This is a genomic window from Kribbella sp. NPDC054772 (assembly GCF_053611945.1).
In genome coordinates this window covers 225,822-282,586 of the sequence record NZ_JBSHBJ010000005.1, presented here as the reverse complement: position 1 = coordinate 282,586, position 56,765 = coordinate 225,822, and the positions used below count along the sequence as shown (strand labels likewise).

Genomic DNA, 56,765 nt, shown 5'->3' with positions numbered 1-56,765 from the left:
GTTCGGGACCAGCCGGTGGAGCTCGAAGCTCGTGCACGGCGGCCTGCGGTACATCGCCTCCGGGCACCTCGGGATCGCCTACGAGAGCGCGGTCGAGCGCGGCATCCTGATGAAGACGACCGCGCCGCACCTGGTGCACCCGATCCCGCAGATCGCGCCGTGGTTGCCACAGGCAAGTTTCGCGCAGGCGGCGATGCTGCGGTCGGCGTTCCTCGGTGGCGACATCCTCCGCACCTTCGCCCGGACCAGCGACGACTACCTGCCGCACTCCCGCCGCGTGAGTTCGGCCGAGCTGCTCCGCTACGCGCCGACGCTGCGCCCGGAGGGACTGCGCGGCGGCTTCCTGACCTGGGACGGCCAGTTGTACGACGACGCGCGCCTGGTCGTCGCGATCGCCCGGACCGCGGCGCAGTACGGCGCCCGCATCCTGACCCGGGTCGCGGCGACCGACGTCACCGGCCGTGGGGCCGTGCTGGTCGACCAGTTGACCGGCGACCGGATCCCGGTGGACGCGCGGATCGTGATCAACGCGGCCGGGATCTGGGCCGATCAGGTTGCCTCCGGCATCAAGCTCCGGCCGAGCCGCGGCACCCACCTGGTGCTCCCGCAGTCCGTCTTCGGCGGCCTCTCCGCGATCCTCACCGTGCCGGTCCCGGGCGAGCTGCGCCGCGTCGTGATGGCGATCCCGGCTCCCGACGACCGGGTGTACGTCGGCCTCACCGACGAGGAGGCGCCGGGCCCGGTGAGCGACGTACCGCACGCGACCGACGCGGAGATCGACTTCCTGCTGAACACGATCAGCGCGGCCGTCCAGCAGCCCGTGACCCGCGCGGACCTCCTCGGGACGTACGCCGGACTGCGCCCGCTGCTCGACACCGGTCATCACAAGGGTGAGGACAAGACGGCCGACATCTCCCGGCGGCACGCGGTGGTCACCAGCCCGGACGGCGTGGTGACGATCGTCGGCGGCAAGCTCACCACGTACCGCCGGATGGCGCAGGACGCCCTCGACACGGCGCTCGCGCAGTCGAGTCTCGACGTACGACGCCCCTGCGAGACGCACCGCATCCCGCTCGTCGGCGCGGCGGACCGGGTCCGGTTGGCAGCGGTGAAGGCGCCGGCGCGGTTCGTGCAGCGGTACGGCGTCGAGGCGCCGCAGGTGATCGCCGGTCCGCCGGAGTTGCAGGACCCGATCGCGCCGGGGCTGCGGACGACGTACGCCGAGCTGCGGTTCGCCGTGCGGCACGAAGGGGCGCTGACCGAGGACGACGTACTGGATCGGCGGACGCGGATCGGGCTGTCGGCGGCCGATCGGGAGCTGGCCGCGCCCGCGGTGCGGGAGACGTTCGCCGCAGTCTGAATCCGGCCGTGGGCTAACTTTGGCTGCGGGGAGGTGGAAGGGTGACGCAGCCGTATCCGTGGCCGTATCAGGGATCAGGTCCGTTCCAGCCGCTGTCGCATCAGCCGCTGCCGCGCTACCGGCCGCTACGCAAGGTGGCGATCGTGAGCATCGTGCTGATGGGGCTGACCTGCGTGGCGGCGGTGATCCAGTCGGTGCTGCTCTGGCGCTCGTACGACGAAGTGAAGCGCTTCGTGTACGGACTGCTCTCGGAGGACGAACTCGACCGCGGCATCGAGTCGGTCTCCGGCTCCGGCCCGCTGCTGGACCTGGTCAGCTACCTGCTGATGGGGACCGGGATCGCGTTCCTGATCTGGCTCTGGCAGGCCCGCGAGAACCTCGACTTCCTGCACTCACCCGCCGCACCGCGACCGGTGGACCCGATGCGTGGTCTACAGCGGCGGTCGAACGGCTGGGTCGTCGGAGCCTGGTTCTGCCCGGTCGTGCAGTTCTGGTACCCGCTCCAGATCGTCGAGGACGTCGCCCGGGCCAGCGAGCCGCCGGAGCAGCCCGGAGTGGCCCGGACCGGTCGGATGCGCACCCTGTTGTACGGGTGGTGGTCGGCGTGGATCGGCTTCTGGGTGATCGTCGTCGGCGGTGGGTCGCTCGCGGTGATCGGCTTCATCATCTGGTTCGTCCGCCTGATCCAGGTGACCGACAACACGGACAGGCCGTACGCCGACCTCTACGACATGCAGGACTTCATGGTCCGGGTCGCACTGGGTGTCGACATCGGGTTCACGGTCGCGACCGTACTGCTGATCGTGTCCGCGGTCGGGGCGTCGCTGATGATGCTGCAGGTCAGCGACTGGCAGCACACGCGCGCTACGCCGAGGCCGGTCCAGGACGTCGTACGGCCGCTGGAGCCTCCGCAGTACGCGCCGCGGTACCCGGGACAGGGCTTCCCGACTTACGGACGCTGAAGCAGTACGACGCTCGCATCGTCGTACTGCTTGCCGCCGCCGGTGAACGTGGCGTCGTGGGCTCGGACTCGGTCGATCAGCTCGCGTGGACCTGCCGTGGTGAGGACGTCGAGCAGGTCGTCCCACGAGTGCCCGTAGCGCTCGGTGTAGCGCGAAGCGCCGTCGCTGAGGAGCGCGATCGCGTCGACGTCGTCGAGGTCCGTCGTCCCGGTCACCGACTCGTACGCCGCTTTGGGCTCGGTGCTCGCCACCCAGAAGCCGCCGGGCTGATTGCGCGACCGGCGGACGAACTCGAGGTTTCGCTCGGGAAGGAGGTCGATGCGGTCGTCGCTGTGGACGGTGATCCGGCCGTCGGGTGATCGCATCACGATGGGTGAGTCGGCCAGGACCAGGTGCTCCACGTGGTCCGGGTGGAGGCGCACCATCGTGACTGTGGATGAGGGACTGTCGGGGTTGGTGACGTCGCAGGTACCGGCGTGCGAGGCACGGACCGCTGTGATCGCGTCGGCGAGCAGGTCGGTGAGCGGGGCGGACGAGCGGGTGAGCAGCGGGGTCGCGAGCTGAGTCGCCAACTGCATGACCAGCCACGCGACCGTGTGCCGGCAACCGGAGTCGACGTAGACCCGCGGAGCGCTGGCTCCGTCGAGCAAAAGGGCGAAATCGGGGCCGGTCAGCACCAGGTCCTCGTTGACCGCAGGCGGTCGCCGGTCCGGTGCAGCCTGACAGATCGAGCGGATCTCCACGGACCTAGTCTCTCGAAGGCGTGGCCCAACTGTCCGCGAGGGACTGGTCGAGGGCGATCTTGGGCGACCAGCCGAGGTGCTTGCCGATCAGCGTGATGTCGGCCTGCTGCCACGGCGCGCCGAGCGCGGTCTCCTGCACGGCGTCGTCCACCACCGTCGCCGGCTGACTGCTCAGCTCGAACAGCTGCCCGGCGACATCCCGCGCCAGCGTCGCGCGGCCGGTCCCGATGTTCAGCACCGGCGGCACCACGGCGTCCGCGAGCGCGACCGCGAGGACCGCCTCGGCCACGTCCCGGACGTCGACGAAGTCGCGCCACACGTCCAGGGACCCGACCTCGATCAGCTGCCGCGACCGCAGGTCCCGGATCACCCGGCCGGTCAACGTACTCTCCGGAGCTCCCGGCCCGATCACGTCGAAGATCCGCAGTACGACGGCATCCGCGCCGGCCCGCTGCGCCCGGAGGACGAGCTCGGAGCCGGCCAGTTTGCTGAGTCCGTACGGACCGATCGGCCGGGGCGGGGCCGCCTCGTCGAGGCTGGTGCCGTGCGGCGCGCCGCCGTACTCCGCCGCGGACCCGAGGTGCACGAACCGGGCGTGGTTCGCGTGGTCGCGGACCGAGGCGAGCAGCGCCTCGACAGCGATCACGTTCGCCCGGACCAGCTCGGCCGGCTCACCGAGCGTGGCGCCGACCGCGTTGATGATCACGGTGGGTTTGTACATCCCGATCTGGGTGTCCAGCGCGTACGGATGCATCGCGGTCAGGTCGCAGCGCCGGTACGGCTCGCTGCGGGTCCGGCTCAGGCCGCGGTACTCGATCCCGCGGTCGGCGAGCAGCGCGCAGATCCTGGCGCCGAGGAAACCTCCCGCGCCGAACACCATCACCCTCTCGGTTCCGGTCACTCCTCCATCGTGGGGGCCGTAGTTGTCGGTCGCCCTACCGTTCTCCGGCGGCACCATCACAACTGTTTGTCGGCCTGGGATGGCAAGGTGGGGACATGGCTAGCCGTGTGGGAGTGCCGACCGAGTCGACGATCCGGGACTGGGACGACGCGGACCCGTCCGGTCAGACGTACCAGCGGGTGTTGTTCGTCGATTCCGACCTGACCGAGGTGGACAACCGCGGCGGGGTGTTCGAGGAGTGCACGTTCCGCGGGGTCCGGTTCAACGCGTCCACCCACACCGACGCCGCGTTCGTGAACTGCACGTTCGTCCGCTGCTCGCTGTTCGACACGACGTTCACCCGGTGCAAGTTCGTCGGCAGCTTCTTCGACGACTGCAGCTTCAACCTGCTCAAGGTGAGCGGCGGGGACTGGTCTTTCACCGCGCTGCCCGGCGCGGACCTGAAGGGCACCGAGTTCACCGGGGTGAAGCTGCGGGAGGCCGAGCTGACCGGGATCCGGGCCGCCAAGGCCACGCTCCGGGACCTCGACCTGTCGGGCGCGGCACTCCAGCGAGCCGACTTCACCGGCGCCGACCTGCGCGGCTCGGACCTGTCCACCCTCGACCCGCTGACCGTCACGCTGCGGGACGCCCGGATCGACATGACCCAGGCGATGGTCGTCGCAACATCATTGGGACTCGACGTCCGACCCTGACCTGTGGATATCCCCAGGTAGTCACGCGGCCATCCACGGTTCTATCCACAGCCTGTGGATAACTATCCGGATAACTGTGTATTCGTTCTGTGATATCTGACGGCTCCCGGCCGGCTCGGCGGCACCAGCGTCCCGCGCCGATGACGAGCCGGAGGGCGCGGCCGCCGTACGACGAGCAGCGCAGCGTGCTCGACGACGGACGGGGTGACCACCAGGTATCGCGGCCGCAGCGGCATGCTCCGGTTCAGCGCCTGGAGACCGGCGGCAAGGCCGACGCCGCAGAACGTGCCGAGCGAGTTCGCGATCAGGTCGTGCAGCTGGCACGAGCGGCCGAGCTGTGGAATCAGCGCCTGGACCGCCTCGACCGCGGCCGACATCCCGATCCCGGCGGCGATGCCGTCACCCGGCCGGCCGCTGGCCAGCGTGAGCATGCCCGCGGCCGGGACGAACAGCAGGACGTTCAGCAGACCCTGGAGCGAGGTCAGTCCGCCGGTGGTGGTCAGGTGCGTGCCGCACTGGCCGATCTGGCCGAGGCGGTGCGCGGTCGGGCTGAGCGTCGCCGCGATCACCAGCGCGAACGCCGCCGGTACGCAGAACGCCGCGAACCGCGGGATCAGGTCACCGGGGCGACGCAGCGCCGACAGCGCGACCGGCAGCGTCATGCCGGTGAGCACGAGCCAAGTGTCGAACAGGTGTGGAATACCGCGATAGGTCTCGAGCACGCGTACCGGACCCTCCCGTGTGGTCGACCGGCTTGCCTCGGAACTCTTTCTCGACTCGCTTTTTCCTGACATGACGATCGACCGCGCGCTCCCACTGCCGCCAGGCCTGTCCGGACATCTGCACGCAGCCGCAAACAGTCCGTGACAGTTCGTGACAGTCCGTGCACAAATTGACACGGAAGGAAGGTGCTCGGGGCAACGCTCGTATGCGTGGCGGAGGCGGCGGATCAACCGATCGGTGGAGGCGAGTGGGGCCGGCCGGGCGATGTGCCGACCAGGGTGCGAACGCGAGAGTCGTAGTACCGAGAACGCCTCTGAAAGGACCTCCACCATGGCCACCGTCGACGTCGGACACCCGCGGAGCGCCGCCGCGTTGCGGAGCGTGCAGCTGCTGGCGGCCGGCTACCTCGCGATCAGTGTGCTGACGCTGGTCGCCATCATTGCCCTCCGCAACCACCCGGCGATCGTCACCGACGCGGTCTGGGTCCGCGGCACGATCGTCGTCGCCAGCTCCGCGCTGACGTTCCTGTTCGCCCGGAGCTCGGCGCGCGGATCCCGGAGGGGGTACCTCCGGCTCCGGATCGTCTCGGCGGTGATGCTGATCGCGATCGTGGTGATCATCGCACTGCCGGGCACGTTCCCGCTCTGGCTGAAGGGCGAGCAGGCCGTCTGTGGACTGCTGCTGCTCGGGGTCACACTGCTGGTGAACGGCAAGCACCTCCGCTCGGTGTTCACTAAGTGACATGAGTGAGCAGGTCTGGCCGCTACGGCTGACGGTGGTCCCGTATGTGCTGCTCGCCGCCGTCACCGCGACCACCGTCCTGATCAAGCGCGACGAGCCCCGGTCGCTCACCGTCGACCTGGTGCTCTGCGCGCTGCTCGGGCTGTGGATGCTCGGCATGTTCACCCTCCGCCCGGCCCGGCGTACCGACACCCGCTGGATCATGATCTTCATCGTCGGGTTCGTGCTGGTGCTCGCCGTCCTGGTGGTGCGGGACCCGTGGTTCGGGTTCCTCACCCCGGTCGGCTACTTCTACACGTTCGGCCTGCTGCCGTGGCCGGGCGAGCTGGTCGGCATCAGCGCCGTCGCGGTGCTCGCCGGCATCGCGCAGTCGTACGACATCCCGAAGACGAACTTGCTCGGTCTGCTCGGCTGCACCGCGGTGATCGCAGTGAACGTCGTCGGGATGTGTCTCGCGTCGTGGCTCGGCCGCCGCGGCGAGGTCCTCAGCGAGCAGCGGAAGGAAGCGGTCGACGCGCTGACCGAGACCAACCGCCGGCTCGAGGCGACTCTGGCCGAGAACGCGGAACTGCACGAACAGCTGTTGACCCAGGCCCGCGAGGCGGGGGTGATCGACGAGCGGCAGCGGATGGCCCGCGAGATCCACGACACCATCGCGCAAGGACTGACCGGGATCGTCACGCAGCTCCAGGCCGCCGAAACCGCCGCGGACTGGCGCCGGCACGTGACCACTGCGGTCGGGCTGGCTCGCGACAGCCTGACCGAGGCGCGCCGCTCGGTGCACGCACTCCGCCCGTTGCCCCTCCAGTCGGCCACGCTGAGCGCGGCGATCGCCGACGTCGTACGGCGGTGGTCGGCGGTGCACGGGATCGACGCGCGGCTGACCACGACCGGCACACCGCGGGTGATGACTCCCGAGACCGAGTCGACGCTGCTGCGAGCGACCCAGGAGGCGCTGGCGAACGTGGCGAAGTACGCGCAGGCGAGCCGGGTGGGCGTGACGCTGTCCTACATGGAGAAGGAGGTCGCGGTGGACGTACGTGACGACGGTGTCGGGTTCGACCCGTCCCGGACCGCGCCGTCGGAGGCCGGCGGGTTCGGGCTGGTCGCGATGCGGCAGCGGGTCGAGGCGTTGAGCGGGACCCTCGAGGTCGAGTCCGAGCCCGGCCTCGGTACGGCGATCTCCGCGACCGTCCCGACCCGGGGAGCGTCCGCGTGATCCGGCTGGTGATCGCCGACGACCACCCGGTGGTGCGGGACGGGCTGAGCGGGATGTTCGCGTCCGAGCCCGAGTTCGAGGTGGTCGGCCAGGCGAGCGACGGCGCCGAGGCGATCCGGCTGGCCGAGGCGCTGCGGCCGGACGTGATCCTGATGGACCTCCAGATGCCCGGGACGAACGGCCTCGCCGCGATCGGCGAACTCACCGATCGCGGCGTGACCTCGCGGGTGCTCGTGCTGACGACGTACGACACCGACGGGTACGTCGTACCCGCGATCGAGGCGGGCGCGACGGGGTACCTGCTCAAGGACGCGCCGCGGGACGAGCTGCTGCGGGCGGTCCGGGCGGCCGCCGAGGGGAAGTCGGTGCTCGCGCCGTCGGTGGCGAACACGTTGATGAACCATGTCCGGACGCCGCCCGCGCCGGACATCCTGAGTCCGCGCGAGCTCGAGGTCATCGAGTGGGTCGCCGCCGGCAACACCAACCGGGAGATCGCCGCGCACCTGTTCATCAGCGAGGCGACGGTGAAGACCCACCTCCTGAACATCTACGCCAAGCTCAACGCCCCGGACCGCGCGTCCGCCGTCGCTGAGGCCTTCAAACGTGGACTGCTCAAGCCGTCCTGATGCAGGTTGGGGAGGATTTCGCACCGAAATCGGGGTAGCAATCCTCCCCAGATCGGCTTCTGGGTCAGCCGCTCAGATCACGAGTTCGTGGACCCAATCGGCGGGGCTCTGGGCGTGCAGTCGCCAGTAGTGGGTGGCGATCTCGTCCGGGTCCCAGCCGCCTCCCGGGGCGACTCCACCGCTGATCGTCACGCTCGCGGCGTGCACCCCCGCCGCGCCGTACTGCTGGTCCAAGAGCGTCACGAGCGTGCGTACGCCGGCTTTGCCCAGCGAGAGGCTGACGTACTCCGGCTTCGGCAGCGGCATCCCACCGGTGATGAGGAACGACCCACTGCCACGCTCGGCCATCGCAAGAGCAACATGAGCAGCCGTGGTGATCGCTCCGACCACGTTCACCGCCCACGCGTCGAGGTGCCGCTGCGCGGTCAGATCACCGACCCGGTCCGCCTGAACGACCGCGGCGTTGTACACGACCACATCAGGTACGCCGTACGCGTCGACCACCCGATCGAGCGCAGACCGGAGCCCATCCTCATCGGTCACGTCCGCAGTCACCGCCAGTACGTCGGCAGACCCGAGCTCCTTGGCCGCGGCCTGCACCGTCGCCGACGAACGCGCGATCAGCCCGGCGCTCATCCCCTCCCGCACGAACCGCCGTGCCACCGCGACGCCGACACCCGGCCCGACTCCCACCACCACGACCCCAGACACGCCGCAGAGCATAAACCTTGCCCCGAAGGTCAAGGTCAAGTCAGCAACCGGGATCCAGATAGGCATCTGAACGCCTGATCAGCGGCGGAAGTCGGCGACCGCCTGCGCGACCTGCTCCTCGCCGTCGGTGCGGAGGCCGTCGATCACGCCGTCGATGTCAGCCTCCGGCCGGTTCTGGCTGAGCTTGAACTTGGCCTCGATCCGCGTGATCGCGATCTCCACCCCGACGATCGCCCGGAGTTGCCCACTCACGTACTTCGCGGGCGCGTCGTCCACCGACCACGGTTCCGCCCGCCCCGCCTCGTGCAGGTCCGAGAGCCGCCGTACGACGTCCTCCACAAAGGTGGGATCGTCGTGCACGGTCAGGGTGCCGTGGACGTGCGCGGTGATGTAGTTCCACGTCGGCACCACGCGACCGTGCTCCTGCTTGGACGCGTACCAGGTCGGCGACACGTAGGCGTCGGGGCCTCGCATGATGACCAATGCTTCGCCGACCACGGGCTGCTGCCAGTGCTCGTTGTTCCGCGCCAGGTGGCCCAATAACACGTTTCGCTCGGGGTCGTAGATGAACGGCAGCATGGTCGCCATCAGGCCGTCGGGTGTCATCGTCACCAAGTCTGCGGCGCCGTGCTGCTTGAGCAGCTCGTGAACCGCCGTGTCGTCAGCGGCGAAGTGCGCTGGCACGTACATCGCTCACATCCTCAGATCGCGTCTCGTCCAGTGTCCCCAGTGCGGGCGCGTGAAGGACAGGGCCATTCAGCCTGCGTTCTGCCGAGCCACTCGCCGGCTGGCGTCAGCTGTGGTGCTTGGTGTCAGCTGTGGTACCTGGCGTCAGCCGTGGTACTTGGCGTCAGTCGTGGTGCTTGGCGCGGAGCTCGGCTGCCTGGTCGTAGTCGCGGCGCCAATCGCCGGTCGGCGGCAGGATGACGCGTTCGACGCCGGCTGCCTCGTAGGCGGCCAGCTGCTCGAGCGGATCTCCGTCGAGCTGTGGTGCGACGACCGTTGCCTTGAGGGTTTTGCCGTCGGCGAGTTCGTTGATGCTCGCGAGGTTCGCCCGGACCTCGTCCGGCGACAGCGCGATCGTTGCCCAACCATCGGCGTACCGCGCGGCCCGGCGATGAGCGCGCGCTCCACTGCCGGCGACGAAGATCGGCGGGACCTTGGATCCGGGGGAGAGCGTCACCTCGAGGTCGGGACCGACTGTCGTGGGCTTGCCGGCGATCAGATCCGGCAGTACGGCGAGAGCCTCGTCCGTGAGCCGGCCGCGCTCGGAGAACTCCACGCCGGCCGCCCGCCACCCGGCATCACCGTGCGCCGGGTTCCCGGTGCCGATCCCGAGCACGAGCCGATCGTTAGACACCAGCTGCAACGTGTTGATCTGCTTCGCCGCCCACGCAACCGGCCGCAACGCCAGCAACATCACGTTGTACCCGACCGTGATCCGCTCGGTCACTGCGGCCGCAGTCGCCAGTACGACGGAACTGTCCAACATCGGCGCACTCGCCACCAGATGATCCGTCGACCACACCGAGTCCAGCCCAACCTCCTCGGCGTACCGCGCACTCTCCCGAACATCCCCCAAAATCGGCCGTCCGCTCTCCGGCGACGACGTCGGCAGAATCATCCCGATCTCAACCGTCATACCCACCGCAACCTCGACCACCGTCCGACCTATTCCACCGAACACTGGGGTACTGCGGACATCGGTGTTGATGTCCGCAAGCACCCAAGCGTCTGTCAGGGGATGTAGACGCCGTTGAACCACTGGCCGCGGGCGTCGTCGGTGTAGACGTCCACGTTGAAGTTGTAGTTGCCGTGCCGGTTCTCCCACAGGTAGCCGGGCAGGCCGGAGCTCGCGTTGATGTCGCAGATGATGTCGTTGGTGCAGAGCGTCAGCACCGGGACGTTCCCGAAGAAGTCGTCCGCGCCGGCGAGCGGTGCACCGACGACCGGAGCGACCAGCGGGTGCGCCGCGGCGCCGGCGTTACCGGGACCGGCTTTCCGCTTGGGGTCCGCGATCAGGACCGCGTTGACGTTGTCGAAGGTCTGCCAGTTCTCCGTGACCCAGGTGTGGACGACCGCGGCACCGAGTGAGAATCCGACCGCCTTCACATGCTGGCCTGGGCAGGCGTTGCGGTGATCACGGATCAGCCGGTTGAGCTCGTTCACACCCTGCCGCGCGTTGACGCCGATCGGCTGGGCCGGGTACCCGACGCGCTGGCTGATGTTGCCCGTCCAGTACGGCGCGTTCGAGTTGTTGTCACCGGTGCCGCCGACAACGATCGTGTAGGTACCGCCGCAGTCGTCCGCCTGCGCCGGCGCCGCGATGGCGTACACGCCACCGGCCGCGACGACCAGACCGGCCAGCAAGGCCGCGAGTTTCTTCATCGAGATCCTCCCGAGTAGTGCCCCTCGTGCGGCCTGTTGACCACACGCCGCCGACGCTACTGACGGCTCATCACAGCCGGATCAAGCGCGAACATCAGGCCAATCGCTGGCAGGTTCCGTCCACAGGTGAGGTTCCTTCAGTTGCTCCGGGCAACCGGCCTCAGGTGTCGAGAGGCATCCGCGCTCGAAAAGTTCGACTTTATCCACAGCCAGGGTGTGCATAGTGGGGAAAACTCGGGTCCACTGGCAGTACGGCTCTCTCTCCCGGAGCGTGTCCGGCGCGGGTTAGGGTCCGGGGATGAGTCGACGGGTGGCTGCTTATGCGGTGTGTCTTGAGGGCGAGCGAGTGCTGCTGGCGCGGTACGTCTCGCCGTACGGCGACGTCACCTTGTGGACGTTGCCAGGTGGAGGCGTCGAGCCGGGCGAGGACCCGTTCGACACCGTGACACGTGAGGTCGCGGAGGAGACGGGGTACGAATCTTTCGTCGAGCGGCTGCTCGGTGTCGACTCGCGCGTGATCCCCGCCGCGCTGCGCCGCATCCCGGGCGACGAGGATCACCAGAACATCGGGATCTTCTACGCCGTCCGCATCACCGCCGGCACCACCCGCCCGGAGCCGAACGGCGAGACCGCCGAGTCCGTGTGGACGCCGCTCGACGTCGTTCCCACGCTGCACCGCGCGGCGCTGGTCGACGTCGGGATCGCGCTCGGCGTATCCACACCTCCGACCGGTCACGTCCCGCCGGTCCAGGTGGGCGGGCTCATCGAATATTGATCCGTTGTCGATCTGGGCGTAGTTCAGGCATCGGACAGGTAGCTGGACCGAGAGAGGACGACAACGTGAACGACATCGTGATCGAGAACATCGTCAGGCCGACGCGGACGGTGGCGGGTTCGTGGGTGGAGGTCATCGCGTCGAACCTCGACTATCACCGCGCGACCTTCCTGTGGAAATGCGCGGGTCTGACGGAAAGCCAACTACGTCAACGCTCGGTACCGCCGTCGTCGTTGAGCCTGCTCGACCTCATGCGCCATCTGCAGGGTGTCGAGCGGTACTGGCTGCAACACCGGCTCGCAGGTACGACGCCGCGCTTCTTCCCGTACCTGACCACCGATGGCGACGGATGGTTCGACGAGTCTGATCCGACTGCAGCGACGGACGTGTACGCCGACTACCTGGCCGCGTGTGACGACTCCCGTGCGGTCTTCTCCCGCAGCACCGGCGACGTCGCCCGCATCGAAACAAACCCGGAGTACGGCGACACCGACGTACGTTTCATCCTCACCCACGTCATCGAGGAATACGCCCGCCACGTAGGCCACGCGGACCTCCTCCGCGAATCCATCGACGGCACAACAGGCGAGTAGCCCGCCGCACCCTCGCCGTACCGCACCGGCACCCTCGGCCCCTCGAGAGAGTTTGGGCCGCGCCGGACGCGGCTGTGCTCGGGTCAGCCCGCGCTACCCTCGACGAAACCCGCCAGACACTCACCACCTGAGCCAGATCAACCCCCGGTAGGGTCCGGTGATGGACGTCAAGGGTGAACTGCTTCGGGGGTTGCGTGGCGGTCGGGCGACGATGCTGGGGAAGCTGGAGGGCTTGTCGGAGTACGACGTACGGCGGCCGATGACTCCGACTGGTACGAATCTTCTCGGGCTGGTGAAGCACCTCGCGGGGATTGAGTACGGCTATCTCGGCGAGTGCTTCGGTCGGTCGCCGGTTCAGCGGCCGTCATGGTTCCGGGACGACCCGTACACCGAGATCGACATGTGGGCCACGCCCGGCGAATCCACGGCGTACATCGTGAGCGTCTATCAACAGGCCTGCGCCCACTCCGATGCGACCGTGACCGAGCTCGACCTCGGCACCCCCGGGTACATCGCCCACTGGCCAGAAGGTCAGCGTGAAACGACGTTGGGTGTCCTGCTCATCCGGGTGCTCGTCGACACGACCCAGCACGCCGGTCACGCCGACATCCTCCGCGAGCAACTGGACGGCCGCATCGGGAACGCCGCATCCGCGAATGATCAGTTCTGGCGTGACCGGAAGGTCGAGGTGCAGCAGGCCGCTGACGCGTTTCGGATGGATCGCCCCGGCTGAAGAGCTGGGGTACGACGCCTCAGCGGAGGTCGCCGTCGCCTCCGAGGACTCCTCGGGCTGCGCGGTCGGCGAGTTTGGTGATGTTGTGGGTGGCAACGTCTTCGAGGCGGATCTCGAGTCGCGTGCACAGCTCGGACAGGTACCAGAGGACGTCGCCCAGTTCGCCCGTCAGCGCTTGCCGGTCCGCGTCGGTGATCACGCCGTTCCGGTCGCGGAAGATCTTCTTCACCTTCCCGGCGACTTCCCCGGCTTCGTTCACCAACCCCAGCGTGGGGTAGACGATCGGATGGTCGGTCGCGATCGGCGCACCCGTACGCGCCGCCGCCTGCTGATACGCAGCGAAGTCGAAGCCAGCCTGGTGAGTCATGCCCCATAGTCTCGCCCGCGGGGGAGCGGCGGTCACGATCGCGTCGTACGTCAGGTCCGCGGATAGGCTCTGCCGGCATGGCTCTTGCAGCCCGTCAGGAACGTGCGGTCGCGATCAGCGAACTCTACGACCGCCACAACACCGCGGCGTCTCGCACCGGGCCAGCGGCGCGAGGTCAGTCGAGGCAGAACTCGTTGCCCTCGACATCCTGCATGACCAGGCACGACTCGTTGAACTCGTCGGCGACCAGCAGCTGCACCCGGGACGCACCGAGCGGGATCAGGCGCGCGCATTCGGCCTCGAGCGCGGCCAGCCGCTCCGCACCCACCAGCCCAGTGCCGACCCGCACGTCGAGATGCACGCGATTCTTCACCACCTTGCCCTCAGGCACCCGCTGGAAGAACAACCGCGGGCCCACACCGGTGGGATCAACACACGCGTACGCCGACCCTTGCTGCTCGGCCGGCAACGAGCGATCGAATTCCGCCCAGTTCGCAAACCCCGCCGGCGCAGGCGGAACGACGTACCCCAACACCTCACACCAGAACCGAGCAACCCGCTCCGGCTCCGCACAGTCGAACGTAACCTGAAACTGTCTGACCGACGCCATCCTCCAACCATACGAACCATTCCCGGCTCCCGCGCTGGATTATTACCCCATGTGGAGAAGAAGCCGCCGCGAGCAGCCGGCCGCGCGGGCGAACGTCGCGCTCATCAGCAACACGCTGGCCGGCATCCGCACGATTGCTCGCAACCAGGTACGGCGGCCGGAGCGGCGTACGCCCGTCAGACGCCCTGTTTGGCCTCGAGTTTGCCGGATTTCACGGCGTTGGTGAATTCTTCGTAGTCGCGCTCGTTCTGGGCCGCGTAGCGCCGGGAGAAGTCGGTGATCGCGCGGTCGAAGGCGTCGCCGTCGCCGAGGTACTCGCTGATGCTGACCGCGTCGCCGGAGCGGGCGTGGGCCCGGGCCAACGTCCACCCACATAGCTGACCGTAGAACGTGAGCCCTCGCGGGGTCATTTCCTCGACGAGCGCGGAGGCCTTCATGTCGCGCAACTGGCGCCAGTAGAAGTGCCGGTTCTTGTCGAGACCGCGTGTCCAGCCGAGGAAGATATCGCTGGCGGCCTGCATCATCCGTTGCCCAGCGACCACCCGTTCGCCGTGCTGTTGCTTGAAGCGGCTCGCCGGCAGGTGGTCCTCGAGGACCGAGGCGCTGGCCTCCTTGACCTGCAGGAACAGCGGATCGTCTTCGTCGCGGCCCTGCAGCAGAACAATGAAGGCACGGGTTCCGACGCTGCCGACACCGACCACCTTGCGCGCCATGTCGATGATGCGGTACTGCTCGAGGAGGTGACGCCGGTCCTCCTGCAGCGTGGCGCGGTATGCGCGGAACTGGTCTTGGACGGCAGCCTCGATCTGGTCCTGCTTCAGTCCGTACGTCGCGGGAATGTCGCGGAGCGGTACCACGATGGGCGGCTGGCTCACGATGCGGTACTGGCCGTCGGCCAACTCGCCGAGTTTGGACAGCGCCTGCAAGCTGTCGCGCGTCCGCGCCTTCGCCATGACCTTCTTGCTGCGCTTGATCTCCTTGGCGTCCTTCTTCATCTTGGCCTTGGCCCGCTCGGTCGTGAGGATGTCATCCGCGTCGAGGCGGGCGTACCAGATGTCCAGAGTGCGCATCTGCGCGAACTCGGCCATCGCCTGCCGGTACGCCGCGACGTTCGCCATCGTGATCGTCTTCACCTCCGACTTCGCGAAGCCGTTGTTCTGCGCGGCGATCGTGAAGCTCGCGGCCATCCGCTCGACGTCGTACTCGAACGGGCCGGGCAGCGTCTCGTCGAAGTCGTTCAGGTCGAACAGCAGGGTCCGCTCGGGCGAGGCGAACCCGCCGAAGTTCGACAGGTGGGCGTCACCGCACAGCTGGACGGTCAGGCCCGCCGTCGGGGTGTCCTTCAGGTCTGCGGCCATGACCTTGGCGGCGCCGCGGTAGAAGGTGAACGGCGAGACCATCATCCGTCCGTGGCGGACCGGAACCAGGTCCGGTTCACGGGTGCGGTTCTGCTCCTCCAGCAGGGCGACGGGGTCCGGCCGGTCGGTAGCCGGTTTCCATCCCTCGTGGCTCGACACCGGGGCGTGGATGCCTGCCTCCTTGCCACGGATGCGGCGTTCGTCGACCGTCAGATGCTCTTTTGCAGCCATCACGTCTCCTTGGACCTAGTCTTCATCTCGCGGCCATGCACGATGACGGCCCAGATGACGACGATGTCGAGAACCACCATCAAGGCGGACCACACCGGAACGCCGCCAGGAAGGCAACGTTGATCGACATCAGACGAGTACGCCATGGCTGACCCTTCACAACAGAACCCTTGATCCAGCGTGCGGGCGCCGCCGGTCGCGCCGCCTCGTCCTGAAGGGGTAGTTGAGCCCGATGCCGCAAGGTGGGTCAGTCGCTGGTCACACGCGGTAGATGTCACAACGCGGAGCGGTGCAGACGAGTACGCCGCAACTACCCGCAGAGGAGCATGTCGCCTGAAACAGCCGCGGTTACCGTGCCAAGGGTCACGTCATAGGCGGGGTCCGATGGGACACGAACGAGGGGGCGAGGATGTTGGCCGAGGTAGATCGAACCAGCCTTCCGATCAGGCGTACGACGTTCGCGGGGGTGGCCAATCGGACTTTGGCCGGCTCCGAGCCGGACTGGAACCTGATCGGGCACCCGGCCGCCCCCGACGGCGCCCCGAACGTCCTGCTCGTGCTGATCGATGATGCCGGGTTCGGCAATCCGAGCACGTTCGGCGGTCCGATCCAGACACCGAACTACACGCGGATCGCGAACCGCGGTCTGCGCTACAACCGGATGCACGTCACGGCGCTGTGCTCGCCGACCAGGGCGGCCCTGCTGACCGGGCGGAACAACCATGCGGTCGGGTTCGGCTCGGTCGGCGAGTTCGCCGGTGGCTTCCCCGGTTACTCGGCGACCTTGCCTCGTGACTGCGCGCCGTTGCCACGAATCCTTCGGGACAACGGTTACAGTACGGCGGCCTTCGGCAAGTGGCACCTGACGCCGGACGGGCAGCAAGGACCGGCCGGCCCGCTCGACCGGTGGCCGAACGGCTGGGGTTTCGACTACTTCTACGGATTCCTCGGCGGGGGCTCGAGCCAGTGGGACCCGTGTCTGACCGAGAACCAGAAGATCATCGGTGTCCCCAACGAATTCTATGACGAGGAGAATCCGTACTACTTCCCCGACGCGATGGCGGACAAGACCATCGAGTGGCTGCACGCCGTCCGCGGCCAGGATGCCGAGAAGCCCTTCTTCGCCTATTTCTCGACGGGTTGCAGTCATGCCCCGCATCACGTCCAGCAGGAATGGGCGGATCGCTACAAGGGCCAGTTCGACCAGGGCTGGGACCGCCTGCGCGAGGAGACTTTCGCGCGACAGAAGGAGCTGGGAGTCATCCCGGCAGACGCCGTCCTGACTCCCCGAGATCCGGCGTTCCCGGCGTGGGACGACGTACCCGACAAGCTGAAGCCGTTCTACGCCCGCCAGATGGAGGTGTACGCCGGTTACTCGGAAAACGCCGACCACAACGTCGGGCGGGTGATCGACGCGGTCGATGAACTGGGCGAGCTCGACAACACGTTGATCATCTGGATCTGGGGTGACAACGGCGCCAGCATGGAAGGGACCGTCACCGGCTCGTTCAACGAGCTGACGATGCAGAACGGCATCCCGCTCAGCGACGAGATGCAGGTGCAGCTCTCCGAGCGGTACGGGGGTGTCGCCGCGTGGAGCACGCCGATGATGGCACCGCACTACGGGGCAGCCTGGGCGTGGGCGGGGAATACCCCGTTCCAGTGGGGCAAGCAGGTCGGCTCGCATCTCGGCGGGACGCGCAACCCGATGGTGATGCACTGGCCGGACCGCATCACCGGCGACGGCCTTCGCTCGCAGTTCACTCACGTGATCGACATCGCCCCGCTGATCCTCGACGTGACCGGGATCCCCGAGCCAAGGACCGTCGACGGGATCGAGCAGGAGCCCATGCACGGTACGTCGTTCGCGGCATCGCTCACCGATGAGTCCGCAGCCGAACACCGAACCCAGCAATACTTCGAAACCATCGGCAACCGGGCGATGTACAAGGACGGCTGGTGGCTGGCGATGAAGACCGAACGGATCCCGTGGGTGGTCACTCCCGAGGCGCTCAAGCCCTACGCGCCTGGCGTATGGGACCCGGACGCCGGCCCGAGCGAGCTGTACTACCTGCCTGACGACTTCACCCAGGCAAAGGACGTGGCTGCCGACCATCCGGACAAGGTGAAAGACCTCAAGGAGCTGTTCTGGCACGAGGCCGAGCAGTACAAGGTCCTGCCGCTGCTCGCCACGCTGTCGACGTTCTTCGGCATGCTGCCGCCACTGCCTGAGCAGACGAAGTTCGAGTTCCGGGGCGACGTACAGAACGTGATGTCCGGGATGATCCCGCGGATCTACAACCGTTCCTACGCGATCCAGGCCGATCTGGTCGTCCCCGAGGCTGGCGCCGAAGGCGTGATCGTTGCCGAGGGCGACCACCTCGGTGGATTCTCGCTGTATGTCAAGGACGGTCGGCTGACGCACAGCTATTCGATGATGGGCGTGTTCCTGTTCAAGCAGGTCGCCGACGAAGCGTTGCCCACCGGTGAGGTGACGGTCCGGATGGAGTTCGACGCCGACGAGGCCAAGCCGGCGACCGGCGGCGATGTCACTCTGTTCGTCGACGATCGCCCGGTCGGCAAGGGGCGCATGGACCACACCGTGCCGATCCGGTTCTCCGGCTATGCGGGCCTGGACATCGGCCGCGACAACGGCGGCGTGGTCGACCTCAGCTACGACAGCCAGAAGCCGTTCCCGTTCACCGGGACGGTCAAGAAGGTTGTTTTCGACGTCAAACCGCACCCGACCGCCGACGACGAGATGATCATCCACGCTTCCGAGCAACGCGGACAGACCGCGCACGGCCTGTCCGGGTGACGCGCGGGACTGTGCCAGAGGAGGAGATCGCGATGGGGCTTGATCACGAGACCACCGACGTACTCATCGGCGGGTATCTGTCCGTCGATGCCGCGCAGGAGGATTACGAGGCGGCTTTGACCTGCGGCGAGCGTCTGTGGGGCGCTGTCGTGGTGAGCAAGGACCTCGAGGGCAAGGTGTCGGTCGAGCAGACCGACCACATGGTCGAGGAGGGTGCCGCCGGGCTTGCCGCCGTGGGATTCGCGGTCGGACTGTTCGCGCCACCCCTGCTCGCGGCGACCGCGATCGGAGGCGCCGTCGGAGCGGTCGGTGGAAAGGCCCTGCACAAGAGGACGAACAGCAAGCTCGAACAGCAGGCCGGTGACACGATCCCCATCGGTGGCGCTGGTCTGATTCTCGCCTACCCGCACAAGGCCGCGGGCGTGGTCGAACCCGTGGTGACACGAGCGATCAAGCACGTCGTCGGCGAGGCCGAGGGCCACCACGTCAAGGCTCTCAAGGCTGCGTTGGCCGACGCCCAGCAGAAGATGGCCGCCGCCGAAGAGGACGGCTGACGAACAGGTTCTGGCCGAGCGCGAGGTCGGGCTCCGATCTCGCGCTCACGGCCGCGGAAGGACGTCCCCTTCTTCGCGGCTTCCGTCCGTATCGGTCGCCCTCCGGCGCACCTCGACCACCTTGACACCAAGGGCGTTGAGAACGTCCAGCAGCCCCACCAACGCGGACTGATCCGGAGTGTTCGCCCGGATCAGCGTGGAGATCGGCTCGGTCGTCGTGAAGACTCTGCCGACCTCGGCGTCGAGTTCGGACCGGATGGTGTCACTCAGCCGGCCGACGACCCGGACCTCGTAGACCCAACTGGTCATACCTGCCACCTCGGCTGTCGGAGCTCTCTTCTGTTCCAGCGTCGTGGCGCTCCGCAGCACGCACATCACCCACATCGGATAGTCGGGTCCGTCACGGAGTACGGAGCCACGTTGCGCGTAGTCTGAGGTCAGAACGGGCCGTGGGGGCGGCCGGAGGTGGGGGGCTGAAGTGAACACTTCAGAGTTCGGAACCGATGCGGGGGGTGACCTCTGCGATGAGTGCCGAGGGCGCAACGCAAGAGCCGTCTAGTGCGCAGAGGCCGGTCGATCGCCCAGCGACACCGCTGCCGTCGGTGGACTTGCTGGGCAGCAAGCTTGCAATGCCCCAGTTGCCGTCCGGCCTGGTGGTCCGCCCACGGCTTGTCGACAGGCTGGAGGAAGGGACCACCGGGCGCATCACACTCGTGAGCGCGGGAGCCGGCTGGGGAAAGACGAGCCTTGTCGCCAGCTGGGCCGCGACGCGATCTGCGGCGCAGCGAGTGGCCTGGTTGTCGCTGGATTCGTTCGACAACGACCCGGTCCTGTTCTGGTCGTACGTCGCCGCGGCGGTTCACGGCAGTGGCGTGGCCCAGAGCGGGGCGCTCGGAGCGCTGATGATCAGACCGCCGGTCGGTCCTGACGTTGTGCGACGCATCATCCTGGAGCTGTCACAGCTACTGCGCCCATTGACCCTCGTCCTCGATGACTTCGGCGAGATCCGCAATCCGGAAATTCTGAACGGTATCGCCGACCTATTACGCCATCCCTTGCCGCTCCACCTGGTGGTCATCACTCGCTACGATCCGCGCCTGCACCTGAACCGGCTCCGCCTCGACAGCGTCCTCAACGAGGTACGCGCGGAGGATCTGGCGTTCACGGAGTCCGAATCCGCCGAACTCCTGGCGCGCGCGGGAGTGGACCTGCCGCCCGCGCTGAGCAGCCGCATCCTGGATCGGACCGAAGGATGGGCGGCCGGACTTCGGCTGGCGGCGATGGTCGCGGCCACCCGAGCAGAGGCCGATCACCTCGAGGAGTTCACCGGGACCGAGGCGAGCGTCGCGGAGTACCTCTTCGACGAAGTCCTCGCAGCCGTGCCCGAGGAGCGCCGCCGCTTCCTGCTGCGAACCAGCGTCGCGGACCGCCTCTGCGCCGATCTGGCCGATCTGCTCAGTGGCCGCACGGGAAGTCAGCGAGAACTCGAAGGCTTGGAAGAATCGAACGCGTTCGTGATGGCGCTCGGAGCGGACCGTCACTGGTTCCGGTACCACCGGCTGCTCGTCGACCTGCTGCGTCATCGACTGCTCCTGGACGAGCCGGAGCTGGCCGGCGAGCTGCACCGACGTGCCGCACGGTGGTTCGCGGGCCACGGAGAGGCGATCGAGGCTGTCCGGCACGCGGTTCGGGTGCACGACTGGCAATTGGTCGGAGAGCTGATGGTGAACGGCGCCGCCATGCGTGCGCTGTCGGCGGAACGGCAGGCGTTCGCGGCGCTCCTGGCGCAGATCCCCGTCGCGGAGCTGCACACCAGCGCGGAGCTGCGGGTCAGCGCCGCGATTGCCTGCTTCATCGCCCGTGACTACGCCGGATTCGGCAATCACGTCGCGCACGCGCGAGCCTTGCTGAACGAGTGCGACGAGGACGCCCGCAGATCGGTCGAACTGTTCCTTTGCGTGGCCGACCTCGTGCTGAGCCGCGTTCAGGGCAGCGCCCGGGACTTGATCGCGGCCTCCGGGCAGCTGCTGTGGTGGCTGTCCGACAACGAGATGGCGCGCTTGCCTGCCGCGTCGATGTACGAGGCGCCGGCGTTGAGCAATTTCGGAGTGGGGCTTGTCTGGTCGGCCAACGTCGACGATGCGGAGCAGCCGCTGCGGGAGTCGCTGGGCATGGCCGCCACCACGAGAACCGATCTCACCGGAGTGAACAGCCTTGGTTATCTGGCGCTCATCGAGTGGGAGCGGGGAAATCTGCGGGCCGCGCACGCGGCGGCCGCTCAGGCTCTGGAGATCATCGAGCAGCGGGGCTGGACCGAACTCGCCCAAGCCATCGTCGTCTATCTGGTGCTGTCCCGGATCGAGTTGGAACGAAACCACCCGGAGACCGCGGAGGCGTTCATCAACGCAGGCCTGGCCGCCGAGCGCAACGATCCGGACCGCACGCCGTACCCCGCGCTGCGCGCTACCGAGGCGCGTTTGCGGCTCGCGGCCGGGCAGGTCGATCAGGCCGAGGATCTGATGGCTGCCTTGGGCTCCGAGTTCCAGGACGATGCGATGGCACCGCTCGCCGGACGGTGGGCCACGGTGATTCGGGCCGAGATCGAGCTGGCCCAGCGACGCCCGGATCTCGCCGAGAGGCGCCTGCACTCACTGCTCGCCGTTCCGGACGCGATCGACGGCCTGGCCGCGCACCATCACTCAGGCTCCGCGGGTCTTGACGAGGCCAGGCTTTGCCTGGCGCGGGCCGAGCACGAACTCGGCCATCTGACAGCAGCCGAGGAGATCCTGTCGCCGCTGCGAGAGCGAAGCCCGAACAAGGTCATCAAGGCCCACGCGTGGCTCGTCACCGCCGTGGTGGCAGACAGCCAGCGGATGGACCATCGAGCTCTCGTCGCTGTCGACCACGCATTGACCATCGCCGAGCCCGAGGACATCCGACGCCCGTTCGTCGCACTCGGCAGTGGCCGGCCACAGACTCTTCTCCGGCACCGGCGACAGCTCGGGGGCGAGCGGGAGCCGGCCGACCGCGACTTCGTCGACGCCCTGCTCGAGGACACCGGCTCGGCCAACCACGCCGCCACCGGCCCACCGCCGCTCGACGAGCCCCTGACGGATCGCGAGCACGTCGTCCTCAGCCACCTCGCGACCCTCGACACCGCCAAGGAGATCGCCGGCGAACTGTTCGTCTCGGTCAACACGGTGAAGGCCCACGCCCACTCCGTCTACCGCAAACTCGCAGTCCACAACCGCCGCGACGCAGTCCGCCGAGCCCGCGACCTCGGCCTTCTCTGATATTTCCCACGTGACCACGCCGTCCTTCGGCGCTGTGAAACAAGGCCAATGGCCGGTAGTGCCGTCGATCGCCTCTCGGATGATGTCGGCGTGACCGTTGTGCCGCGCGGTCATACTGCCCGACCAATGCGTCGGCCGTCTCCTCGGGACCAACACGAAACTCCGCCTCTTGGTCATCGCCGACCCGTCGGCGCCTCCTCGTCAAGCCCTTCCAACTTCCGAAGCAGAGTGGCGCGGTGCGATCTGCAGCTCGACAGGAGGTGCCGGCCAGGGGGTAGTGCAGTCGAGCGTGAACCAGTCTGCGCGTACGGCGTCTCGCGGGTGCACTACCTGTCCGCCTGCAGACTCTTCACCCCACGGTGTGCCCGGCCAGCGGCACGCCGGCCAACCACCCGCTCCCGTTCACTCCCAGACCCACATCGGGTCGAAGCGCCGGATAACCCCCAACACCAGTGGATATCCGGCTGTCCTGACGCGACGCGCTCCGAGTCGGTGCGGGGCACAGAACGAACATCGGCGGGGGCGGTGCGTCCACCGGCGGGGCGTCGGCGGGCGACGTGGGCCGGGAATCGCGCTCTGACCTGCGTGAACGCTTTGGTGGAGACGAGGGGACTTGAACCCCTAACCCCTGCCTTGCAAAGGCAGTGCTCTGCCAGTTGAGCTACGCCCCCGTGAGGGTCAGCGACCCGGGGTGACCGAGTCGACGGCCTCGGCCCAGAGGTCCTTGTCGGCGCGGGACTGCTGGGTCTTCTTGTAGGCGAAGTATCCACCGATGCCGGCCAGCAGCACCAGCAGGATCTTTCTCAGCACTGGAGACTCCTCGGATCGGACTTCACACTTCTGTGAGGGTGGGCCTAACTGGACTTGAACCAGTGACCTCTGCCTTATCAGGGCAGCGCTCTAACCGTCTGAGCTATAGGCCCGCATACTGCGGTGTCGAACCCGGGAGAGATTACCGCACCAAGTGCCCTACTCCCAAACCGGTTCCGGCCGGACCCGCGAGCGGCCCGGCCGGACCAGGAAATGCCAGGTCAGTCCTCCGACGCCAGCGTGACTTCGAGGCCGCCGAGGAGCGTGGCGGCGATGTTGTAGAGGAAGGATCCGAGGGTCGCGAGCGCCGTGATGATCAGCACGTCGGCGCAGGCGAGCAGGGTGGTGAATCCCATCACCTTGCCGGTGTTGATGTAGTTCTCGACCCGGAACGGCTCGCCGGTCGGCGTACCGAGGACTTCCTGGACCGTCGAGTTGATGTTGTCGAAGACGCCCGCGGCGCCGATCGCGGACCAGACGATGAAGACCGCGACCCAGGTGACGATCCCGAAGGCGATGGACAGCAGGAACGCCGTCTTCATCACCGACCACGGGTCGATCCGGGACATCCGCAGGCGCGCCTTGCGGGTCTGGTGCCGGCTGGAGGCCTTGGCGTCCTTCTCGGCCTTGGCGTCCTTCTCGGCGACCCGGGCCTGCTTGGCCTCGTTCCGCTCGGACTTGTCGGGCTTGGAGGCCTTGACCGCGTTGGCCTTGTCAAGCACCGCCTGACGGGCCGCGTTCATCCGGTCACCGAGCGACTCGGTCTTCGATTCGGTCTCGCCGTACGCCGCTGCTCCGGCCGCCGGTGCTGCGGCGGCCGCGGGGGCGGCTCCGGGTGACCACGGCTGCTCCGGCCGGCCAGGGGTACTCGGGGCCGGGCGGCCGCCGGGCTGCTGGCGGGCCGGGGCGCCAGCTCCTGGGGTGCCCGGGCGCGGCTGTGGGCGGTACTCGGACGGCCGTTGGCCGTTCGGCGTACCGGACCTCTGCTGGCCGTTGGCGTTGGGCACGCCATTGGAACGACCGTTGGAAGCCGGGTTGGCCGGGGCGGCAGACGGCTTCCCACCCGGCGCGGTGCGCTGGGGGTTGGAGCCGTCGGCCGCACCTTCAGGCCATGTCGGCCTCGCGCGGTTGGTCATCAGTCACCCTCCTGGCCGGCATCGTCGCTTTCGACGGTAGCCGCGCCGTCCACGTCCGTCGAACGTTGCTCATCATTCTGGACGCTCTCAGAGGTGGATTCGGTTGTCGGTCCGTCCACATTGTGGGCACCATTCGCGACAGTACCCGCCTCGGCCGCCTCTGATTCCTCCTCGGCGGCTACTTCCTCGCCGACGACGGTCAGATCGGTGTTCCGGGCGATCGCGACCACCGCGTCGGACTCGCCGACGCCGGCGAACCGGACGCCCATCGTGTCGCGGCCCTTGACCGGGACGCTGTCGACCCGGCTGCGGACGACCTGGCCGCTGGCCTTGATCGCGAGCACCTGGTCCTCGTCGACGACGATGATCGCGCCGACCAGCGAACCACGCTCGTCGTTCAGCTTCACCGCCTTGATGCCGAGACCGCCACGGCCCTGCTGCCGGTACTCCGAGACTCGCGAACGCTTCGCGTACCCGGCATCGGTCACGGTGAAGACGAACTGGGTGTCCTCGTCCGCGCCGGCCCGGATCACCGACATCGACAGCAGCTCGTCACCAGAGCGGAACTTCATCCCGGTCACGCCCGAGGTGGCCCGGCCCATCGGCCGCAGCTGGTCGTCGTTCGCGGTGAAGCGGATCGACTGGCCCTTGCGGGACACCAGCAGCAGGTCGTCCTCGGCGGTGGCCAGGTCGGCGCCGATCAGCTCGTCGTCCTCCTCGCGGAAGTTGACGGCGATGATGCCGCTCTGCCGCGCCGAGTCGTAGTCGCGCAACGCCGTCTTCTTGACCAGGCCCTTCTTGGTGGCGAGCACCAAATAGTCGGACTGGTCGTAGTCGCGCAGCGTCAGGACCTGCGCGATCTCCTCGTCCGGCTGGAACGAGAGCAGGCCGGCGACATGCGAGCCCTTGGCGTCCCGGGCGGACTCGGGCAGCTGCCACACCTTGGCCCGGTAGACCCGGCCCTTGGTGGTGAAGAACAGCATCCAGTGGTGGTTCGTGGTGGCGAAGAAGTGGTTGATCTCGTCCTCGGCCCGGAGCTGGGCGCCGCGGACACCCTTGCCGCCGCGGTTCTGCGTCCGGTAGAGGTCGGTCTTGGTCCGCTTCGCGTACCCGCCCCGCGAGATCGTGACCACGACCTCCTCGTCCGGCACCAGGTCCTGCACCGAGAGGTCGCCGTCGGCCGCGATGATCTCGGTACGCCGCTCGTCGCCGTACCGCTCGACGATCTCGCTGAGCTCGTCCTTGACGATCGTCCGCTGCCGCTCCGGGCTGGCCAGGATGTCCTCGAGGTCGGCGATGATCGCCTCGAGCTCCTGCAAGCGCTCGATGATCTTCTGCCGCTCCAGGGCGGCCAGCCGGCGCAGCTGCATGTCCAGGATCGCCTGCGCCTGGATCTCGTCGATGTCGAGCAGCTGGATCAGGCCGGTGCGCGCCTCGTCCACGTCGGGGCTGCGCCGGATCAGCGCGATCACCTCGTCGAGGGCGTCCAGCGCCTTCACGTACCCGCGGTAGATGTGCGCGTTCTTCTCGGCCTCACGCAGGCGGTAGCGGGTCCGCCGCTGGACGACCTCGATCTGGTGGTCGATCCAGTGCTTGATGAACAGGTCAACGCTCAGCGTCCGCGGTACACCGTCGACGAGCGCGAGCATGTTGCACCCGAAGGTGTCCTGCAGCGGCGTGTGCTTGTAGAGGTTGTTCAGTACGACACGCGGCTGAGCGTCCCGCTTCAGGACGACCACCAGGCGCTGACCGGTCCGGGACGAGCTGTCGTCGCGGATGTCGGCGATGCCGCTCATCTTGCCGGTGTTGACCAGCTCGGCGATCTTCAGCGCCAGGTTGTCCGGGTTGACCATGTACGGCAGCTGGGTGACGACCAGGCTGGTGCGGCCCTTGGCGTCCTCCTCGATGTCGACGACCGCGCGCATCGTGACCGAGCCCCGACCGGTGCGGTACGCGTCGTCGATGCCCTTGTAGCCGACGATCAGCGCGCCGTTCGGGAAGTCGGGGCCCTTGATGTTCTGCAGGCAGGCCTCGAGCAGCTCCTCGCGGGTCGCGTCCGGGTGCTCGAGCGCCCAGTCGACCGCGGCAGCGACCTCACGCAGGTTGTGCGGCGGGATATTCGTCGCCATCCCGACTGCGATCCCGGACGAGCCGTTCACCAGCAGGTTCGGGAAGCGGGCCGGCAGGATCACCGGCTCCTGCGACTTGCCGTCGTAGTTCGGCCGGAAGTCGACGGTCTCCTGGTCGATGTCGCGGACCATCTCCATCGCCAGCGGCGCCATCCGGCACTCGGTGTACCGCATCGCGGCCGCCGGGTCGTTACCGGGAGAACCGAAGTTGCCCTGGCCCTGGATCAGTGGCGCCCGCATCACCCACGGCTGCGCGAGCCGGACCAGGGTGTCGTAGATCGCCGAGTCGCCGTGCGGGTGGTACTGACCCATGACGTCACCGACGACGCGGGAACACTTGTTGAAACCGCGGTCCGGCCGGTACCCGCCGTCGTACATCGCGTAGAGGATGCGGCGGTGCACCGGCTTCAGGCCGTCGCGGACCTCGGGCAGCGCGCGGCCGACGATGACGGCCATCGCGTAGTCGAGGTACGACTGCTGCATCTCAGTCTGCAGGTCGAGTGGCTCGACCCGGTCGTGGCCCGGCGAGGTGGGGGTCTCGGTCATGAAAAAGTCCCGTTCAGATCAGTACGTCGGTGAGCAGCGAGATCAGATGTCGAGCCGGCTCTAGATGTCGAGGAAGCGGACGTCCTTGGCGTTGCGCTGGATGAAGCTGCGCCGTGCCTCGATGTCGTCGCCCATCAGTGTCTGGAACGTCTCGTCCGCGCGGATCGCGTCGTCGAGGGTGATCTGCAGCAGCACCCGGTTGGCCGGGTCCATCGTGGTGTCCCACAGCTCGTTCGCGTTCATCTCGCCCAGACCCTTGTAGCGCTGGATCGGGTTCTCCTTGGGTAGCTTCTTGCCCGCCTCGTGGCCGGCCTCGAGCAGACCGTCGCGCTCCCGATCGGTGTACGCGAGCTCGTCGGGCTGGTTGCTCCAGCGGATCTTGTACAGCGGCGGCTGCGCGGCGTACACGTGCCCGCGCTCGATCAGCGGCCGCATGAACCGGAACAACAGGGTCAGCAGCAGGGTCCGGATGTGCTGGCCGTCGACGTCGGCGTCGGCCATGATCACGATCTTGTGGTACCGCAGCTTCTCCTCGTCGAAGTCCTCGTGGATACCGGTACCGAGCGCGGAGATGATCGCCTGGACCTCGTTGTTCTGCAGGACCTTGTCGATCCGGGCCTTCTCGACGTTCAGGATCTTGCCCCGGATCGGCAGGATGGCCTGGAACTTCGGGTCCCGGCCGCCCTTCGCGGAGCCACCGGCCGAGTCACCCTCGACGATGTAGACCTCGCACTCCTCCGGGTTGGTCGACTGGCAGTCGGCCAGCTTGCCGGGGAGGCCGCCGCCACCGAGCAGACCCTTGCGGTTGCGGGCCAGGTCGCGGGCCTTGCGGGCCGCGATCCGGGCGCTCGCCGCGGCGGACGCCTTGCGGATGATCTCCCGGCCCTCGGCCGGGTTCTGCTCGAACCAGGCGCCGAGCTTGTCGTTGACGACCCGCTGGACGAAACCCTTGACCTCGGTGTTGCCGAGCTTGGTCTTGGTCTGGCCCTCGAACTGCGGCTCGGCCAGCTTGACCGAGATGATCGCGGTCAGGCCCTCCCGGATGTCGTCACCGGTAAGCCTGTCCTCCTTCTTCTTGATCATCCCCTGGTCCTCGCCGAACCCGTTCACCAGCGAGGTCAGCGCGGCCCGGAAGCCCTCCTCGTGGGTGCCGCCCTCGTGGGTGTTGATCGCGTTCGCGAAGGTGTGCACGGACTCCTGGAACGAGCCGCTCCACTGCAGCGCGACCTCGAGACTCATGCTGTCGTCGGCGGTGGCCGCCTCGAACGAGATCACGTCCCGGTGCACGGTCTCGCGGATCCCGGTCAGGTACTTCACGTAGTCGACCAGACCGTCGGCGTACCGGAAGGACTGCTCCAGCGGGTTGCCGTCCTCGTCGAGGTGGTCGGGGCGCTCGTCCCGGATCACCAGCTCGAGGCCCTTGTTCAGGAACGCGTACTCGCGGAAGCGGGTGGCCAGCGTCTCGTAGGAGTACGTCGTGGTCTCGAACACGTCCGGGCTGGCCCAGAACGTGATCGTCGTACCGTTCGAGTCCGAGGTGCCGATCTCGGCCAGGTCCTCGTCCGGGTTACCCATCGTGAACGTCTGCGTGTACAGCTTGCCGCCGGTCTTGACGTCGACCTGGAGCCGGGTGGACAGCGCGTTCACGACCGAGACGCCGACGCCGTGCAGACCGCCGGACACCTTGTAACCGCCGCCGCCGAACTTGCCGCCGGCGTGCAGCACGGTCAGTACGACGGTGACGGCCGGCTTGCCCTCGGACTCGACGATGCCGACCGGGATACCACGGCCGTTGTCCTCGACCCGGACCCCGCCGTCGGCGAGCAGCGTCACCACGATGCTGTCGCCGTACCCCGCCATGGCCTCGTCGACCGCGTTGTCGACCACCTCGGTGACCAGGTGGTGCAGACCCCGCTCACCGGTGGACCCGATATACATCCCGGGACGCTTCCGGACCGCGTCCAGCCCCTCCAGGACCTGGATGGCGCTCGCGTCGTACTCCCGCTCGACGACCGACGACGGAATCGCGTCCAGGTCGGGAGCGGGGGTATCGCTGGGGCCGATGGGGTCGGCGGACTGGTTGGCGTCGATCTCGATCGGCTCGTCGGTCACCGGTGGTTGTCCTCCTCGGACCCCGCGTTCGCGAGGCATCGCGGCACAGTAGAGCCGCCCTCTACGGTGATTGCAAAGGCGCGGCTCGCTCTACACCGTTCATTCTACCCGTCGACCGAAGCAGAACCTGCCACCAGGCGCCTGAAACTCGGGTCAGGGCGTCTTTTCTCCCTCATCGCCATGTCCCCTCTCGCGGGTGGGGGGCCGAAAAGCGCTCACGGCCTCTCAGTGGCCTTCGGGTGTTTCGCGGCTGACCCTTTCCGTCACCGACCGGTCCAGACCGCTGAACAGGCCTCCCGACGGCCCGGGGACGAGCGGTGCCCGGCGCGCACCCACCGACCTCTAGGATCGCTGCCGTGGAAAGTCTCGACGAGGTCATCGATGCGATGATCGCCGACCGGGTGATCCACCGGCACCGGCGGATCTGGTTGCTGGTGATCGCCCTCGTCGTAGTGGCCGCGCTGATCGTCCTCGCCACCGGCGGCTGGAAAGAGAAGAAGGGCCGTACGGTTCCGACTCTCACCGCGCCGGCAACGGTCACCGCCGGCCGCTTCGAATACAACATCACCAAGGCCGTCATCGTCCGGAAACCGAAGGGCGAGTACTCCGACGCCGAGACCACGCTGCAGCTCTCCCTGGACGCGAAGAACATCGACTCCGAGAAGCAGGAGAGCACCCGGATCGACCCGTCTCTCTTCCGGCTCGTCCCGGGCGGTGGCGCCGACCTCGTGGAGGCCGACAGCGCGACCTGCAAGGACGACCGGATCGGCTGGCGCCTGGTCTACGGGTTGCCGCCGGAGTCGTGCACGGTGAAGTTCAAGGTCGAACCGGACTTCACCGCCGACGAGATCGAGATCGGCGTACTGCAAGAGCACTTCGTGGGCGACAACGCGGCGCTGGGTGCGAACGACGATCCGTACTGGCACTCGGAGGACGCGGCCGCCGTCGTCCGGATGAAGCCCGAGGTCATCGTCGACAAGGGGGGCGACAAGTGAAGCTGTACCGCCCCGCGACCATCCTGGTCGGCCTGCTCTTCGTTCTGATCGGCGGAATCACCCGCTTGGCCGCCCCGGAGAACGTGTACGAGGAGCAGAACCTCAAGATCGTGCACGGAACGATCGGCGAGTCCCTCGAGTACGCCGGTAGCGGGTCGACCGTGAAGGTGAACCGGATCAAGTTCGCCCGGTCGCTGCTGGACAGCAATGACACCGACGACAAGAAGGCCGTCGAGACCAACGGTGTCTTCGTCGCGATCGAGTGGGACACGGTCCGCGGAGTGCAGAAGCCCGGCGGGTTCGACGAGACCCTGACCACGGACGGCGGCAGCATCTACGTACCGGTCGAGGGCGTGGACAGCAGCGACTTCGGCTTCCCGGACGCCGGCTTCGCGCGCACCGGCACGCTCGTGTTCGAGGTGAACCCGGCCGACATGACCAACCTCACCCTGAGGATCCGCCCGTCACTGTTCTTCAACGTCTACAGCTCCGAGGTGCGGGTCGACCTCGGCATTCCGACCGACGGGATCGCCCAGCAGATGGTGGACGGCGCCGAGCCGCAGTACGTCGTCGGCAAGTCCGAGACCCGGGTGGCATCGTGAAGCTCACGGGCCGGGTGTCCCGGCTGGCCGTCCAGGTCTCGCTGCTGGTGTCGCTGGCCGGCGTCGGATCGTTCGTGATGCTGAAGCCCTACCTGGACGACGACGAGAGCATCTACAAGCAGGGCCGGATCGACACAGTCATCAGCCAGGGACCGGTGACGGTCGCGCACGTCGAGTGGAAGCTCGACTCGTTGAAGGCGTACGCCACGCTGCTGAACGACGAGGGCGAGGCGATCGAGCTCGGCGGCCCGGCCGGCTCGATCGCGGTCGTGGCGACGATGACCGTGACACCGCGCGACGGCATCTTCCTGAAGGACAAGGGTTTCAGCTGCGACGCGGTACTCCGGGATACCAAGGGCAACACGTGGGACAACGAGCAGGCGTACGGTTACCCGTTGCCGACGTACTGCAGCGATGACGACCACCCGTTCACGATGAACAAGTCGCAGCAGATCGCGCAGGTCTTCATCGTGCCGAAGTCCGCCGTACCGAATCTGACCGGTGTGACCGTAGAGGACTTCAGCGAGCACCGGCGGGTACTGATCACCCCGTGAGCTGAACGCTCAGGCGGTCGCGGGCGCCGGCTGCTTGGCGGCTTCCGCGGTCTTGGCCTCCGCCGCGGCGGAGGCCTCGGCGCGGCGCTCCGTGCCAACCGAGATGCACAGGTCGAACGCGGCCGCCAGCAGGGCGATCCGGAGCGGCTCGAAGAGCAGGCGCTCGATCGTCGTGGCGATCTCCTGGTTCATCAGGCCCCACGTCTCGCCGTGGATGCCGATCAGCCGCTGGATGCCGACGAACGCCCAGGCGTCGCCGAGAACCCAAAGGGTGTAAACCATGCAGACGACGCCGAGGAACACCGGCCCGACGCGAACCAGCAGCCGGAACGCGTTGATCGCCGGGTAGAACTTCTCCCGCACACCGGCGAGCAACAGGTCCGGCGCCTTGTACGTCAGCTCGACGATCCGGCCACGCGGAGCGGCCTCTTGTTCGGTCTGTCCACCGAGCCGGCGCTCGATCCGGGTACCGCGGAAGACGCCACCGCTGGAGAGCACGCGGTGCCCGAAGACGACCGTGGTGATGGCCAGCCAGGTCAACGGCTCGGCGACGCCCAACTTGAACAGCGGCCAGAGCGAATCCCAGAAGAAACCCCACAGGAACTCGATACCGGCCGGAATCGGGATGTGGATGTTCGCGAAGAAGCCCTTCACGCCGTCCCACCAGTCCACCGACCAGTACCAGAAGCTGCGCTTCTGAAACCACACCTTGCCCTCGGCGATCGCGTACGGCGTGATCACGAAGGTCAGCAGCACGAAGAACGACTCGGCCCAGACCTGGGTGAACTTCACCGGCCGGCTCGGCCACCGGTCGTCGACCGCCTGCAGCACGCGGCGGAGCACCAGCAGGATGATGAGGGCGGGCAGGTAGTTGTGCCAGCTGTGGATTCCCACCTTGAAGAACCCGGAGCCCGGCTGGAGGCCGTTCTGCACCAGGTACGTCGCACTCAGCTGGTTGACCTGGTCGTCGAAGAATCCCCACGCCGACCACACGGCGACCAGCGGCAGCAGCGTGACGGCCAGCAACTCCAGGAGCCCGCGCTGCGTCGGGTCGGAAGTCTCCTCGGCCTCGCTGCTCGCCGCGTCACGCCAGCGATACAGCGACATCGCACACGTCCGGATCATGCCGACGGCGGCGGTGATCTGCAGCAGTACGCCGACCGCGAACAGACCCGTACCGAGACTGGAGTGTGCGTGCTGGGCCAGCCAGATCGCGCCCTGGGAACACACCGTGAACCCCGTGAAACCGGCGACCCACCAGATGGTCATGGGCAGGAGGTTCTTCCACCAGAGCCGGAACGTATCCCCGATCAGGTGGACCATCTCGCGAAAGCCGTCAACGAGCGTGCGCATCGCGCCTGATCCTAGGGGAGGGCCGGGTCGCGACCTAACTCGATCCCGGACTCGATCCCGGACTCGCCTCAGCCGTAGGTGTCGCGGGGGCCGCGGCCGCCGCGGACGGTGCGGGGGCCCTTGCGCCAGGAGGGGGCGTGCGGGCCCTGGACCTTGACGCTGGTGACGGTGCCTTCGCCGAGTTCGGCGTTCAGGCGGCGGACCAGGTCGGGGGCGAGCAGTTTGAGCTGCGTGGCCCACGCGGTGGACGACGTACGGACGCTGAGGACGTTGTTCTCGTACGACTCCGGGGTGCAGTGCTCGGCCATCTCGGGGCCGACGATCGACGGCCAGCGGGCCATCACGCCGTGAACCGCGACGTCGACCTCCCAGCCCTGGTCGCGCATCAGCCGGCCGAGCGTGTTGGTCAGCTTCTGCGGGTCGCGGTCGTCGGGGCGCGCGCTGCTGATCTGCGCGCCGTCGATCCGCGGCCGACGACGGCGCTTGACGGGCTTGATGCCGCCGGCCGCGGCCTGCTGCTTGAGTCGTCCGGCCAACGACTTCGCCAGGTCCAGCCCCTGCTTGTCGTGCTCCTCCTCGACGGGGAGCTCGCTCTCAGGGCCGCTCTCAGAGGAATCTGGGGGTTCAGACACGCTGAACGACCCCCTCACCCACCTCGAAGCGCGCACCGCTGAGCTCAGCGGGCACGTCAGCGCCGACGGCCGCGGTCACCAGCACCTGCTCGGCCGGCGCGACCAGCTCCGCCAGCCGGTCCCGGCGTTGCGAGTCGAGCTCGGCGAACACGTCGTCGAGGATCAGCACCGGTTCACCCCCGTCCGCCCGCAGCAGTTCGTACGACGCCAGTCGCAGCGCGAGCGCGAACGACCAGGACTCACCGTGACTCGCGTACCCCTTCGCAGGCAAGTCCCCGAGCCCGAGAACCAGATCGTCGCGGTGCGGACCGACCAGCGAGACCCCGCGGTCCAGCTCGTCCGATCGCTTCTCCCGGACCGCTTCGAGCAGGATCTCCTCCAGCTGCTCCCGGGACGCGACACCGGGCTCGAGCAGCACCGACGACTTGTACTCCAGCCGCGCGTCACCCTTGCCTCGGGCAACGGCGTCGTACGCACTCGAGACCAGTGGACGCATCGCTTCGAGCAGCTCCAGGCGGGTCGCCAACAGTTCGGCCCCGGAGCGGGCCAGGTGCGAGTCCCAGACCTCGAGGGTGCGCAACTGCCCCTCGGCGGCACTCGTGCGGTTCTGGCGGCGGGCCTGCGAGGCGCTCCGCAGCAACGAGTTCCGTTGCTTCAGCACCCGGTCGTAGTCCTGCCGCACGCCGGCCATCCGCGGCGCCCGCAGCGTCAGCAGCTCGTCGAGGAACCGGCGTCGCTCGGACGGGTCGCCCTTCACCAGGGCGAGATCCTCCGGCGCGAACAGCACGGTCCGCAGCAGACCGAGCACTTCCCGTGGCCGGGGGACCGGCGAACGGTTGATCCGGGCCCGATTTGCCTTCCCAGGATTGATTTCCAGCTCGACGACCACGTCCCGGTCGTACTGGCTGCGGATCTCCGTCCGCACGATCGCGCGGGTGGCACCGGCACGCACGAGCGGTGCGTCGGTCGCCACCCGGTGCGAACCGAGCGTCGCGGTGTAGTGGATCGCCTCGACCAGGTTGGTCTTGCCCTGCCCGTTCGGCCCGACGAAGGCCGTCACGCCCGGGGCGAGCTGGACCTCCGCCTGCTGATAGGACCGGAAGTCGAGCAGACCCAGGGCGGTGACGTACACCTCAGTTCTTGGGCGGGGTCGCGTACGACGGGTCGGCGGCCTCGGCACCCTTCACGGCGTGCCCGCCGAACTGGTTCCGCATCGCGGCGATCGCCTTCATCGCCGGCGAGTCCTCCTGCCGGGACGCGAACCGCGCGAACAGCGCGGCCGAGATCGCCGGCATCGGTACGGCGTGGTCGATCGCGGCCTCGACGGTCCAGCGGCCCTCGCCCGAGTCGTCGGCGTACCCGCGGATCTTGGCCAGGTGGCTGTCGTCCTTGAGCGAGGCGACCAGCAGGTCGAGCAGCCAGGACCGGATCACGGTGCCCTCGCGCCAGGACTCGAAGGCCTCCGGGACGTTCTCCACGATGTCCGCGGCCTCGAGCAGCTCGTAGCCCTCGGCGTACGCCTGCATGATCCCGTACTCGATGCCGTTGTGGACCATCTTCGAGAAGTGCCCGGCGCCGACCTTGCCGGCGTGCACGAAGCCGAACTCGCTCTCCGGCTTCAGCGCCTCGAAGATCGGCATCACCACGTCGACGGTCGCCTTGTCACCGCCGCACATCAGCGCGTAGCCGTTCTCCAGGCCCCAGACACCGCCGGAGACACCGCAGTCGACGAACTGGATGCCCTTCTCGGCGAGCTGCGCGGCCCGGCGGGTGTCGTCGGTCCAGCGGCTGTTGCCGCCGTCGATCACGATGTCGCCGGGGGACAGCAGCTCGGCCAGCTCGGTGACGACCGGGTCGATGGCCTGCACCGGGACCATGATCCAGACCACCTTCGGCTGGTCGGCCGCGGTGAGCTTGCCGACCATGTCGGCCAGGTCCTTGGAATCGGAGATGTCCTGGTTGTGATCGAACCCGACCACGGTGTGGCCGGCGTTGCGGATCCGCTGGCGCATGTTGCCGCCCATCTTGCCGAGACCGACAAGGCCGAGCTCCATCGTGAATCCCCTTGTTCTGTTGGTGTTCAGCTGTTCAGGCGGACCGGCATCAGCACGTAGCGGAACTCGCTGATCGGATCGCCGTCGAAGTCCCGCACACCGGTCAGTTCGGCCGGCTTCGTCGCCTGCGTGAAGGCCAGGTGCGCGACCGGCGTACCGATCGCGCCGAGACCGTCGAGCAGGTACGTCGGGTTGAACCCGACCGTCACCGGGTCACCGGTGACCCGGGCCTCGAGCGACTCGGACGCCTGAGCCTCGTCACCACTGCCGGCGTCGAGCGTCACGCTGTCCTCGTCGAAGGTCAGCCGGACCGGGGCGTTCCGCTCCGCGACCAGGGCGACGCGCTTGACCGCCTCGACCAGGGTCGCGGTGTCGATCCGCACCCGGGTGGCGATCGCCGCGTCGGTCGGGATGATGCCGCGGACCTTCGGGAATTCACCGTCCAGCAGCCGGGTGGTGGCGCGCCGGTTGCCGCCCGACACCTGGCCCTCGAAGCCGACGATGCCGTCACCGGTGCCAGGAGCGGCCAGCGAGACGATCACGTCCGAGCCGGTCATCGCCTTCGCGGTCTCCGACAGCACCCGGGCCGGCACCAGCGCGGCCGCGGACGCGTCGGGGGACTGCGGGTTCCACTCCAGCTCGCGGATCGCCAGCCGGTAGCGGTCGGTGGCCAGCAGGGCGATCGTGGAGCCCTCGATCTCGACCCGGACGCCGGTCAGCACCGGAAGGGTGTCCTCCCGCCCGGCCGCGGTCACGACCTGGGAGACGGCCTGGGCGAAGACGTCGGCCTTGACCGTCCCGCTGGCGGCCGGAAGCTCGGGCAGAGCCGGATATTCCTCTGTGGGAAGCGTCTGGAGCGTGAACCGCGAGCTGCCACAGGTGACCTGGGCCTTCGCTCCGTCCACGGCGACGTCCACCGGCTGGTTCGGAAGGCTCTTGGAGATATCAGCGACCAGCCGGCCGGAGATCAGGCACTTACCGGCGTCCGCGACCTGCGCGGGCACGGTCACCCGGACCGAGGTCTCGTAGTCGAAGCCGGACAGGGTGATCTGCCCGTCCTCGGCCTCGACCAGAAGGCCGGCAAGGATCGGGACGCTGGGGCGACTGGGCAAGCTGCGCGCGGCCCAGGCCACCGACTCGGCCAGTACGTCGCGCTCGACGCGAAACTTCACCGCTGGGTGCCTCCTGATTCGGCTGTGTGCCAGGCAGATCCTGCCACGGACAAGTGTGCTCTGCGCCATTCGGGCCTGACGTGGCGCTTCGGGCGGGTCGCGTCGGCGTCGTACCGGTCCGGCCGTGGGCTGCTGCTCACGACCTTCCAGAGACAGCCTGACAGGTCCCGCAAGCGGGCGCGAGGCCGGGGTTTTCCCCAGATCGAGCCGCTCGTTCGTTTTGTGGACTGGGAACTCTCTACAGATTCCATAGGGTTCTTAGCACCGGTGGATAGTGTGGAAAAGCGGCGTCTTCCCAGGTCAGAGGCCGAATTGCCATGTGGACGGCGTGTGGACGGCCACCGCTTCGTCTGAGGACGACCGTGGACGAAGAATTCTGTCCCCACAGCCAATCCACACGACAGACCGAGGTATCCACGGCAATACCCCCAGTTTTCCACAGCTGTGTCCCCAGCCTGTGTGGCTACTGCTGCTTCGCTTGGTGCTTGATCCGGTTGGTCAATTCGGTGACCTGATTGAAGACGCTGCGCCGCTCCGACATCAGTTGCCGGATCTTCCGTTCGGCGTGCATCACCGTGGTGTGGTCGCGGCCGCCGAACTGCTGACCGATCTTCGGCAGCGAGAGATCGGTCAGCTCCCGGCACAGATACATCGCGATCTGGCGGGCGGTGACCAGGACGCGGCTGCGGCTCGAACCGCACAGGTCGTCGATCGACAGACCGAAGTACGACGCCGTCTGGCCCATGATCATGCTCGCGGTCACCTCGGGCTTGCTGCCCTCGGGGATCAGGTCCTTCAGCACGATCTCGGCCAGGCTCAGGTCGACCGGCTGCCGGTTCAGGCTGGCGAACGCCGTCACCCGGATCAGCGCGCCCTCGAGCTCACGGATGTTCGTCTGCACCTTCGACGCGATGAACTCCAGCACCTCCGGCGGCGCGGTCAGCCGCTCGGTGGCTGCCTTCTTCCGCAGGATCGCGATCCGGGTCTCGAGGTCCGGCGGCTGGATGTCGGTGATCAGACCCCACTCGAACCGGTTCCGCAGCCGGTCCTCCAGTGCCTCCAGCCGCTTCGGTGCGCGGTCGGAGCTGATCACGATCTGCTTGTTCGCGTTGTGCAGCGTGTTGAAGGTGTGGAAGAACTCTTCCTGGGTCTGGATCTTGCCTTCCAGGAACTGGATGTCGTCGATCAGCAGGACGTCGACGTCGCGGTACCGGCGCTGGAACTGGGACGCCTTGTCGTCGCGGATCGCGTTGATGAAGTCGTTGGTGAACTCTTCGCTGGAGACGTACCGGACGCGCGCCCCGGTGTAGAGACTGCGGACGTAGTGCCCGATGGCGTGCAGCAGGTGGGTCTTGCCCAGACCGGAGTCGCCGTAGATGAGCTGCGGGTTGTACGCCTTGCCCGGCGCCTCGGCGACCGCGACCGCGGCCGCGTGCGCGAACCGGTTCGAGCTACCGATGACGAAGGTCTCGAACGTGTACTTCGGGTTCAGCCGGGCCTCGCCCTGCGCTTCGGTCGCCGACTGGGTCGGCGCGGAACCGTTCGGCGGCGGGGCGACCGAGCCGAGCGGCTGACCGAACGGGGCCTGCTGCTGCGGAGCCGGCTGCTCGTAGTGCTGTGGCGCCGGGGGTTGGCTGTACTGCGGTCCGTTGTCCGGATCGGTCAGCGCGGACTGGATCGTCGGCTGGTACGCGCCGTCGGTGCGCAACGGCTCGCGTACGGCCGGTGGCTGCTGCTGAACCGGCTGCTGTACATGGTGTTGCGGCATCTGCTGCATCTGCGGCGGCTGCTGCTGTACCGGGGGCTGCGCGTACTGCTGCGGCTGTTGGGGCTGCTGGCGTTGCTGCGGCGGTTGCGGCGCGGCCTGCTCGCGGACCTCGGGGTCGAGGGACGGGTCGACGGTGACGGCGATCCGGATGTCCCGGCCGAAGCTCTCGGTGAGGATCCGCTCCAGGTCCGGACGCAGCCGCGTCTCGAGCTGACCACGGGTGAAGTCGTCCGGTACGGCGACGATCGCGGTGCTCTCGTGGAGCGTGACCGGACGCGAGTTGGTGAGCCAGGCGCGCTGGTTCGGCGGGAGACCGCCGAGGACACGGCTCCACGCGTCACCCAGATCCGTCACCGGCGCTACCACCTCAGCCACCGGCTGCTGCTGCACCTGCTGAGGCACATGCTGCTGGGGGGTGTGCTGCTGCGGCGCTTGCTGAGGCAGGTGCTGCTGGGGCATCTGCTGCTGTGGGATCTGCTGAGCGGCCGGCTGGTGCGACGGCTGCTGGTGCGACGGCTGCTCGTGTGAGGGCTGCTGGTACGACGGTTGCTGAGGCACGTGCTGCTGGGGAGCGCGCTGTTGGTGGGTCGGCTGTTGAGGAGCCGGCTGTTGAGGAGCGTGGTGCTGGAGCGGCTGACTCTGGAGCGGCTGGTCCGGGAGCGACAGGTGCTGGACCGGTCGCGGGGGCGCGGGTTGCTGGGGAGCCGACTGCTGGGCAGCCGGATAGTGGTGAGCAGACTGCTGAGGCACGTGGTGCTGGACCGGCTGCTGCTGGACCGGCGGCTCCTGCTGGACGGGCTGCTGGTGAGGGGCCGGTGCCTGCTGCTGCGGAGCGTGTTCCTCAGGCGCCTGCTGCTGAGGGGCAGCTGACTGCTGCTGCGGAGCGGGCTGCTCGGGCACCTGCTGCTGCGGCGGCTGCTCAGGCACGTGCTGCTCGGACGGCTGCTGGGGAGCCTGCTGGGGAGCCTGCTGGGCTGTGTGCTCGGGAGCCGGCTGGTGCTGCTCGGGGAAGAGCTGCTCGGCGACGTGCTGCTCAGGCGCGTTCTGCTGCGGAGTGTGCTGCTGCGCAGGCTGGTGTTGCGGCGTGTGCTGCTCAGGGGCGTGCGGTTGTTCTGCGTGCTGCTCCGGAGCGTGCGGTTGCGAGGCGTGCGGTTGCGATGCGTGCTGCTCAGGGGCGTGCTGCTCAGCGGTGTGTTGCTCGGGAGCGTGCTGCTCTGGAGTCTGGTGCTCCGGGGCTGCTGTGGGCTCGGGCTGAGGGTTTTCGGTGGACTGGTGCTCCGGCGTGGTGCTCTCCGGAGCGGTGTGCTCGGCCGCGCTCTGTGGAACCGACTGGCGGTGATCGGTCGACCACTGGTCCGTGGCTGCGTTGTCCACACGTGCATCACCCTCGTTCGGTCCGGGGCTCACACTGTTCCCAGTACCCCGTTCCGGGGGTCCACCCCACACTCTGTTGTTTTCACCGGGGTGGCGGTAGTTCCCGACAGTCGGCGCCGCACCGAAGTACGACGTACCGGCGGGGGACTGTGGTGGGCCGGACGGGAGATCGGTGGCGGCGCGCTCGAGCTCGGAGCGGTAGCCGTACGGACCCGGGGGCGGCGCGGGCCGGTAGCCGGCGGCCGGGGGCTCGGGCATCGGGATCGGGAGCGAGGGGGCCAGGTAGTCGCCTGGGTCGAACCGCGGCGCCGGGGGCTGCGGCTCGCGACGCAGCCCCTCCGGCAGTTGCTGGGGAGCTTCCGGTCGCGCCTCGGTGCGGGGCTGCGGCTCGGGAGCGGGCGGGACCTCGGTCCGGAAGTTCGCCTCGGGCTCCGGGCGGATGCCGGCGTCGGGCTCGGGCCGCAGGTCGTGCTGTCCGCCGGCGGAGCGATCCGTCCGGTAGTCAGCTGGCGTGTAGTCCGCCGGTGTGGATTCCGCACTGGCGGAATGGTCCTCGACCACGCGTTGCTCCCCGAATCTATCGCTGCGGTGGCCGGCGCGTTCCGGGTGAGGACCCGGGCGGTGCGACCGTTCGACCCCGACACCGTGCGGCCGGTGAGTCGTTGTGCTGTTGGCTCAGCGCGGTAGCTGTGTCCGCACTCGGCATCCACAGTGTCCACATGGTTGTCCACAGATGTGAACGACTGCTGTGGCCCGTTGGTTACCGATTGCGGGATGTAGGACCTCTGGTGTGAGGAAGTGACGCTAACAAGTCCGCCCACACAGCTTCAAGCCGTCATCCACAGGCTATGAACAGCAAAATGGGGGCAACCTGCGGCGTGTCGGGTGGACGCCGGAGCGTAGTCATGGTGCGTGATCGCTCTCCGTCGCGGCCCGGTCCGGACAGTGACGAGTACGGTGTCCACCAGTTACCCACTATCCTGTCCACAAGCCTGTGGAAAAGTCTGGGGACACCTGGTTTGACCTGTCCACAGGCGGCCACGTACCGTGGATCGGTCGGTGTTGAGCCGGCCGTTTCGTGCTGCGCTCCCTGCGGAATCCTCAGCTGGTTCTCCGACGGTGTGCAGGACTGCACCAACGGGCAGATCCTGATCAGTGGATTTGTCGACAAATTTGTGATCTCGAGTAACCGGAGTCATTCCAGTGAGCAAGCGGACGTTCCAGCCGAACAACCGTCGTCGGCACAAGAAGCACGGCTTCCGTCTTCGGATGCGTACCCGTGCGGGTCGAGCGATCATCGCCGCCCGCCGTGGCAAGGGTCGTCAGCGCCTCGCGGCCTGAGCGACCTTTTCGACGGTGACCACCTCGTGTTGCCTGCATCGAACCGGCTGCGCCGGTCCGATGACTTTCGTCGCGCCGTCCGGTCCGGGCGGCGCGCAGCGCGGCGCGCGGTGGTCCTGCATGTGCTGGCGCAGGGCGACCAGGTCGACCACGTCGACCCGCCTCGGGTCGGATTCGTTGTGAACAAGGCGGTGGGCAACGCGGTTCTGCGGAACCGGGTCCACCGCCGTCTGCGTGCTGTCCTGGCCACGCGGCTCCCCGATCTGCCGGCCGGCAGCCTGACGGTCGTCCGAGCTCTCCCGTCGTCCGCCGCGGCGTCGTACGACGAGTTGGTCGCGGACGTCGACGGTGCGCTGCGCCGGTTGCTGAAGTCATGATGCGGTTCAATCCCGTGCGGAGCGGGATCATCGGTTTTCTGAAGCTGTACCGCCTGCTGATCAGCCCGCTGTACGGGCAGGTCTGCAGGTTCTACCCGAGTTGTTCGGCGTATGCCTTGGAAGCGGTCGAACGCCACGGTGCGGTGCGCGGTAGCTGGCTGGCGGTGAGGCGACTCCTCCGCTGCCACCCGTGGAACCCCGGCGGCTACGACCCCGTTCCACCCAGAGATGTCGACCAGCGCGGAGATTCGATCTCCGCCAACCAGCCCGGATCGTCGGCCGACGCCGGGCCTGTGCAGCGAGGTGTGTGAGTGACTCTTCTGGCCATCCCCGGGCTCGCGGTGTGGGACGGGATCGTAGACCTGTTCAACACTGTCATGACGCCGCTGTACTGGGCCGTTTCGGCATTGCTGGTCGGGTGGCACTGGCTGCTCAGCCACGTGCTGGATCCGAACGGCGGTTGGGTCTGGGCGCTGTCGATCGCCGGTCTGACCATCGTCATCCGGACCATCCTGATCCCGCTGTTCGTCCGGCAGATCCGCTCCAGCCGGAACATGCAGTTGCTGCAGCCGAAGATGAAGGAGCTGCAGAAGAAGTACGGCCATGACCGGGAGAAGCTCGGTCAGGAAATGATGAAGCTGTACAAGGAGACCGGGACCAACCCGTTCTCCTCGTGCCTGCCGCTGCTGCTGCAGTCGCCGATCTTCCTGGCGCTGTTCCGGGTGCTCGACTACGCGGCCAAGGGCCAGGCACACAGCCCGATCATGCAGCCGTACGTCTCCTCGCTGCAGCACGCGAAGATCTTCGGCGCGGAGATCTCGCAGACCTTCCTGAAGGCCAGCGGCCCGGGCGCGGCGAACGTCAAGGTCGTCGCGATCGTCCTGATCATCCTGATGACGGCGACGATGTTCACCACGCAGCTGCAGCTGATGCGGAAGAACATGCCGAAGGAGGCCCTCACCGGCCAGGCCGCGCAGATGCAGAAGATCATGCTGTACGTCTTCCCGATCTTCTTCCTCATCGGTGGCTTCAACTTCCCGATCGGTGTACTGATCTACTGGTTCGTCTCGAACCTGTGGACGATGGGCCAGCAGTTCTACGTGATCCGCCGCAACCCGGCTCCGGGTACGCCGGCGTACGACTCGATGCAGGCCCGCAAGCGGGAGCACAACCTGCGCCACGGCCGTCCGGCCGACGAGAACGTTCCGGGCACGGCGGGTGCCGCGACGGACACCGAGACCACCGACCGCCGGCCGGCCCAGCGCCAGCAGCCGAAGCGGCAGTCCCGGAGCGACCGGAAGACCGGCCCCGCGACGAGCGGCTCCACCGCGACGAGCAACGGGCAGACGTCGTCCGACTCCGACTCCGACTCCGTGCAGGACGCTCCGCAGAAGCAGGACGCACCCAAGAAGACTCAGGCCGGCGCTGCCAAGAAGCAGCCGGCCGGCAAGAAGGGCTCGGGAACGAAGCGCCAGCCCGCGGCGAAGTCGGCCGCGCAGAAGAAGGCGGCGCAGAAGCGTTCCGGTGGTTCGCGCTGACGCAGCGCGCACCGGTTCGGCTCGTGCTTGTGCAGGAACCTGATTTTGAACTACGAGGTCCCCGTGGGGCGGATCTCGACATCGCGAAGGACAGTGTGAAGGAGTCGCCGTGACCGACGGCATGCAGAACACCGAGGCGGCGGAGGAGTCTGCCGGTCCGAAGAACTCCGCTGCGGACCGGCTGAAGGCGCTCGAGGCCGAGAGCGACATCGCGGCCGACTACCTCGAGGAGTTGCTGGACATCGCCGATCTCGACGGCGACATCGATATGGACGTGGACGGCGACCGGGCCGCGGTCTCGATCGTGGGCGCCGAGCTGAACAACCTGGTCGGTGAGAACGGCAAGGTCCTGGAGGCGCTCCAGGAGTTGACCCGGCTGGCGGTCTATCGGGAGACCGGTGAGCGGTCGCGGCTGATGCTGGACGTGTCGAACTACCGGGCCAACCGGAAGGCCGAGCTCGAAGAGGTCGGTCGCAAGGCGGTTGAGGAGGCGAAGGCCACCGGTACGCCGGTGCGGCTGGACCCGATGACGCCGTTCGAGCGGAAGGTCGTGCACGATGTCGTCGCTGCCGCCGGCCTGACGTCCGAGTCCGAGGGCGAGGAGCCCCGCCGCGGCGTGGTGGTGCAGCCATGATCGTCCGCCCGTGACCGACAAGGTTTCACGTGAAACGCCGCCGCCGCTCGTGGAGAAGTTGTTTCCACGGGCGGCGGTCCGGCTTTCGGCGTACGCCGATCTGCTCGCGACCGAGGGCACGCTCCGGGGACTGATCGGGCCGCGCGAGGTACCGCGGTTGTGGGATCGGCACCTGCTGAACTGTGCTGTGGTCGAGCGACTGATTCCCGAGGAGGCAACGGTCGCCGATGTCGGCACCGGCGCCGGCCTGCCGGGGATCGTGCTCGCTATCGTTCGTCCCGACCTCGACGTGGCGCTGGTCGAGCCGTTGCTGCGACGCACCACCTTCCTCGAAGAAGCGGTCGCGTCCCTCGAGCTCGACAACGCGACCGTGGTCCGTGCCCGGGCCGAGGATCTCCCGCCGGCGTCGTACGACGTGGTGACCTCTCGGGCCGTCGCTCCCTTGGAGAAGCTGGCGCGTTGGTGTCTGCCGTTGTGTGTCGAAGGCGGACTGATGCTGGCGATGAAGGGGTCCTCCGCGGAGGAGGAACTGGACTCGTCAGAACGCGCACTGGCGAAGCTCGGCGCAGAGCTTTGTCATATTCACCAACTCGGCGGCGATGAACTGGCTCATCCGACGACGGTGGTGAGTATTGTTGCCGGACGTGCTGCAGGGGGATCCCGGCACGGAAGACACGGGAGGTGAGCGGGTTGGTGAGTCGTGCCCTCGGATGGCCCGAGAAGAGCAGTGGAGAGCCGAGGCCGTCGCAGGGCATCGGCTGGCCGACCGAATCGGACTCCGCTGTTCGCGTGGTCACCCAGGAACCGGCTCCCAACACCGCCCCCGCGCCGGCGCCCCCGGTCCAGACTTCTTCTCCTGTCCAGCCCTCGAAGCCGGTCGTGATCACTCCGCCGATCGACACCTCGGGGCTCCGAGCGGCCGCAGCGGCCGGTCTCGACGGACCAACCGCGACCGACCCGTCCGCCGTTTCACGTGAAACGGCGGACATGCGGGATGATGGTTCCGGGCCCGATTCGGCGTCACTGGTGGACGTCGAGCCGGACCTTTCGGAGTCTCCACCGCCTGTGGATGACCACCGCATGAAACTGCCCCTGCACACGGGAATTCGTCCACAGAAGCCTGTGGATGGAGCTGGGGGTAGACCCGCCCCGACCCCTACAGACATCCTCTTCGGGCCAAGTCCCGCACCTATTGGAATGGGCGCTATGACTGCCGCACAGATCGCCGCGCGGGCCACGTCGGACGAGCTTCAGCGACGACTTCTCGAGACTCCGATCGCCGCCGCGACCGAACGGACCTTGCTGGTGAATGAAGGACGCACGATGGGCCGCGAGTTCCCGCTGCCCGCCCAGACCCGAGTGTTCGTCGTCGCCAACCAGAAGGGTGGCGTCGGCAAGACCACCACGACGGTGAACGTCGCCGCCGGCCTCGCGCTCTACGGCGCGAAGATTCTCGTCATCGACCTCGACCCGCAGGGCAACGCGTCGACGGCGCTCGGCATCGATCATGCCGAAGGTACGCCGGGCGTCTACGAGGCGATCATCGAGGGCGAGCCGCTCAGCAAGCTGATCCAGCCGTGTGCCGAGCACCCCGGCATCCAGGTGATCCCGGCGACCATCGACCTGGCCGGCGCGGAGATCGAGCTCGTCAGCCTGGTGGCTCGGGAGAGCCGGCTGAAGAGTGTGCTCGAGGCCTACCTGGCCGAGACCGAGACCGCGGGGGAGAAGTACGACTACGTCTTCATCGACTGCCCGCCGTCCCTCGGCCTGCTGACAGTGAACGCCCTGACCGCCGCGCGCGAGGTGCTGGTCCCCATCCAGAGCGAGTACTACGCGCTCGAGGGCCTGTCGCAGCTGCTGCGGCACATCGACATGGTGAAGTCGCACCTGAACCCCGGTCTCGACGTGTCGACCATCCTGCTGACCATGTACGACGCCCGCACCAAGCTGGCCGGCGAGGTCGCGGCCGAGGTGCGGGGCCACTTCAAGGACGCCGTACTGCGGACCGCGGTCCCGCGCTCGGTGCGGATCTCGGAGGCGCCGAGCCACGGGCAGACCGTGCTCGCGTACGATCCGGCGTCGGCCGGTGCGCTCTCGTACCTCGAGGCGTCCCGCGAGATCGCGATGCGGAACAACGCCTGAACACGCAGCGCGGTGTGGCACCGTTTCACGTGAAACGGGACACGGGGGCCGGTCGCAGCGCGACGGCGTCCGGACGGCGATGTGGTAGGTCAGCAGTAGCTCAGCAGGATGTCGACTTCGAGGGAGCGCGATGAACACCCGACTCGGACGCGGACTTGGCGCGCTGATCCCCAGCTCGCCGGCACCCGGCACCACGACGCTCGGCAGCAAGTCGAGCTCGATCCCGGGCGCGCCGCCGGCCGCTCCTGCGCCGGAGCCGCAGGGGGCGCCGGCGTCGACGGAGCTGGCCGCGGTTCCGGGCGCGTCGTTCGCGGAGATCGAGGTCGAGAAGATCTCCCCGAACGCGAAGCAGCCGCGCAGCGTCTTCGACGAGGAGGCGATGGAGGAGCTCGTCCACTCGGTCAAGGAGATCGGGCTGCTGCAGCCGATCGTCGTCCGGCGGCTCGAGGACGACAAGTACGAGCTGGTGATGGGTGAGCGCCGCTGGCGGGCGACGCAGGCGGCGGGCCTGACGACGATTCCGGCGATCGTTCGGGACACGCAGGACGACGCGATGCTGCGGGACGCGCTCCTGGAGAACCTGCACCGGAGTCAGCTGAACCCGCTGGAAGAAGCCGCGGCGTACCAGCAGATGCTGGACGACTTCGGGTGCACCCAGGAAGTCCTCGCGACGCGCATCGGGCGGTCGCGTCCGCAGATCTCCAACACGCTGCGGCTGCTGAAGCTGCCGGCGTCCGTGCAGCGGCGGGTCGCGGCCGGTGTGCTGTCGGCCGGGCACGCTCGCGCGCTGCTGGGGCTTCCGAGTGGTGACGCCATCGAGCGACTCGCGCAGCGGATCGTGGCGGAGGGCCTCTCGGTGCGGACGGTCGAAGAGATCGTTGCCCTCGGCGACATGAACGGTGACGACACCCCGGCACCGCGCCGGCGGAACAAGCCGGTCGCGCCGCGGCTCGTCGACCTGGCCGATCGTCTCTCGGACCGGTTCGAGACGCGCGTCAAGGTCGACCTCGGCAAGACCAAGGGCAAGATCACCGTCGAGTTCGCATCACTGGACGACCTCGAGCGGATCGTCACCCTGATGGACCCGAACAAGATGAACAACGACTGACGCTACTGCTCCAGAACGAGGCCTTCGAGCGCGCTACTGCTCCTGGGCGAGGCCCTCGAGTACGAGCTGGGCGTCGGTACGCACCTGATCAGCCGACTCGCTGGACGCGAGTCGGCTGATGCGTTCCACGAGCGTGGGGTGCGAGAAGTACGCGGCTGCGACGACGAAGGCGCGACGTACGGCCGGGTCGGGGTGCTCGGCCAGTGGAAGCAGCGCCTGTGCGACCGCATCCGCTTCGTCAGGCGTCGCTGAGAGCGCGGCGACGTACCCCGCGGTGATGGTGCCGGGGGAGTCGGACGCAGCGGTGAGCGCCTGGAGAGCTTCGGTGGTCGTCCAGAGAGCGCAGTCGCTGCGAACCTGGTCGCTGACCTCGCTGCTGCCAGGCCCGCGGACGGTCACGTACCGGACGCCGATCGGCTCGTCGTCGACGAGGTGGATCTCGGCGCGGCCGTCCAGCGTGACCCAGACGTCGACGAAGGCGCCGGCCTCCGGCATCCGGGCCTGGCGCAGCACCCAGCCGCGCTGCATGGAGACGAAGTCCATGTCGTCCGACGTGAAGCTCTCCCTGAGCACGAGCCGTTCGTCGAAGTCCGTCACTGTGTCTCTTCCCGCTGAGGATGCCGCTGACAGAGGAATCCTAGGGACCTGACGGGTCGTGCCTTGGCGAGAGATCGGTAGGGCGATTTGTCGACAAAGACACTTGAAGACTCAGGGGCAATGTTTCACATGAAACATTGCTGGTTCAGTGACCGAGGAGCTCGTGCGAGGTCTTCCGCTCGGCGTAGAACGACAGGAACGGGATCGTGCCGGCCAGCGCCATCAGCACCAGGCGCGGGAACGACCAGCGCACCCGGCGGAACAGGTCGACGGTGGCGAGCAGGTAGACCATGTACAGGAACCCGTGCGCCGGTCCGATCACGTCCATCGCGCCTTGGCTGTCTGCGAAGTACTTGAGCGGCATCGCGACGAAGACCAGGAGCAGCAGCATCACACCGACCACGTAGGCGATCACGCGGTAGCGCATCAGTGCGCCGCGGACGGCCGGGGTCAGCGGCTGGGAGCCGGCGGAGGTGGCGGGATCGGCAGGAGAAGTCACGCTGAAACGGTACCGCTTGACTCCACAGCCGCCCCGGCCTGGTCGCCCGCAGGGCCATCCGCCGCGGGGTCCTCACCGTCCGGATCGTCCTCGTCGGGGGACCGGTGTGCGTCCAGCACCATCCGCACCCACATCCACAGCGTGAACGCCGCGAAGATCCACCACTGGAACGCGTAGGCGATGTTCCGCAACCCGGCATGGTCCGTCGGCGGCGGAGGCGGTACGACGGCTTGCGGCGCAGGCGACGGTACGACGCCGGAGTCCACCGCGGTCTGTACGACGAACGCGTCGTACACCCGGTAGTTCACCAGGTGCACGATCGTCGGGATCCGCAGCGACGACAGCACCCGACCCTTGGCCGCGTCGCCCGACGAGTCCTCGGCCTCGGACGCCACCACGGACCCGGTCAGTCGCGCAGGACCCGACGGCGCCTTCGCGGCCGGATCGGACACCGTCGCAACCCAGCCGCGGACCACCATCACCGCTCCGTCGCCGGAGACCTTCAGCGGCGAAACCACCCAGAACCCGTTCCGCCCGTTCTGCGAGCGGTCCGCGATGAGTACCTGGTCAGCCGCCGGACCCCAGGTCCCGTCGATGGTCACCCGGCGGCCGACAGCCTTCGCCGGCAGGCCTTCGTCGATGGAGAACAACGACTGCAGTGCGACCGGAGCCGCCTCAGCGCGCTTGGCGGTCGCGGCGTCGGTCTTGGACTGATAGACGCCCAACTGCCACACGCCCATCACCGACATCACACCGGCGAGCACCAGTGCCAGCAGCAACAGACCCAACCACCGCGGCGTCGCCACGGTCCGCCACAGTGGTTGCTCCGCCATCACAACCTTCAGCGGGCTGCAGCAGTGGCGAGCAGATCGCGGCAGAGCACACCGAGCTCGATCCCGGCGGCCTCGGCCGCGAGCGGGACCAACGACGTCTCCGTCATCCCCGGCGCCACGTTCACCTCGAGGAACCACGGCACACCGGCCGCGTCCACGACCAGGTCCGACCGGGAGAGGTCACGCAGGCCCAGCGCCTGGTGCGCCTGGACGGCGGCAGCAGCGCACGCACCGGCCACCTCAGGCTCCAGCCGAGCAGGTACGACGAACTGGGTCGCACCCGCCGTGTACCGCGCCTCGTAGTCGTAGAACCCCGAATCCGGGCGGATCTCGACCGCCGGCAACGCCCGCGGTCCGTCACCGGTGTCGACCACCGTGACGGCCACCTCGGTGCCGTCGATGTACTGCTCGATCAACGCCACCGGCCCGTACGCGTAGCAGTTCACCATCGCGGACGGGAGCTCTTCGGCCGTCCGCACGATCGACGCGCCGAGTGCCGAACCACCGCGAGCGGGCTTCACGACCAGCGGCAGACCGATCTGCTTGATCACTGCCTCCATCAGCGACGCGGCGCCCAGTTCGCGGAACGTGTCGTGTCCGAGCACGACGGACTCGGGCGTGCGCAGCCCCGCAGCGCCGACGACGGTCGCCGCGACCGGCTTGTCGAAGGCCGTGCGGCAGGCCGCCGCGTCGGCGCCGACGTACGGAACGCCGTACAGGTCGAGGACCTGGCGGAGTGCGCCGTCCTCACCCGTGACGCCGTGCAGCACGGGGAAGACCGCGTCCGGCGGATCGTTGCGCAGCCGATCGACCAGGGAGGCATCGACATCCCGCTGCTCGACCTCTACGCCGACACTGCGCAGGGCGTCCGCCACCCGCCGGCCGGACCGCAGCGAGACGTCGCGCTCGTGCGACAGTCCACCGGCCAGTACCAGCACTCGACCCAGATCACTCATCACAAATATCCCGATCACTCGTGGGCGACTCCGGCACGGTCGCCGGTCCCGAGGCCCACTGGAACGGTACCGCTAGCGTGTCAGGGACCCACGGCCGCCCGCAGATCCATTGCGCAACCTTTGCGCTGTTGGTCTAACTGAGCTCCGGCCCGGGAGCGTCGTACTCACGGCCTGCGCCGGGTGGCAGCGGGCCGAACGTCTCGCGGAGCTCGAGCTCCTCGTGGATCACCGCGGCCAGCCTGCCGACGCCTTCGGTGATCCGTTCCGGCGTCGGATGACAGTACGACAGCCGCATGCACTGCGAGCCGAAACCGTCGGCGAAGAACGCCGTACCGGGCACGTACGCGACCCGCGCGGTGACGGCTCGGGGGAGCATCGCCTTCGCGTCGAGGCCTTCCGGCAACGTCAGCCAGACGTAGAAGCCACCGCGCGGCCGTGTCCAGGTCGTTGCCGCCGGCATCTTTTCGGTGAGCGCCGCGAGCATCGCGTCCCGGCGCTCGCGGTACATCTCCCGGAACTGCTTCACCTGCCCCATCCAGTCATGCCTCTTCAGGTACGACGAGATCGCCAGCTGACTGAACACGGGTGGGCACAGCGTCGCGGACTCCTGCGCCAGCACGAGCTTCTCGCGTACGGCGTGCGGCGCGACCGCCCAGCCGACGCGAAACCCCGGGGCGAACGTCTTGGAGAACGAGCCGAGGTAGATCACGCCTTCGCGGTCGTCCGCCCGCAACGCCCGCTGCGGCTCACCGTCGAACCCGAGCAACCCGTACGGGTTGTCCTCCAGGATCAGCAGCTCGGCGCGCTGACAGATCTCCAGCACCCGCCGGCGCCGCTCGTCGGACAGCGAGACACCGGCCGGGTTGTGGAAGTTCGGAATCGTGTAGAAGAACTTGATCCGCTTGCCGGCGGCCCGCACCGACGCGATCGCCTGCTCCAGCGCCTCCGGGACCACGCCGTCGTCGTCCATCGCGACGTGCACGACCTCGCACTGGTAAGCACGGAAGACCCCGAGCGCACCGACGTACGACGGGGCCTCGCAGATCACCACGTCGCCCGGGTCGCAGAACACCCGGGTGACCAGGTCGACGGCCTGCTGGCTGCCGACCGTCACCACGACGTCGTCCGGGTGCGCCTCGATGCCTTCGAGCCGCATGATGTCGCAGATCTGGTCGCGCAGCGTGGGGTCACCCTGGCCGGAGCCGTACTGCATCGCGGTGGCGCCGTTCTCGACCACCAGGTCGCGGACCGCGCCGCCGACCACGTCGAGCGGCAGGCCGCCGATGTTCGGCATCCCGCCGGCCAGTGAGACCACTTCGGGCCGGCTGGCGACCGAGAACAGGGCGCGGATCTCCGATGCGGTCATGCCCTTGGTCCGGGCTGCGTACGCCTCGACGTAGTTGTCGAGACGGGTCTGCCGGACATCGGGCACGTCAGCACTCACGAGGGCCACTCCAACGGTGATCGAGGGGGAAGTCACCAGGTTACGTCGCAGACCCCCGGTCGGGGCTGGGGATCGGCGCGACCTCTCACTACCATGCCTTATAGGGGCAGGTTCGACCATGCCGGAATCTGGCTGTTGAGACAGCAGCCGGCCGGGAGGGTGCGGCCCGCAGGGTGGAACCGGAAGGCAGGATTCGGATGAGCGTGGGCAAGACCGCCGGCTGGACGCTCGGTGGACTGTTGCTGGGTGTGCTGGCCGGATTCGCCGCGGAACTGTTCCGCACGCAGTCCTCCGTCCAGGTGGAACAGCGGTACGTCGCCCCGCGGGCGACCCGCACTCCGGACGCGCGGACCCCGTCCCGCGTCCCCGAACCGGCGGCCGAGCCCGCCGCGCGATGATCGCCAGGTCGACACGCACCGTGACGAAGCTAACAAGCCCTCCGCGGTCCGGCAGCGCTGATCGGACGCGCTGATGGCCCGACGGCTGGAACCGCTGACACTCGACAACCTGGACGAGTTGCCGGCGCCCTGCCGTGACTGTGTGTTCTGGGAGCTCGATCCGGTGGCCGCCCGCCAGGCGAACCGGAACGGCGACAACGGCCTGGAGAAGGAGGCCTGGCTCTCCCAGGTGCTGCTCGACTGGGGTCCCGCGGGCGTCGTGCTGTACGTCGACGACGGCCCCGCCGGGTACGCCGTGTACGCGCCCGCGACGTACCTGCCGCGGATCCAGGCGTTCCCGACCGCGCCGGTGAGCCCGGACGCGGTGGTGCTGGCGACCGGCCGGATCCAGCCGCGGTACCTCGGGCTCGGGCTGGGCAAGATCCTCGTCCAGGCGGTCGCGAAGGACGTCATGAAGCGTGGCTTCCGCGCCGTCGAGGCCTTCGGGGACTCGCGGTGGGACGGCCCGGGCTGTGTCTGGCCGACCGACTTCCTCCAGGCCGTCGGCTTCGGGGTCGTCCGCGATCACCCGCGGAACCCGCGGCTCCGGCTCGACCTGCGTTCCACGATCACCTGGCGCAGCGAGATGGAGGCGGCCGTCGAGCGGCTGATGGGCGCGATCCGACCGGAGCACTCGCCGCCGGCCCCGGCGACGGTCCGCGACGCCCTCAGGTCAGGACCGGAGTAGTCCCGTGATCTGGCGTGTGCTGGCCGATGTCATTGCGGTCGTGCACGCAGCACTGCTGCTGTTCTTCCTGATCGGCGGCTTCCTCGCCTGGCGCTGGCCGCGGCTGATCTGGGCACAACTGCCCATCGTGGTGTGGAACCTGGCAATCGTGGTGATCGGCTTCGACTGCCCCGTCACCACGTCCGAGAAGTACTTCCGCCGGCTCGGGGGCGAGAGTGTCTACTCGTCCGGGTACATCCACCACTACCTCGAGGGCCGCCTCTGGCCCGAAGGCACGACACCGATCGTGGAAGTGGTCGGTTTCACGCTGGTGCTGATCTCGTACGCCGGGTTCTTCGTGCTGCGGCATCGGCGCAAGGCCAAGGTCAGGGGTGAGTCAGTGGGACCCCGGACGTGACGGCCGCGCGTCCTCCCCATACTGGAGGGGTGTCCAGTCCCAGTACGCCGGTCGACGACTACCTGGCTGCGCTGAGCAAGCAGCTCAGTGGGCCGCGGCGCCGCAAGGCGGACCTGCTGGCCGAGGCACGCGACCACCTGACCGACGCGACCGAGGCCTTCGAGTCCGACGGCCTCCAGCGGTACGACGCGGAGCGGGAAGCGGTCGCGGATTTCGGGGAGCTGGGCGACGTCGTGCCCGGGTACCGGTCCGAACTCGCGATCAGCCAAAGCCGTCGTACGGCGATGATGCTGTTGCTCGCGTTGCTGATCCAGCCGATCGTCTGGCAGGGCGGGGCGTGGATCTGGACGCAGGAGCCCGAGCAGGCGAGCGCTTTGAACGACGTACTGCAGACCGTGGTTCGCGCGATCGGCACGTTCGCGATCGCCGGCGCCGTACTCGCGGTTCTCGGCACCGGGATCGGGGTTCGCTATCCCGTGGTCCGCGAGCATCTGAGCCGGGTCACGGCACTCTTCGCGCTGGTCGGGTCGGGGTTGATCGCCGCGATCGGTGTGTTGATGGCGGCCACCAGTTCGCACACGCCGGGCATCCCCGCCTTCGGCGTGGTCGGGACCTTCGTGGTCCTGCCGTTGGTCCTGGTCAGCATCCAGGCCGAGCGCTGCCTACGCCTGTCCCGGGCGTAGCACTCCTTCGACCACGGCCCGGAACGTCAGCCAGTCCTGCTTGCCCGCGACCAGCATCTTCGTGCCCGAGCTGGTGAGCTGGTAGGTCCGGCGCTTCCGGCCGGCCACCGTGCTCCACTCGCTGGCCAGGTAGCCGGCCCGCTCGAGTCGCCGGAGCGCGGGGTAGAGCGTGCCGGTCGGCAGGTCGAGCTCGCCGCCGCTGCGCTCCAGCAGCGCCTCCATGATCGCGTAGCCGTGCAGCGGCTCGCGCTCGACGACCGCCAGGATCATCGGGTCGAGGTGTCCTCGCAGCGCGTCTGCCTTCATGTAGACAGTCTACTCATATGGGTGTTAATGTCGAGAGGCAACATGTAGCTGATCTACTTATAGAGGACTCGTCATGACAGTGGACACTCCGATCCGACGGTCGACGCCGCCCGGCCTGCTGCACCGGGTGTCCGGGTGGGCCATGCGGCGCGCCGGCTTGGCGCTGCTGCTCTGGGTGCTGGTGCTCGCCGCCGTCACCGCCGCGGCGACGGTGGCGGGTGCGAGCTACAAGAACGACAACTCGCTGCCGGGTACCGACTCCCAGCGGGTGGCCGATCTCTTCCAGGCGCACCAACCGAAGGGCGACACAGCCTCGGTGCAGATCGTCGTCCGGGCCGACGGCGGGCTCGCGGCGGAGAAGTCCCGGGTGACGTCGATGCTCGCGGTCGTCCGCGGCCTTCCGCACGTCGCGTCGGTGAGCGATCCGTTCAGTTCCCCTGGCGCTATGTCGACAGATCGACGTACGGCGTACGCGACGGTGAGCCTGGATGTCGCGGTCGCCGACATGCCGGTCGACGATGTGCGGACGATCATCCATCGCGCACAGGACTTCGGCCGGCCGGGAGTGCAGGTCGAGGTCGGTGGGGATCTGGCGCGGAACGCCGCGGAGAGTTCGGGTGGTGCTTCCGAAGGTGTCGGACTCCTCGCCGCGCTGGTGATCCTGGTGTTCCTCTTCGGATCGTTGCTCGCAGCAACACTTCCGCTGCTGACGGCGGTGTTCGCGGTCGGCAGTACGGTCGGATTGCTGATGCTCGCGTCGCATCTGTTCACGGTGCCGGAGTACACGACGCCAGTGATGCTGCTCGTCGGGCTCGGCGTCGGCATCGACTATGCGCTGCTGATCTTCTCGCGCTACCGGCACGAGTTGCTGAAGGGCGAGGCGGACGCGAAGGTCGTCGCCCTGGACACCGCGGGCCGCTCGGTGATGTTCGCTGGATGCACTGTCGTGATCGCGTTGCTGGGCCTGCTGGCGTTGGGACTCGGCTCCCTGCAAGGCGTCGCACTCGGCGTCACCTTGACCGTGCTGATGACGATGCTCGCCGCGGTGACGCTGTTGCCGGCGCTGCTCACGCTGTTCGGCAAGCGGATCGAGCGGAGTGTCCGCAAGCATGCCGCGAAACAACGCCGTACGCCGGGGGACGGGTGGCGGAAGCTCGCGAGTGCGGTGCAGCGCGCGCCGTGGATCCCCTTGGTGCTCGGGGTTCTCGCGTTGGTGGCGTTGTCGTTGCCGGCGTTCGGGATGCGGCTCGGGTTCGCGGACGCCGGGACGGACGATCCCGCGAAGACCAGCCGGAAGGCTTACGACCTGTTGGCCGACGGTTTCGGGCCCGGGTTCAACGGTCCGCTGGTGGTGGTGACCGAGGGCGGGCAGACGGCGGCCCAGTTGTTGGGGCAGACGTTGGCCGCGGATCCGGGGATCGCCGCGGTGACGCCGCCACAGATCACTCCGGACGGCAAGGTCGCCACGGTGCTCGCGTTCCCGAAGTCGGCACCGCAGGACGCGGCGACGAGCGATCTGGTGCAGCGGTTGCGGGACGACACTCTGCCGAGGCTGGAGTCGCAGACCAAGGCGACGTACCTGGTCGGTGGATCGACCGCCGCGGCCGACGACTTCGCGGCGGCGGTGAGCAAGCGGCTGCCGATCTTCGTACTGGTGGTCGTCGGGCTATCGGCGTTGCTGCTGATGGCGGTGTTCCGGTCGGTGCTGATCCCGGTGAAGGCCGCCCTCCTCAATCTGCTGAGCATCGGCGCCTCGCTCGGGGTGATCACGCTGGTGTTTCAGCAGGGCTGGTTCGGTGCGCAGGCGGGACCGATCGAGGCGTTCGTGCCGGTGATGATCTTCGCGATCGTGTTCGGGTTGTCGATGGACTACGAGGTGTTCCTGGTGGCGCGGATCCACGAGGAGTGGCGGCGTACCGGGGACGCCCGGGCCGCTGTGCGGGAAGGGCTCGCGACCACGGGCAGCGTGATCACCGCGGCGGCCGCGATCATGATCGTGGTGTTCGGCGCGTTCCTGTTGAGCCCGGACCGGATGCTCAAGCAATTCGGTCTCGGTCTCGCGACCGCCGTGCTCCTGGACGCTCTGCTGATCCGCTGCGTCATCGTCCCAGCGGTACTGCGGGTGCTCGGTGAGCGAGCGTGGTGGCTACCGCGCGGACTCGACCGCGTGCTTCCGAAGATCAAGCTCGAGGATCACTCGTAGCGCGAACTCCAGACGCGGGCCTTGTAGATCTCCGATCCGGTCAAGGTCCGTGTCGCCGCCGGTACGGCGAAGTTGACCGTGTCGGTGCACCAGCTGGTCCGGCAGCCCGCCTTCGGGCTGGTCCGGACCTGCTGCGCGTTCGGCATGCTGTTGATGCTCTTGATGCCGGGCTGGTCGAATGTCGCGACGACCGCGGCGGCGGACTTGCTGACCTGGTAGACCTTCGAGCCGGTCGAGACCCACAGCAGGTCGTGGTTCTCGAGCACCGGGGTCAGGTCGTGGCCGCCGCCGGTGGGCAGCGTGACGACAGGTCCTTCGGTGATCACGGGCTTGGCCGGCGTACCGCTGATCTTCAGGCCGGCGAGCTTTGTGCCGCCGAGGACCCACAGCAGTTGTCGCGCCGGGTCCCACTGGACTCCGTGCGCATCGGGCAGCGGATAGTCGACGTACGACGCCGTGCGCTGCGACGCGGTGTAGATCCGGACGAACCCACCGTTGCTCGCGGCAACAGCCAAGTTGCCGTCGGGGAGCAGCTCGATGCTGTGCGGGTTGTTGGCCGAGCCAACGTTGGTGGCCCACAGCCGCTTCCCGGCCGGATAGCTGATCAACCCGGCGAGACCACGGGAGTCCGTCACCAGAGCGACGTACGCGCCGCCCTTCATCCGCAGCTTCACATCCGACGGCAATCCCCAGGCGCTCGTCAGCCCGGAGAAGCCGTTGCTGCTGGTGGGGGACCAGGTCCACTTCTGGGCGGCCGCGGTGTTCCAGTTGGCGACCGCCGGATCGAGCAACCGGATCCGGGCCGCCGACGGATTGTCGTAGTCCTGGTCGGTGATGGCGACCAGCCGAGCGGGGGGGGGGGGCGCCCCCCGGGGCGGGGGGTGGTGGACAGGCCAACACCCGACACACCAGAGACCCCCCCGCAAAGCCCCCCCCCCCCTGTG

At 68.1% G+C, this 56,765-nt stretch carries 56 protein-coding genes and 2 tRNA genes (1 of these 58 only partly in view); 28 read left to right on the top strand and 30 right to left on the bottom strand.

Annotated elements, in window-relative coordinates; all coding sequences use genetic code 11:
* Positions 1 to 1,360: the 3' portion of a glycerol-3-phosphate dehydrogenase/oxidase gene (locus ACWGID_RS11735; protein ID WP_452196386.1), read on the top strand. It extends 173 nt beyond the left edge of the window; 1,360 of the gene's 1,533 nt are visible here — the last part of the coding sequence; its start codon lies beyond the left edge, outside the window; the stop codon is at positions 1,358 to 1,360.
* Positions 1,361 to 1,401: 41 nt separating this feature from the next.
* Positions 1,402 to 2,322: a DUF4328 domain-containing protein gene (locus ACWGID_RS11730; RefSeq protein WP_452196385.1), complete on the top strand. Its 921-nt coding sequence runs from the start codon at positions 1,402 to 1,404 to the stop codon at positions 2,320 to 2,322.
* Here ACWGID_RS11730 and ACWGID_RS11725 read toward each other — a convergent pair.
* Together ACWGID_RS11725 and ACWGID_RS11720 are read right to left on the bottom strand one after the other, a co-directional pair.
* Complete coding sequence (locus ACWGID_RS11725; protein WP_452196384.1) at positions 2,310 to 3,065, bottom strand: protein phosphatase 2C domain-containing protein; 756 nt, start codon at positions 3,063 to 3,065, stop codon at positions 2,310 to 2,312. The two genes, ACWGID_RS11730 and ACWGID_RS11725, sit on opposite strands and share 13 nt — an antisense overlap.
* Positions 3,066 to 3,069: 4 nt before the next feature.
* Complete coding sequence (locus ACWGID_RS11720) at positions 3,070 to 3,966, bottom strand: NAD-dependent epimerase/dehydratase family protein (protein ID WP_452196383.1); 897 nt, start codon at positions 3,964 to 3,966, stop codon at positions 3,070 to 3,072.
* 95 nt (positions 3,967 to 4,061) lie between these two features.
* On the opposite strand from ACWGID_RS11720, the gene ACWGID_RS11715 reads away from it, so the two are divergent.
* Positions 4,062 to 4,661, top strand: a complete 600-nt coding sequence (locus ACWGID_RS11715) for a pentapeptide repeat-containing protein (protein ID WP_452196382.1) — start codon at positions 4,062 to 4,064, stop codon at positions 4,659 to 4,661.
* Between the two features lie 62 nt (positions 4,662 to 4,723).
* Here ACWGID_RS11715 and ACWGID_RS11710 read toward each other — a convergent pair whose 3' ends face one another.
* Positions 4,724 to 5,383 carry a VanZ family protein gene (locus ACWGID_RS11710; protein ID WP_452196381.1) on the bottom strand — a complete coding sequence of 220 codons (660 nt, stop codon included), beginning with the start codon at positions 5,381 to 5,383 and terminating at the stop codon, positions 4,724 to 4,726.
* 331 nt (positions 5,384 to 5,714) lie between these two features.
* On the opposite strand from ACWGID_RS11710, the gene ACWGID_RS11705 reads away from it, so the two are divergent.
* The 3 genes from ACWGID_RS11705 to ACWGID_RS11695 are packed head-to-tail and all read left to right on the top strand — an operon-like array spanning position 5,715 to position 7,970.
* Complete coding sequence (locus ACWGID_RS11705; protein WP_452196380.1) at positions 5,715 to 6,125, top strand: hypothetical protein; 411 nt, start codon at positions 5,715 to 5,717, stop codon at positions 6,123 to 6,125.
* A gap of 1 nt (position 6,126) precedes the next feature.
* Entirely contained in the window at positions 6,127 to 7,344 is a 1,218-nt protein-coding gene (locus tag ACWGID_RS11700) for a sensor histidine kinase (protein ID WP_452196379.1), read from the top strand.
* Positions 7,341 to 7,970: a response regulator gene (locus tag ACWGID_RS11695; protein ID WP_452196378.1), complete on the top strand. Its 630-nt coding sequence runs from the start codon at positions 7,341 to 7,343 to the stop codon at positions 7,968 to 7,970. The genes ACWGID_RS11700 and ACWGID_RS11695 overlap by 4 nt, the downstream gene beginning before the upstream one ends.
* A gap of 72 nt (positions 7,971 to 8,042) precedes the next feature.
* On the opposite strand, the gene ACWGID_RS11690 is transcribed toward ACWGID_RS11695, so the two are convergent.
* From ACWGID_RS11690 to ACWGID_RS11675, 4 genes are all read right to left on the bottom strand, one after another.
* On the bottom strand, positions 8,043 to 8,681 hold the full coding sequence (locus ACWGID_RS11690; RefSeq protein ID WP_452196377.1) for an SDR family NAD(P)-dependent oxidoreductase: 639 nt from the start codon (positions 8,679 to 8,681) through the stop codon (positions 8,043 to 8,045).
* A 78-nt stretch (positions 8,682 to 8,759) separates the two neighbouring features.
* The gene (locus ACWGID_RS11685) at positions 8,760 to 9,371 is read right to left on the bottom strand and encodes an FMN-binding negative transcriptional regulator (RefSeq protein WP_452196376.1); all 612 of its coding nucleotides are present in this window, start codon (positions 9,369 to 9,371) and stop codon (positions 8,760 to 8,762) included.
* Between the two features lie 160 nt (positions 9,372 to 9,531).
* Positions 9,532 to 10,323 (bottom strand): LLM class flavin-dependent oxidoreductase, encoded by a 792-nt coding sequence (locus ACWGID_RS11680; protein WP_452196375.1) that lies wholly within the window; start codon positions 10,321 to 10,323, stop codon positions 9,532 to 9,534.
* Positions 10,324 to 10,418: 95 nt separating this feature from the next.
* Positions 10,419 to 11,069, bottom strand: coding sequence for a cutinase family protein (locus ACWGID_RS11675; protein ID WP_452196374.1), 651 nt, complete (start codon positions 11,067 to 11,069; stop codon positions 10,419 to 10,421).
* A 298-nt stretch (positions 11,070 to 11,367) separates the two neighbouring features.
* Here ACWGID_RS11675 and ACWGID_RS11670 point away from each other — a divergent pair, with 298 nt between their 5' ends.
* The 3 genes from ACWGID_RS11670 to ACWGID_RS11660 all read left to right on the top strand — a co-directional run bounded on the left by ACWGID_RS11670 (position 11,368) and on the right by ACWGID_RS11660 (position 13,170).
* On the top strand, positions 11,368 to 11,844 hold the full coding sequence (locus ACWGID_RS11670; protein WP_452196373.1) for an NUDIX hydrolase: 477 nt from the start codon (positions 11,368 to 11,370) through the stop codon (positions 11,842 to 11,844).
* Positions 11,845 to 11,909: 65 nt separating this feature from the next.
* Entirely contained in the window at positions 11,910 to 12,437 is a 528-nt protein-coding gene (locus ACWGID_RS11665; RefSeq protein ID WP_452196372.1) for a DinB family protein, read from the top strand.
* A gap of 160 nt (positions 12,438 to 12,597) precedes the next feature.
* Positions 12,598 to 13,170, top strand: a complete 573-nt coding sequence (locus tag ACWGID_RS11660) for a DinB family protein (protein WP_452196371.1) — start codon at positions 12,598 to 12,600, stop codon at positions 13,168 to 13,170.
* A 19-nt stretch (positions 13,171 to 13,189) separates the two neighbouring features.
* Here ACWGID_RS11660 and ACWGID_RS11655 read toward each other — a convergent pair whose 3' ends face one another.
* The 3 genes from ACWGID_RS11655 to ACWGID_RS11645 form a co-directional block, all read right to left on the bottom strand.
* A complete protein-coding gene (locus tag ACWGID_RS11655; RefSeq protein ID WP_452196370.1) occupies positions 13,190 to 13,537 on the bottom strand; it encodes a nucleoside triphosphate pyrophosphohydrolase family protein in 348 nt (115 codons plus the stop codon).
* 175 nt (positions 13,538 to 13,712) lie between these two features.
* Positions 13,713 to 14,147, bottom strand: coding sequence for a VOC family protein (locus tag ACWGID_RS11650; protein WP_452196369.1), 435 nt, complete (start codon positions 14,145 to 14,147; stop codon positions 13,713 to 13,715).
* A gap of 176 nt (positions 14,148 to 14,323) precedes the next feature.
* Positions 14,324 to 15,736, bottom strand: a complete 1,413-nt coding sequence (locus tag ACWGID_RS11645; RefSeq protein ID WP_452196368.1) for a DUF2252 domain-containing protein — start codon at positions 15,734 to 15,736, stop codon at positions 14,324 to 14,326.
* 466 nt (positions 15,737 to 16,202) lie between these two features.
* On the opposite strand from ACWGID_RS11645, the gene ACWGID_RS11640 reads away from it, so the two are divergent.
* The gene (locus ACWGID_RS11640) at positions 16,203 to 18,554 is read left to right on the top strand and encodes an arylsulfatase (protein WP_452196367.1); all 2,352 of its coding nucleotides are present in this window, start codon (positions 16,203 to 16,205) and stop codon (positions 18,552 to 18,554) included.
* Between the two features lie 32 nt (positions 18,555 to 18,586).
* Positions 18,587 to 19,108, top strand: coding sequence for a hypothetical protein (locus ACWGID_RS11635; protein WP_452196366.1), 522 nt, complete (start codon positions 18,587 to 18,589; stop codon positions 19,106 to 19,108).
* A 45-nt stretch (positions 19,109 to 19,153) separates the two neighbouring features.
* Here the strand turns inward: ACWGID_RS11635 and ACWGID_RS11630 are convergent, their stop codons facing one another.
* The gene (locus ACWGID_RS11630) at positions 19,154 to 19,417 is read right to left on the bottom strand and encodes a hypothetical protein (RefSeq protein WP_452196365.1); all 264 of its coding nucleotides are present in this window, start codon (positions 19,415 to 19,417) and stop codon (positions 19,154 to 19,156) included.
* Positions 19,418 to 19,737: 320 nt separating this feature from the next.
* Between ACWGID_RS11630 and ACWGID_RS11625 the strand changes: the two genes are divergently transcribed.
* On the top strand, positions 19,738 to 22,401 hold the full coding sequence (locus tag ACWGID_RS11625; protein WP_452196364.1) for a LuxR C-terminal-related transcriptional regulator: 2,664 nt from the start codon (positions 19,738 to 19,740) through the stop codon (positions 22,399 to 22,401).
* Between the two features lie 595 nt (positions 22,402 to 22,996).
* Here the strand turns inward: ACWGID_RS11625 and ACWGID_RS11620 are convergent.
* From ACWGID_RS11620 to gyrB, 6 genes are all read right to left on the bottom strand, one after another.
* Positions 22,997 to 23,072 (bottom strand) — tRNA-Ala (locus tag ACWGID_RS11620).
* Positions 23,073 to 23,079: 7 nt separating this feature from the next.
* Positions 23,080 to 23,211 (bottom strand): DLW-39 family protein, encoded by a 132-nt coding sequence (locus ACWGID_RS11615; protein WP_387768425.1) that lies wholly within the window; start codon positions 23,209 to 23,211, stop codon positions 23,080 to 23,082.
* 39 nt (positions 23,212 to 23,250) lie between these two features.
* A tRNA-Ile gene (locus ACWGID_RS11610) sits at positions 23,251 to 23,324 on the bottom strand.
* Between the two features lie 108 nt (positions 23,325 to 23,432).
* The gene (locus ACWGID_RS11605; RefSeq protein ID WP_452196363.1) at positions 23,433 to 24,347 is read right to left on the bottom strand and encodes a DUF3566 domain-containing protein; all 915 of its coding nucleotides are present in this window, start codon (positions 24,345 to 24,347) and stop codon (positions 23,433 to 23,435) included.
* Positions 24,347 to 26,959 carry a DNA gyrase subunit A gene (gyrA, locus tag ACWGID_RS11600; protein WP_452196468.1) on the bottom strand — a complete coding sequence of 871 codons (2,613 nt, stop codon included), beginning with the start codon at positions 26,957 to 26,959 and terminating at the stop codon, positions 24,347 to 24,349. Before gyrA ends, ACWGID_RS11605 begins: the two co-directional genes overlap by 1 nt.
* 123 nt (positions 26,960 to 27,082) lie before the next feature.
* Positions 27,083 to 29,173 (bottom strand): DNA topoisomerase (ATP-hydrolyzing) subunit B, encoded by a 2,091-nt coding sequence (gene gyrB / locus ACWGID_RS11595; protein WP_452196362.1) that lies wholly within the window; start codon positions 29,171 to 29,173, stop codon positions 27,083 to 27,085.
* Positions 29,174 to 29,490: 317 nt separating this feature from the next.
* Here gyrB and ACWGID_RS11590 point away from each other — a divergent pair, with 317 nt between their 5' ends.
* The 3 genes from ACWGID_RS11590 to ACWGID_RS11580 are packed head-to-tail and all read left to right on the top strand — an operon-like array spanning position 29,491 to position 31,285.
* Positions 29,491 to 30,129 carry a hypothetical protein gene (locus tag ACWGID_RS11590; RefSeq protein ID WP_452196361.1) on the top strand — a complete coding sequence of 213 codons (639 nt, stop codon included), beginning with the start codon at positions 29,491 to 29,493 and terminating at the stop codon, positions 30,127 to 30,129.
* Entirely contained in the window at positions 30,126 to 30,731 is a 606-nt protein-coding gene (locus tag ACWGID_RS11585) for a hypothetical protein (protein WP_452196360.1), read from the top strand. The genes ACWGID_RS11590 and ACWGID_RS11585 overlap by 4 nt, the downstream gene beginning before the upstream one ends.
* Positions 30,728 to 31,285 carry a hypothetical protein gene (locus ACWGID_RS11580; protein WP_452196359.1) on the top strand — a complete coding sequence of 186 codons (558 nt, stop codon included), beginning with the start codon at positions 30,728 to 30,730 and terminating at the stop codon, positions 31,283 to 31,285. The genes ACWGID_RS11585 and ACWGID_RS11580 overlap by 4 nt, the downstream gene beginning before the upstream one ends.
* 9 nt (positions 31,286 to 31,294) lie before the next feature.
* Here ACWGID_RS11580 and ACWGID_RS11575 read toward each other — a convergent pair whose 3' ends face one another.
* From ACWGID_RS11575 to dnaA, 6 genes are all read right to left on the bottom strand, one after another.
* The gene (locus ACWGID_RS11575; RefSeq protein ID WP_452196358.1) at positions 31,295 to 32,638 is read right to left on the bottom strand and encodes a hypothetical protein; all 1,344 of its coding nucleotides are present in this window, start codon (positions 32,636 to 32,638) and stop codon (positions 31,295 to 31,297) included.
* A 68-nt stretch (positions 32,639 to 32,706) separates the two neighbouring features.
* Positions 32,707 to 33,270 carry a DUF721 domain-containing protein gene (locus ACWGID_RS11570; RefSeq protein ID WP_452196357.1) on the bottom strand — a complete coding sequence of 188 codons (564 nt, stop codon included), beginning with the start codon at positions 33,268 to 33,270 and terminating at the stop codon, positions 32,707 to 32,709.
* Positions 33,263 to 34,402, bottom strand: coding sequence for a DNA replication/repair protein RecF (recF, locus tag ACWGID_RS11565; protein ID WP_452196356.1), 1,140 nt, complete (start codon positions 34,400 to 34,402; stop codon positions 33,263 to 33,265). Before recF ends, ACWGID_RS11570 begins: the two co-directional genes overlap by 8 nt.
* A 1-nt stretch (position 34,403) precedes the next feature.
* A complete protein-coding gene (gene gnd / locus ACWGID_RS11560) occupies positions 34,404 to 35,324 on the bottom strand; it encodes a phosphogluconate dehydrogenase (NAD(+)-dependent, decarboxylating) (protein WP_452196355.1) in 921 nt (306 codons plus the stop codon).
* A 26-nt stretch (positions 35,325 to 35,350) separates the two neighbouring features.
* Complete coding sequence (gene dnaN, locus ACWGID_RS11555; protein ID WP_452196354.1) at positions 35,351 to 36,496, bottom strand: DNA polymerase III subunit beta; 1,146 nt, start codon at positions 36,494 to 36,496, stop codon at positions 35,351 to 35,353.
* A gap of 463 nt (positions 36,497 to 36,959) precedes the next feature.
* Complete coding sequence (dnaA, locus tag ACWGID_RS11550) at positions 36,960 to 38,654, bottom strand: chromosomal replication initiator protein DnaA (protein ID WP_452196467.1); 1,695 nt, start codon at positions 38,652 to 38,654, stop codon at positions 36,960 to 36,962.
* 2,187 nt (positions 38,655 to 40,841) lie between these two features.
* Between dnaA and rpmH the strand changes: the two genes are divergently transcribed.
* From rpmH to ACWGID_RS11510, 8 genes are all read left to right on the top strand, one after another.
* Positions 40,842 to 40,979 (top strand): 50S ribosomal protein L34, encoded by a 138-nt coding sequence (rpmH, locus tag ACWGID_RS11545; protein WP_130386492.1) that lies wholly within the window; start codon positions 40,842 to 40,844, stop codon positions 40,977 to 40,979.
* Between the two features lie 26 nt (positions 40,980 to 41,005).
* Entirely contained in the window at positions 41,006 to 41,356 is a 351-nt protein-coding gene (gene rnpA / locus ACWGID_RS11540) for a ribonuclease P protein component (RefSeq protein WP_452196353.1), read from the top strand.
* On the top strand, positions 41,353 to 41,667 hold the full coding sequence (yidD, locus tag ACWGID_RS11535; RefSeq protein ID WP_452196352.1) for a membrane protein insertion efficiency factor YidD: 315 nt from the start codon (positions 41,353 to 41,355) through the stop codon (positions 41,665 to 41,667). Before rnpA ends, yidD begins: the two co-directional genes overlap by 4 nt.
* On the top strand, positions 41,668 to 42,894 hold the full coding sequence (gene yidC, locus ACWGID_RS11530; protein ID WP_452196351.1) for a membrane protein insertase YidC: 1,227 nt from the start codon (positions 41,668 to 41,670) through the stop codon (positions 42,892 to 42,894).
* 109 nt (positions 42,895 to 43,003) lie between these two features.
* On the top strand, positions 43,004 to 43,528 hold the full coding sequence (locus ACWGID_RS11525) for a Jag family protein (RefSeq protein ID WP_452196350.1): 525 nt from the start codon (positions 43,004 to 43,006) through the stop codon (positions 43,526 to 43,528).
* A 10-nt stretch (positions 43,529 to 43,538) separates the two neighbouring features.
* Positions 43,539 to 44,213: a 16S rRNA (guanine(527)-N(7))-methyltransferase RsmG gene (gene rsmG, locus ACWGID_RS11520; protein ID WP_452196349.1), complete on the top strand. Its 675-nt coding sequence runs from the start codon at positions 43,539 to 43,541 to the stop codon at positions 44,211 to 44,213.
* A 521-nt stretch (positions 44,214 to 44,734) separates the two neighbouring features.
* On the top strand, positions 44,735 to 45,670 hold the full coding sequence (locus ACWGID_RS11515; RefSeq protein ID WP_452196348.1) for an AAA family ATPase: 936 nt from the start codon (positions 44,735 to 44,737) through the stop codon (positions 45,668 to 45,670).
* A 130-nt stretch (positions 45,671 to 45,800) separates the two neighbouring features.
* Positions 45,801 to 46,778, top strand: a complete 978-nt coding sequence (locus tag ACWGID_RS11510; protein WP_452196347.1) for a ParB/RepB/Spo0J family partition protein — start codon at positions 45,801 to 45,803, stop codon at positions 46,776 to 46,778.
* A gap of 33 nt (positions 46,779 to 46,811) precedes the next feature.
* On the opposite strand, the gene ACWGID_RS11505 is transcribed toward ACWGID_RS11510, so the two are convergent.
* From ACWGID_RS11505 to ACWGID_RS11485, 5 genes are all read right to left on the bottom strand, one after another.
* A complete protein-coding gene (locus ACWGID_RS11505) occupies positions 46,812 to 47,375 on the bottom strand; it encodes a hypothetical protein (RefSeq protein WP_452196346.1) in 564 nt (187 codons plus the stop codon).
* Positions 47,376 to 47,520: 145 nt separating this feature from the next.
* Positions 47,521 to 47,874 (bottom strand): DUF3817 domain-containing protein, encoded by a 354-nt coding sequence (locus ACWGID_RS11500; RefSeq protein WP_452196345.1) that lies wholly within the window; start codon positions 47,872 to 47,874, stop codon positions 47,521 to 47,523.
* Complete coding sequence (locus ACWGID_RS11495) at positions 47,871 to 48,707, bottom strand: SURF1 family protein (RefSeq protein ID WP_452196344.1); 837 nt, start codon at positions 48,705 to 48,707, stop codon at positions 47,871 to 47,873. The genes ACWGID_RS11500 and ACWGID_RS11495 overlap by 4 nt, the downstream gene beginning before the upstream one ends.
* Positions 48,708 to 48,715: 8 nt before the next feature.
* A complete protein-coding gene (locus tag ACWGID_RS11490) occupies positions 48,716 to 49,663 on the bottom strand; it encodes a D-alanine--D-alanine ligase family protein (RefSeq protein WP_452196343.1) in 948 nt (315 codons plus the stop codon).
* A 133-nt stretch (positions 49,664 to 49,796) separates the two neighbouring features.
* Entirely contained in the window at positions 49,797 to 51,107 is a 1,311-nt protein-coding gene (locus ACWGID_RS11485; RefSeq protein ID WP_452196342.1) for an aminotransferase-like domain-containing protein, read from the bottom strand.
* A gap of 197 nt (positions 51,108 to 51,304) precedes the next feature.
* Here ACWGID_RS11485 and ACWGID_RS11480 point away from each other — a divergent pair, with 197 nt between their 5' ends.
* The 4 genes from ACWGID_RS11480 (at position 51,305) to ACWGID_RS11465 (ending at position 53,312) form a co-directional block, all read left to right on the top strand.
* On the top strand, positions 51,305 to 51,505 hold the full coding sequence (locus ACWGID_RS11480; protein ID WP_452196341.1) for a hypothetical protein: 201 nt from the start codon (positions 51,305 to 51,307) through the stop codon (positions 51,503 to 51,505).
* 73 nt (positions 51,506 to 51,578) lie between these two features.
* Positions 51,579 to 52,232: a GNAT family N-acetyltransferase gene (locus ACWGID_RS11475; RefSeq protein WP_452196340.1), complete on the top strand. Its 654-nt coding sequence runs from the start codon at positions 51,579 to 51,581 to the stop codon at positions 52,230 to 52,232.
* A gap of 4 nt (positions 52,233 to 52,236) precedes the next feature.
* Positions 52,237 to 52,629, top strand: coding sequence for a DUF2784 domain-containing protein (locus ACWGID_RS11470; protein WP_452196339.1), 393 nt, complete (start codon positions 52,237 to 52,239; stop codon positions 52,627 to 52,629).
* Between the two features lie 29 nt (positions 52,630 to 52,658).
* A complete protein-coding gene (locus tag ACWGID_RS11465) occupies positions 52,659 to 53,312 on the top strand; it encodes a permease prefix domain 1-containing protein (RefSeq protein WP_452196338.1) in 654 nt (217 codons plus the stop codon).
* On the opposite strand, the gene ACWGID_RS11460 is transcribed toward ACWGID_RS11465, so the two are convergent.
* Complete coding sequence (locus tag ACWGID_RS11460) at positions 53,292 to 53,618, bottom strand: PadR family transcriptional regulator (protein WP_452196337.1); 327 nt, start codon at positions 53,616 to 53,618, stop codon at positions 53,292 to 53,294. The two genes, ACWGID_RS11465 and ACWGID_RS11460, sit on opposite strands and share 21 nt — an antisense overlap.
* A gap of 73 nt (positions 53,619 to 53,691) precedes the next feature.
* On the opposite strand from ACWGID_RS11460, the gene ACWGID_RS11455 reads away from it, so the two are divergent.
* Positions 53,692 to 55,821, top strand: a complete 2,130-nt coding sequence (locus ACWGID_RS11455; protein WP_452196336.1) for an MMPL family transporter — start codon at positions 53,692 to 53,694, stop codon at positions 55,819 to 55,821.
* Here ACWGID_RS11455 and ACWGID_RS11450 read toward each other — a convergent pair.
* On the bottom strand, positions 55,812 to 56,612 hold the full coding sequence (locus ACWGID_RS11450) for a DUF6528 family protein (RefSeq protein ID WP_452196335.1): 801 nt from the start codon (positions 56,610 to 56,612) through the stop codon (positions 55,812 to 55,814). The two genes, ACWGID_RS11455 and ACWGID_RS11450, sit on opposite strands and share 10 nt — an antisense overlap.
* Positions 56,613 to 56,765: the final 153 nt, after the last annotated feature.

Excerpts from the sequence above, each read along its gene's own strand:
- ACWGID_RS11455 (WP_452196336.1), top strand. The coding sequence starts at position 53,692 with ATGACAGTGGACACTCCGATCCGACGGTCGACGCCGCCCGGCCTGCTG.
- ACWGID_RS11705 (WP_452196380.1), top strand. The coding sequence starts at position 5,715 with ATGGCCACCGTCGACGTCGGACACCCGCGGAGCGCCGCCGCGTTGCGG.
- ACWGID_RS11655 (WP_452196370.1), bottom strand. The coding sequence starts at position 13,537 with ATGACTCACCAGGCTGGCTTCGACTTCGCTGCGTATCAGCAGGCGGCG.
- ACWGID_RS11630 (WP_452196365.1), bottom strand. The coding sequence starts at position 19,417 with ATGACCAGTTGGGTCTACGAGGTCCGGGTCGTCGGCCGGCTGAGTGAC.
- ACWGID_RS11700 (WP_452196379.1), top strand. The coding sequence starts at position 6,127 with ATGAGTGAGCAGGTCTGGCCGCTACGGCTGACGGTGGTCCCGTATGTG.
- ACWGID_RS11685 (WP_452196376.1), bottom strand. The coding sequence starts at position 9,371 with ATGTACGTGCCAGCGCACTTCGCCGCTGACGACACGGCGGTTCACGAG.
- gyrB (WP_452196362.1), bottom strand. The coding sequence starts at position 29,173 with ATGCCTCGCGAACGCGGGGTCCGAGGAGGACAACCACCGGTGACCGAC.
- ACWGID_RS11480 (WP_452196341.1), top strand. The coding sequence starts at position 51,305 with ATGAGCGTGGGCAAGACCGCCGGCTGGACGCTCGGTGGACTGTTGCTG.
- ACWGID_RS11635 (WP_452196366.1), top strand. The coding sequence starts at position 18,587 with ATGGGGCTTGATCACGAGACCACCGACGTACTCATCGGCGGGTATCTG.
- gnd (WP_452196355.1), bottom strand. The coding sequence starts at position 35,324 with ATGGAGCTCGGCCTTGTCGGTCTCGGCAAGATGGGCGGCAACATGCGC.
- ACWGID_RS11575 (WP_452196358.1), bottom strand. The coding sequence starts at position 32,638 with ATGCGCACGCTCGTTGACGGCTTTCGCGAGATGGTCCACCTGATCGGG.
- ACWGID_RS11510 (WP_452196347.1), top strand. The coding sequence starts at position 45,801 with ATGAACACCCGACTCGGACGCGGACTTGGCGCGCTGATCCCCAGCTCG.
- ACWGID_RS11670 (WP_452196373.1), top strand. The coding sequence starts at position 11,368 with ATGAGTCGACGGGTGGCTGCTTATGCGGTGTGTCTTGAGGGCGAGCGA.
- ACWGID_RS11680 (WP_452196375.1), bottom strand. The coding sequence starts at position 10,323 with ATGACGGTTGAGATCGGGATGATTCTGCCGACGTCGTCGCCGGAGAGC.
- ACWGID_RS11715 (WP_452196382.1), top strand. The coding sequence starts at position 4,062 with ATGGCTAGCCGTGTGGGAGTGCCGACCGAGTCGACGATCCGGGACTGG.
- ACWGID_RS11515 (WP_452196348.1), top strand. The coding sequence starts at position 44,735 with ATGACTGCCGCACAGATCGCCGCGCGGGCCACGTCGGACGAGCTTCAG.
- ACWGID_RS11460 (WP_452196337.1), bottom strand. The coding sequence starts at position 53,618 with ATGAAGGCAGACGCGCTGCGAGGACACCTCGACCCGATGATCCTGGCG.
- ACWGID_RS11605 (WP_452196363.1), bottom strand. The coding sequence starts at position 24,347 with ATGACCAACCGCGCGAGGCCGACATGGCCTGAAGGTGCGGCCGACGGC.
- ACWGID_RS11490 (WP_452196343.1), bottom strand. The coding sequence starts at position 49,663 with ATGAGTGATCTGGGTCGAGTGCTGGTACTGGCCGGTGGACTGTCGCAC.
- ACWGID_RS11625 (WP_452196364.1), top strand. The coding sequence starts at position 19,738 with ATGCCCCAGTTGCCGTCCGGCCTGGTGGTCCGCCCACGGCTTGTCGAC.
- ACWGID_RS11475 (WP_452196340.1), top strand. The coding sequence starts at position 51,579 with ATGGCCCGACGGCTGGAACCGCTGACACTCGACAACCTGGACGAGTTG.
- ACWGID_RS11660 (WP_452196371.1), top strand. The coding sequence starts at position 12,598 with ATGGACGTCAAGGGTGAACTGCTTCGGGGGTTGCGTGGCGGTCGGGCG.
- ACWGID_RS11645 (WP_452196368.1), bottom strand. The coding sequence starts at position 15,736 with ATGGCTGCAAAAGAGCATCTGACGGTCGACGAACGCCGCATCCGTGGC.
- ACWGID_RS11495 (WP_452196344.1), bottom strand. The coding sequence starts at position 48,707 with ATGGCGGAGCAACCACTGTGGCGGACCGTGGCGACGCCGCGGTGGTTG.
- yidD (WP_452196352.1), top strand. The coding sequence starts at position 41,353 with ATGATGCGGTTCAATCCCGTGCGGAGCGGGATCATCGGTTTTCTGAAG.
- ACWGID_RS11675 (WP_452196374.1), bottom strand. The coding sequence starts at position 11,069 with ATGAAGAAACTCGCGGCCTTGCTGGCCGGTCTGGTCGTCGCGGCCGGT.
- ACWGID_RS11650 (WP_452196369.1), bottom strand. The coding sequence starts at position 14,147 with ATGGCGTCGGTCAGACAGTTTCAGGTTACGTTCGACTGTGCGGAGCCG.
- gyrA (WP_452196468.1), bottom strand. The coding sequence starts at position 26,959 with ATGCAGCAGTCGTACCTCGACTACGCGATGGCCGTCATCGTCGGCCGC.